Origin of the sequence: Oscillibacter sp. ER4 (genome assembly GCF_000765235.1) — a bacterium.
Taxonomy (GTDB): Bacteria; Bacillota; Clostridia; order Oscillospirales; family Oscillospiraceae; genus Hominicoprocola; species Hominicoprocola fusiformis.
This window is the reverse complement of record NZ_JPJG01000034.1, coordinates 1-55,432: the sequence shown is the minus strand read 5'-3', so window position 1 is coordinate 55,432 and position 55,432 is coordinate 1. Positions and strand designations below refer to the sequence as shown.

Annotated in this window: 61 protein-coding genes and 1 pseudogene; 52 read left to right on the top strand and 10 right to left on the bottom strand. The window is 58.1% G+C overall.

The genetic code is table 11. The features are described from left to right. Window positions 1–62 precede the first annotated feature (62 nt). The 38 genes from NI20_RS0106165 to rsgA all read left to right on the top strand — a co-directional run bounded on the left by NI20_RS0106165 (window position 63) and on the right by rsgA (window position 34,399). Entirely contained in the window at window positions 63–950 is an 888-nt protein-coding gene (locus NI20_RS0106165; RefSeq protein WP_052084471.1) for a MetQ/NlpA family ABC transporter substrate-binding protein, read from the top strand. A gap of 21 nt (window positions 951–971) precedes the next feature. After that, a complete protein-coding gene (locus NI20_RS0106160; protein ID WP_033120559.1) occupies window positions 972–1,985 on the top strand; it encodes a methionine ABC transporter ATP-binding protein in 1,014 nt (337 codons plus the stop codon). A gap of 40 nt (window positions 1,986–2,025) precedes the next feature. After that, a complete protein-coding gene (locus NI20_RS0106155) occupies window positions 2,026–2,679 on the top strand; it encodes a methionine ABC transporter permease (protein ID WP_033120596.1) in 654 nt (217 codons plus the stop codon). 214 nt (window positions 2,680–2,893) lie between these two features. Next, window positions 2,894–3,550, top strand: a complete 657-nt coding sequence (locus NI20_RS0106150; protein WP_033120558.1) for a site-2 protease family protein — start codon at window positions 2,894–2,896, stop codon at window positions 3,548–3,550. An 18-nt stretch (window positions 3,551–3,568) separates the two neighbouring features. Beyond that, window positions 3,569–4,354, top strand: coding sequence for a ScpA family protein (locus NI20_RS0106145; RefSeq protein WP_033120557.1), 786 nt, complete (start codon window positions 3,569–3,571; stop codon window positions 4,352–4,354). A 21-nt stretch (window positions 4,355–4,375) separates the two neighbouring features. Next, a complete protein-coding gene (gene scpB, locus NI20_RS0106140) occupies window positions 4,376–4,996 on the top strand; it encodes an SMC-Scp complex subunit ScpB (protein ID WP_369699403.1) in 621 nt (206 codons plus the stop codon). A 51-nt stretch (window positions 4,997–5,047) separates the two neighbouring features. Next, on the top strand, window positions 5,048–5,740 hold the full coding sequence (locus NI20_RS0106135; RefSeq protein WP_033120556.1) for a DUF2953 domain-containing protein: 693 nt from the start codon (window positions 5,048–5,050) through the stop codon (window positions 5,738–5,740). Window positions 5,741–5,758: 18 nt separating this feature from the next. Beyond that, window positions 5,759–6,157, top strand: a complete 399-nt coding sequence (ytfJ, locus tag NI20_RS0106130; RefSeq protein WP_052084468.1) for a GerW family sporulation protein — start codon at window positions 5,759–5,761, stop codon at window positions 6,155–6,157. 42 nt (window positions 6,158–6,199) lie between these two features. Continuing rightward, window positions 6,200–7,321, top strand: a complete 1,122-nt coding sequence (locus NI20_RS0106125; protein WP_052084467.1) for a D-alanyl-D-alanine carboxypeptidase family protein — start codon at window positions 6,200–6,202, stop codon at window positions 7,319–7,321. A 13-nt stretch (window positions 7,322–7,334) separates the two neighbouring features. After that, a complete protein-coding gene (locus NI20_RS0106120) occupies window positions 7,335–8,045 on the top strand; it encodes a pseudouridine synthase (protein WP_033120592.1) in 711 nt (236 codons plus the stop codon). Between the two features lie 14 nt (window positions 8,046–8,059). Continuing rightward, window positions 8,060–8,923 carry a MurR/RpiR family transcriptional regulator gene (locus tag NI20_RS0106115; protein WP_033120555.1) on the top strand — a complete coding sequence of 288 codons (864 nt, stop codon included), beginning with the start codon at window positions 8,060–8,062 and terminating at the stop codon, window positions 8,921–8,923. Further along, on the top strand, window positions 8,916–10,151 hold the full coding sequence (locus tag NI20_RS0106110) for an NAD(P)/FAD-dependent oxidoreductase (protein WP_033120554.1): 1,236 nt from the start codon (window positions 8,916–8,918) through the stop codon (window positions 10,149–10,151). Before NI20_RS0106115 ends, NI20_RS0106110 begins: the two co-directional genes overlap by 8 nt. Before the next feature lie 35 nt (window positions 10,152–10,186). Further along, a complete protein-coding gene (gene cmk / locus NI20_RS0106105; protein ID WP_033120553.1) occupies window positions 10,187–10,864 on the top strand; it encodes a (d)CMP kinase in 678 nt (225 codons plus the stop codon). Continuing rightward, window positions 10,861–11,490, top strand: coding sequence for a 1-acyl-sn-glycerol-3-phosphate acyltransferase (locus tag NI20_RS0106100; RefSeq protein WP_156108563.1), 630 nt, complete (start codon window positions 10,861–10,863; stop codon window positions 11,488–11,490). Before cmk ends, NI20_RS0106100 begins: the two co-directional genes overlap by 4 nt. Further along, window positions 11,487–13,436, top strand: coding sequence for a bifunctional 4-hydroxy-3-methylbut-2-enyl diphosphate reductase/30S ribosomal protein S1 (locus NI20_RS0106095; protein ID WP_033120551.1), 1,950 nt, complete (start codon window positions 11,487–11,489; stop codon window positions 13,434–13,436). The genes NI20_RS0106100 and NI20_RS0106095 overlap by 4 nt, the downstream gene beginning before the upstream one ends. Window positions 13,437–13,608: 172 nt before the next feature. Continuing rightward, a complete protein-coding gene (locus tag NI20_RS0106090; protein ID WP_033120550.1) occupies window positions 13,609–14,949 on the top strand; it encodes a butyryl-CoA:acetate CoA-transferase in 1,341 nt (446 codons plus the stop codon). A gap of 250 nt (window positions 14,950–15,199) precedes the next feature. Further along, a complete protein-coding gene (locus tag NI20_RS0106085; protein ID WP_033120549.1) occupies window positions 15,200–15,691 on the top strand; it encodes a CarD family transcriptional regulator in 492 nt (163 codons plus the stop codon). Window positions 15,692–15,695: 4 nt separating this feature from the next. Further along, window positions 15,696–16,427 carry a 2-C-methyl-D-erythritol 4-phosphate cytidylyltransferase gene (gene ispD, locus NI20_RS0106080; protein ID WP_052084466.1) on the top strand — a complete coding sequence of 244 codons (732 nt, stop codon included), beginning with the start codon at window positions 15,696–15,698 and terminating at the stop codon, window positions 16,425–16,427. Between the two features lie 41 nt (window positions 16,428–16,468). Next, the gene (gene ispF, locus NI20_RS0106075) at window positions 16,469–16,957 is read left to right on the top strand and encodes a 2-C-methyl-D-erythritol 2,4-cyclodiphosphate synthase (RefSeq protein ID WP_033120548.1); all 489 of its coding nucleotides are present in this window, start codon (window positions 16,469–16,471) and stop codon (window positions 16,955–16,957) included. 100 nt (window positions 16,958–17,057) lie between these two features. Beyond that, complete coding sequence (locus tag NI20_RS0106070; RefSeq protein ID WP_033120547.1) at window positions 17,058–17,309, top strand: DUF3343 domain-containing protein; 252 nt, start codon at window positions 17,058–17,060, stop codon at window positions 17,307–17,309. Then, entirely contained in the window at window positions 17,306–18,439 is a 1,134-nt protein-coding gene (locus NI20_RS0106065; protein WP_033120546.1) for an aminotransferase class V-fold PLP-dependent enzyme, read from the top strand. Before NI20_RS0106070 ends, NI20_RS0106065 begins: the two co-directional genes overlap by 4 nt. 91 nt (window positions 18,440–18,530) lie before the next feature. After that, window positions 18,531–19,418, top strand: a complete 888-nt coding sequence (cdaA, locus tag NI20_RS0106060) for a diadenylate cyclase CdaA (RefSeq protein ID WP_052084465.1) — start codon at window positions 18,531–18,533, stop codon at window positions 19,416–19,418. Next, complete coding sequence (locus NI20_RS0106055) at window positions 19,408–20,628, top strand: YbbR-like domain-containing protein (protein ID WP_033120545.1); 1,221 nt, start codon at window positions 19,408–19,410, stop codon at window positions 20,626–20,628. The genes cdaA and NI20_RS0106055 overlap by 11 nt, the downstream gene beginning before the upstream one ends. 23 nt (window positions 20,629–20,651) lie before the next feature. Next, on the top strand, window positions 20,652–21,059 hold the full coding sequence (locus NI20_RS0106050; RefSeq protein ID WP_033120544.1) for a SoxR reducing system RseC family protein: 408 nt from the start codon (window positions 20,652–20,654) through the stop codon (window positions 21,057–21,059). A 3-nt stretch (window positions 21,060–21,062) separates the two neighbouring features. Then, window positions 21,063–21,971 (top strand): DUF5685 family protein, encoded by a 909-nt coding sequence (locus NI20_RS0106045; protein WP_033120543.1) that lies wholly within the window; start codon window positions 21,063–21,065, stop codon window positions 21,969–21,971. Continuing rightward, a complete protein-coding gene (locus NI20_RS15850) occupies window positions 21,968–22,615 on the top strand; it encodes a DnaJ domain-containing protein (RefSeq protein WP_033120542.1) in 648 nt (215 codons plus the stop codon). The genes NI20_RS0106045 and NI20_RS15850 overlap by 4 nt, the downstream gene beginning before the upstream one ends. Window positions 22,616–22,677: 62 nt before the next feature. After that, the gene (locus tag NI20_RS0106035; RefSeq protein WP_033120541.1) at window positions 22,678–23,565 is read left to right on the top strand and encodes a YicC/YloC family endoribonuclease; all 888 of its coding nucleotides are present in this window, start codon (window positions 22,678–22,680) and stop codon (window positions 23,563–23,565) included. A gap of 12 nt (window positions 23,566–23,577) precedes the next feature. Continuing rightward, complete coding sequence (locus NI20_RS0106030) at window positions 23,578–23,838, top strand: DUF370 domain-containing protein (RefSeq protein WP_033120540.1); 261 nt, start codon at window positions 23,578–23,580, stop codon at window positions 23,836–23,838. Window positions 23,839–23,844: 6 nt separating this feature from the next. Then, complete coding sequence (gmk, locus tag NI20_RS0106025; protein ID WP_033120539.1) at window positions 23,845–24,438, top strand: guanylate kinase; 594 nt, start codon at window positions 23,845–23,847, stop codon at window positions 24,436–24,438. A gap of 42 nt (window positions 24,439–24,480) precedes the next feature. Further along, window positions 24,481–24,693 carry a DNA-directed RNA polymerase subunit omega gene (gene rpoZ / locus NI20_RS0106020; protein WP_033120538.1) on the top strand — a complete coding sequence of 71 codons (213 nt, stop codon included), beginning with the start codon at window positions 24,481–24,483 and terminating at the stop codon, window positions 24,691–24,693. Between the two features lie 29 nt (window positions 24,694–24,722). Next, window positions 24,723–27,191, top strand: coding sequence for a primosomal protein N' (priA, locus tag NI20_RS0106015; RefSeq protein WP_033120537.1), 2,469 nt, complete (start codon window positions 24,723–24,725; stop codon window positions 27,189–27,191). Between the two features lie 18 nt (window positions 27,192–27,209). After that, the gene (def, locus tag NI20_RS0106010; RefSeq protein WP_033120536.1) at window positions 27,210–27,713 is read left to right on the top strand and encodes a peptide deformylase; all 504 of its coding nucleotides are present in this window, start codon (window positions 27,210–27,212) and stop codon (window positions 27,711–27,713) included. Then, window positions 27,710–28,636: a methionyl-tRNA formyltransferase gene (fmt, locus tag NI20_RS0106005; protein WP_033120535.1), complete on the top strand. Its 927-nt coding sequence runs from the start codon at window positions 27,710–27,712 to the stop codon at window positions 28,634–28,636. Before def ends, fmt begins: the two co-directional genes overlap by 4 nt. Continuing rightward, complete coding sequence (gene rsmB, locus NI20_RS0106000; protein ID WP_033120534.1) at window positions 28,629–29,969, top strand: 16S rRNA (cytosine(967)-C(5))-methyltransferase RsmB; 1,341 nt, start codon at window positions 28,629–28,631, stop codon at window positions 29,967–29,969. The genes fmt and rsmB overlap by 8 nt, the downstream gene beginning before the upstream one ends. Further along, complete coding sequence (gene rlmN, locus NI20_RS0105995; protein ID WP_033120533.1) at window positions 29,962–30,999, top strand: 23S rRNA (adenine(2503)-C(2))-methyltransferase RlmN; 1,038 nt, start codon at window positions 29,962–29,964, stop codon at window positions 30,997–30,999. The genes rsmB and rlmN overlap by 8 nt, the downstream gene beginning before the upstream one ends. Beyond that, window positions 30,996–31,727, top strand: coding sequence for a Stp1/IreP family PP2C-type Ser/Thr phosphatase (locus tag NI20_RS0105990; protein ID WP_033120532.1), 732 nt, complete (start codon window positions 30,996–30,998; stop codon window positions 31,725–31,727). Before rlmN ends, NI20_RS0105990 begins: the two co-directional genes overlap by 4 nt. A gap of 15 nt (window positions 31,728–31,742) precedes the next feature. Continuing rightward, window positions 31,743–33,506, top strand: a complete 1,764-nt coding sequence (gene pknB / locus NI20_RS0105985; protein WP_052084464.1) for a Stk1 family PASTA domain-containing Ser/Thr kinase — start codon at window positions 31,743–31,745, stop codon at window positions 33,504–33,506. Next, a complete protein-coding gene (gene rsgA, locus NI20_RS0105980; RefSeq protein WP_033120531.1) occupies window positions 33,503–34,399 on the top strand; it encodes a ribosome small subunit-dependent GTPase A in 897 nt (298 codons plus the stop codon). Before pknB ends, rsgA begins: the two co-directional genes overlap by 4 nt. An 81-nt stretch (window positions 34,400–34,480) precedes the next feature. On the opposite strand, the gene cysK is transcribed toward rsgA, so the two are convergent. Next, complete coding sequence (cysK, locus tag NI20_RS0105975; protein WP_033120530.1) at window positions 34,481–35,413, bottom strand: cysteine synthase A; 933 nt, start codon at window positions 35,411–35,413, stop codon at window positions 34,481–34,483. A gap of 317 nt (window positions 35,414–35,730) precedes the next feature. Between cysK and NI20_RS0105970 the strand changes: the two genes are divergently transcribed. Further along, on the top strand, window positions 35,731–36,159 hold the full coding sequence (locus tag NI20_RS0105970; protein WP_033120529.1) for an Rrf2 family transcriptional regulator: 429 nt from the start codon (window positions 35,731–35,733) through the stop codon (window positions 36,157–36,159). A 666-nt stretch (window positions 36,160–36,825) separates the two neighbouring features. Beyond that, on the top strand, window positions 36,826–37,659 hold the full coding sequence (locus tag NI20_RS14120; RefSeq protein WP_052084463.1) for a hypothetical protein: 834 nt from the start codon (window positions 36,826–36,828) through the stop codon (window positions 37,657–37,659). A 45-nt stretch (window positions 37,660–37,704) separates the two neighbouring features. On the opposite strand, the gene NI20_RS0105960 is transcribed toward NI20_RS14120, so the two are convergent. The 5 genes and pseudogenes from NI20_RS0105960 to NI20_RS0105940 all read right to left on the bottom strand — a co-directional run. Beyond that, window positions 37,705–38,271: an ATP-binding cassette domain-containing protein gene (locus tag NI20_RS0105960; protein WP_242842938.1), complete on the bottom strand. Its 567-nt coding sequence runs from the start codon at window positions 38,269–38,271 to the stop codon at window positions 37,705–37,707. After that, the gene (locus NI20_RS0105955; RefSeq protein WP_081958397.1) at window positions 38,268–39,032 is read right to left on the bottom strand and encodes an ABC transporter permease; all 765 of its coding nucleotides are present in this window, start codon (window positions 39,030–39,032) and stop codon (window positions 38,268–38,270) included. Before NI20_RS0105955 ends, NI20_RS0105960 begins: the two co-directional genes overlap by 4 nt. Window positions 39,033–39,091: 59 nt before the next feature. After that, a complete protein-coding gene (locus NI20_RS0105950) occupies window positions 39,092–40,123 on the bottom strand; it encodes an ABC transporter substrate-binding protein (RefSeq protein WP_033120526.1) in 1,032 nt (343 codons plus the stop codon). Beyond that, complete coding sequence (locus tag NI20_RS0105945; RefSeq protein ID WP_033120525.1) at window positions 40,120–40,392, bottom strand: TM1266 family iron-only hydrogenase system putative regulator; 273 nt, start codon at window positions 40,390–40,392, stop codon at window positions 40,120–40,122. Before NI20_RS0105945 ends, NI20_RS0105950 begins: the two co-directional genes overlap by 4 nt. A 283-nt stretch (window positions 40,393–40,675) precedes the next feature. Then, a pseudogene (locus tag NI20_RS0105940) lies at window positions 40,676–41,092 on the bottom strand (manganese catalase family protein); the annotation flags it as partial. 192 nt (window positions 41,093–41,284) lie between these two features. On the opposite strand from NI20_RS0105940, the gene NI20_RS0105935 reads away from it, so the two are divergent. From NI20_RS0105935 to NI20_RS15010, 4 genes are all read left to right on the top strand, one after another. Then, a complete protein-coding gene (locus NI20_RS0105935) occupies window positions 41,285–42,133 on the top strand; it encodes a ParB/RepB/Spo0J family partition protein (protein WP_033120524.1) in 849 nt (282 codons plus the stop codon). Between the two features lie 63 nt (window positions 42,134–42,196). Beyond that, complete coding sequence (locus NI20_RS0105930) at window positions 42,197–42,460, top strand: TnpV protein (RefSeq protein WP_033120523.1); 264 nt, start codon at window positions 42,197–42,199, stop codon at window positions 42,458–42,460. Between the two features lie 91 nt (window positions 42,461–42,551). After that, window positions 42,552–42,902 (top strand): replication initiator protein A, encoded by a 351-nt coding sequence (locus tag NI20_RS13815; protein WP_052084462.1) that lies wholly within the window; start codon window positions 42,552–42,554, stop codon window positions 42,900–42,902. 139 nt (window positions 42,903–43,041) lie between these two features. Next, a complete protein-coding gene (locus NI20_RS15010) occupies window positions 43,042–43,212 on the top strand; it encodes a hypothetical protein (RefSeq protein WP_022018218.1) in 171 nt (56 codons plus the stop codon). On the opposite strand, the gene NI20_RS0105920 is transcribed toward NI20_RS15010, so the two are convergent. After that, window positions 43,204–44,013: a hypothetical protein gene (locus NI20_RS0105920; RefSeq protein WP_052084461.1), complete on the bottom strand. Its 810-nt coding sequence runs from the start codon at window positions 44,011–44,013 to the stop codon at window positions 43,204–43,206. The genes NI20_RS15010 and NI20_RS0105920 overlap by 9 nt on opposite strands. A 2-nt stretch (window positions 44,014–44,015) precedes the next feature. Continuing rightward, entirely contained in the window at window positions 44,016–44,570 is a 555-nt protein-coding gene (locus NI20_RS14115) for an AbrB/MazE/SpoVT family DNA-binding domain-containing protein (protein ID WP_052084460.1), read from the bottom strand. A 200-nt stretch (window positions 44,571–44,770) separates the two neighbouring features. Here NI20_RS14115 and mobC point away from each other — a divergent pair, with 200 nt between their 5' ends. The 3 genes from mobC (at window position 44,771) to NI20_RS0105900 (ending at window position 47,988) form a co-directional block, all read left to right on the top strand. Further along, window positions 44,771–45,076: a MobC family plasmid mobilization relaxosome protein gene (mobC, locus tag NI20_RS0105910; RefSeq protein WP_033120522.1), complete on the top strand. Its 306-nt coding sequence runs from the start codon at window positions 44,771–44,773 to the stop codon at window positions 45,074–45,076. Between the two features lie 235 nt (window positions 45,077–45,311). Beyond that, window positions 45,312–45,638, top strand: a complete 327-nt coding sequence (locus tag NI20_RS0105905) for a nucleotidyltransferase family protein (protein ID WP_197055364.1) — start codon at window positions 45,312–45,314, stop codon at window positions 45,636–45,638. A gap of 1,129 nt (window positions 45,639–46,767) precedes the next feature. After that, window positions 46,768–47,988, top strand: coding sequence for an MFS transporter (locus NI20_RS0105900; RefSeq protein ID WP_002584949.1), 1,221 nt, complete (start codon window positions 46,768–46,770; stop codon window positions 47,986–47,988). Between the two features lie 80 nt (window positions 47,989–48,068). Here NI20_RS0105900 and NI20_RS0105895 read toward each other — a convergent pair whose 3' ends face one another. Continuing rightward, the gene (locus tag NI20_RS0105895; RefSeq protein ID WP_002575858.1) at window positions 48,069–48,869 is read right to left on the bottom strand and encodes a helix-turn-helix domain-containing protein; all 801 of its coding nucleotides are present in this window, start codon (window positions 48,867–48,869) and stop codon (window positions 48,069–48,071) included. 78 nt (window positions 48,870–48,947) lie between these two features. After that, the gene (locus NI20_RS0105890; RefSeq protein ID WP_002575859.1) at window positions 48,948–49,211 is read right to left on the bottom strand and encodes a hypothetical protein; all 264 of its coding nucleotides are present in this window, start codon (window positions 49,209–49,211) and stop codon (window positions 48,948–48,950) included. Between the two features lie 228 nt (window positions 49,212–49,439). Between NI20_RS0105890 and NI20_RS0105885 the strand changes: the two genes are divergently transcribed. The 5 genes from NI20_RS0105885 (at window position 49,440) to NI20_RS0105865 (ending at window position 55,383) form a co-directional block, all read left to right on the top strand. Beyond that, on the top strand, window positions 49,440–49,853 hold the full coding sequence (locus tag NI20_RS0105885; RefSeq protein WP_002575860.1) for a cysteine-rich VLP domain-containing protein: 414 nt from the start codon (window positions 49,440–49,442) through the stop codon (window positions 49,851–49,853). 111 nt (window positions 49,854–49,964) lie between these two features. Continuing rightward, on the top strand, window positions 49,965–50,360 hold the full coding sequence (locus tag NI20_RS0105880) for a replication initiator protein A (protein ID WP_002575861.1): 396 nt from the start codon (window positions 49,965–49,967) through the stop codon (window positions 50,358–50,360). 173 nt (window positions 50,361–50,533) lie between these two features. Continuing rightward, window positions 50,534–51,478 (top strand): MobV family relaxase, encoded by a 945-nt coding sequence (gene mobV, locus NI20_RS0105875; protein ID WP_002575862.1) that lies wholly within the window; start codon window positions 50,534–50,536, stop codon window positions 51,476–51,478. A gap of 45 nt (window positions 51,479–51,523) precedes the next feature. Then, entirely contained in the window at window positions 51,524–52,096 is a 573-nt protein-coding gene (locus tag NI20_RS0105870) for a hypothetical protein (protein WP_033120521.1), read from the top strand. Window positions 52,097–52,113: 17 nt separating this feature from the next. After that, a complete protein-coding gene (locus NI20_RS0105865) occupies window positions 52,114–55,383 on the top strand; it encodes a DEAD/DEAH box helicase family protein (protein ID WP_052084458.1) in 3,270 nt (1,089 codons plus the stop codon). The last annotated feature ends 49 nt before the right edge of the window (window positions 55,384–55,432 follow it).

Below are 55,432 nucleotides of genomic sequence, written 5' to 3'. Positions count from 1 at the left end.
CTCCCCGCAGTCTGTCCGTTCCAAAAAGAAGCTATTATAAAATAAGTAAGGAGAACAAAACGATGAAAAAGCATTCTATTAAGCTGACCGCCCTTGTCCTTGCACTGGTCCTCACTGCCGCTCTGGCCCTGACCGGCTGCGGCTCCAAGAGCGATGACTCCGGCGACAGCGCCACCACCATCCAGATCGCCGTCCCCAACGACACGACCAACGAAGCCCGCGCGCTGCTCCTGCTCCAGGACAACGGCGTCATCAAGCTCGCTGACGGTGCCGGCATCACCGCCACCAAGAACGACATTGTCGAGAATCCGTACAACGTCGAGATCGTCGAGACCGAGGCTGCGCAGATCCCCAACATCCTGCAGGACGTTGACTACGCCGTCATCAACTCCAACTACGCCATCAACGCGGGCCTGAACCCCGTGGCCGACTCCCTCGTGATCGAAGGCTCCTCCTCCGCTTACGCCAACATCCTGGCCGTGAAGGAAGGCAACGAGACCTCTCCCAAGATTCTCGCCCTGATCGCCGCTCTCGAGAGCCAGCAGGTCGTCGATTACATCAACGAGAAGTATGACGGCTCCGTTGTCAGCACTGTGGAGAACCCGACCGACGGCTTTGACGCCACGGTCGACTACGACGCTCTCGCTGGCGAGACCATCTCTATCGCCGCTTCTCCGACCCCGCACGCTGAGATCCTCGAGATCGTGAAGAGCATCCTCGCCGAGAAGAACATCACCCTCGACATCCAGGTCTACAATGACTATGTCGTGCCCAACACCGTTGTCGAAGACGGCACTGTCGACGCCAACTACTTCCAACACAAGCCCTATCTCGACGACTTCAACGCCGAGAACAGCACCCACATCGTCTCCGTTGCCGCCATCCACGTCGAGCCCATGGGCCTGTACGGCGGCAAGCAGACCACGCTCGATGCGCTGAGCGCCAAGTAAGAAAGAAAGGAGGGAGCGTTCTTGATCGAACTGAAGCATCTAAGCAAAACCTTTGAAACAGCCGGCGGACGGGTAGACGCGCTCAAGGATGTCTCCCTGACCATTCCGGACGGCGACGTCTACGGCATCATCGGCATGAGCGGCGCCGGCAAATCCACGCTCGTGCGCTGCATCAATATGCTCGAGCGCCCGACGGAGGGCGAGGTCATCGTGAACGGACAGCGTCTGGACACGATGACCCCCGCGCAGCTCCGCGCGGCGCGGCGCGAGATCACGATGATCTTCCAGCGCTTCAACCTGCTGATGCAGCGAAACTGTCTCGCTAACGTCTGCTTTCCGATGGAGCTTTCCGGCTTGCGGGGAGAGAAGAAGTGGCGCGAACAGCGGGCGCTGGAGCTCCTCGACATCGTGGGGCTCAAGGATAAGGCCAAGGCCTATCCCGCACAGCTCTCCGGCGGACAGCAGCAGCGCGTGGCCATCGCCCGCGCGCTCGCCACGAACCCCAAGGTCCTGCTCTGCGACGAGGCCACGAGCGCGCTCGACCCCAAGACGACGCGCCAGATCCTCGAGCTGATCGGCGACATCAACAAAAAGCTTGGCATCACCGTCGTCATCATCACACACCAGATGAGCGTGGTGAAGGAGGTCTGCAATCACGTTGCGATCCTCGACGACGGCGAAGTCGTGGAAGAGGGCCTTGTTTCTACCGTCTTTTCCGCGCCCAAGTCCGCGGCGGCGCGCCACCTCGTGTTCCCGCGCGGCGCGGACATCGACGTGTCCGACCCCCAGCAGCAGCGCCGCATCCGCCTCATCTTCCGCAGCGCGAAGACGACATCCATTCCGCTCGTCGCGCGCCTTGCGACCGAAGAGGGCATCAGCGCGACGGTCATTTCGGCCAACACGCAGAAGCTCTCCGAAGAGGTGTACGGCAGCATGCTCCTCGGCGTGCCGAACGCGCAGTTCGAGCAGGCCATGGACTTTTTAAGAAGCATTGAAAATCTTCAGGTAGAGGAGGCGAGCGTCGATGTACAGTAATCTCTTTTCCCCGGACTCCATCGCAGAGCTCACCGTCGCCATGCAGACGCAGTTCCCCAAGGCGATCTGGGAGACGTTTTATGTGACGCTGCTTTCGACGGCGCTGGCCGTCGTCATTGGCCTTCCGCTGGGCGTGCTGCTCGTAGCGGGGGAGAAGGGCGGCGTTCTGCCGCTTCCCAAGGCCTTGATGAGCATTCTGAACGTCATCATCAACCTGCTGCGCTCGATCCCGTTCCTCATCTTAATGATCATGGTCTTCCCGCTCTCGCGCCTCATCATCGGCACGACCGTCGGCACCACCGCGACCATCGTTCCGCTGGTCGTGGCGGCGTTCCCGTTCGTCGCGCGCCTTGTTGAAAGCAGCCTGCGCGAGGTCGACCCCAACATCATTGAGGCCGCTCAGAGCATGGGCGCAACGCCCATGCAGATCATCTGCAAGGTGATGATCCCCGAGAGCGTTCCCTCGCTGCTCCAGAACTTCACCATCGCACTGACGACCATCCTCGGCTACTCGGCGATGAGCGGCATCATCGGCGGCGGCGGCCTCGGCAAGATCGCCATCGACTACGGCTACTATCGCTACAAGTACCTTGTGATGTTCGCAGCGGTCGTGCTGCTTATCATTCTGGTGCAGATCTTCCAGTCCTTGGGCACGCACCTTGCGGCCAAGAGCGATAAGCGCCTCAAGAAATAACCGGATATCCTATCCTGCAAAGCGCCTCAACCGCACGGTTGAGGCGCTTTTTTGTCATTTTTCGCAATTTGACAGAAAAAAATGCGTCAATTTTTGAAAGCAAAATGCAGTAAAAATTGCAAAATCCCTTGTCATGTGGGAAAAGGGCTGTTATAATAGACATAGAATGCAATGCAAGTCTTCGCGATTTGCATATTTTTTACGGAGAAATTGCGTGAACAGTTTTCAGGAATTGGTCCAGTCCATCGACTGGGGCTCGCTGACCGACGCGCTTTTGCGCGTGCTCGGCGTCTTTTTATGCTTGACGGTGCACGAGACCTGTCACGGTCTTGCAGCCTATGCCCTCGGCGATCCGACGGCCAAGCGCGAGCACCGCTTGAGCTTAAACCCGCTGCACCATATCGACTGGTTCGGCTTGGCTGCCATGCTGCTCGTCGGCTTCGGCTGGGCAAAGCCCGTGCCGGTCGACATGCGGTATTTCAAAAAGCCGAAGCAGGGTATGGCCATCACAGCGCTGGCGGGGCCGGTGTCGAATCTGCTGCTGGCGATGCTGCTCTTGCTCGGCGCGCGCATCACGATCGCGCACTATGTCGATACCGCGTTTTGCAGCGGCCTTTTGAATTTCCTTGCGATGACGGCGTACATGAGCGTTGGTCTGGGGCTTTTCAACCTCATCCCCATCTCGCCGCTCGACGGGTCGAAGGTGCTCTTCGCCTTTCTGCCCGACCGCGCGTACATGACGCTGATGCGGTATGAAAAATACGGCATGCTTGTTCTTTTTGTGCTCGTCTGGCTCGGCGTGGGAAACAATATCCTCAGCGAGGGCATCTACCGCGTGTACGAGCTTCTGGTCAACTGGATCGTATATTGATAAAGTGAGAGGAATGTCATGGACAATCCCGTTTTCAAGCTGGAGGGCGTGGTGCACGAGCGCAGCGCGGAGGCGCTGCAGGACTTTGAAGGGCCGCTCGACCTCATTCTCTTCCTGCTGTCGAAAAATAAAATAGAGATCCAGGACATTCCCATCGCGCTGATCCTGGATCAGTACCTTGCGTATCTCGAGCAGCGAAAGCAGCTCGATCTCGAGGTCGCGAGCGAATTCATCACGATGGCGGCACATTTAATGTACATCAAAACGCGCATGCTGCTTTCGCTTGAGGATGAGCAGGCGCAGAGCGAGATGGACGAGCTCATTGCCTCGCTCAAAGAGCGCCAGCAAAAGGACACGTACCTTCGCATCAAGACGCTGACCGAAACGCTCGGCCCGATGGGCGAGTTTGGCCGCAGCATCATGACGCGCCAGCCCGAGCCCATGCAGCGCGGCAAAATCTACGAGTACAGTCATGAAAAGGCCGACCTCGTGCTCGCCATGCAGACGATCATGGAGCGCGGGGAAAAGCTGGCCGCGCCGCCGAGCGCGGCGCTGAGCGAGATCGTGCGCCGCGAGCCGTATCCCGTCAAGGGCAAGGCGGAGGAAATTCTGCACCGGCTCAAGGAGTTCGGCATGACGCGCTTCAAGCTGCTGTTCCGCGGCAGCCGCAGCCGCAGCGAGATCGTGGCGACGTTTATCGCCGTTTTGGAGCTCTGCCGCGAAAAGGTCATCCATCTGGCCGGTTCCGACACGGACTGCACCGTGGAGTGCGGGGACGACGCCCCCGACCGTATCAATCTGTAAAAAGCGAGGAACGCTATGTCTTTGGAATCTTTGGACCTGCGCGAGGTCGAGTCGGCCATCGAGGGCATTTTGTTCGCCAGCGGCGAACCGCTTCCCATCGACCGCATCTGCCTTGCGCTCGATTTGGACCGTCCGACCGCGGAACAGGTATTGCAAAAGCTCGGCGATTACTACGCATTTGAGCGCCGCGGCATCCGGCTCGTCCGCATGGAGGACAGCTATCAGCTCTGCTCGTCTCCGGACTATGCCGACGTCATCCGCAGGGCGTTTGAGATCCGCAAGACCGCCAAGCTCTCTCAGCCCGCGCTGGAGGTGCTGACGATCATCGCCTACTACCAGCCCACGACCCGCGCCTACATTGATCAGGTGCGCGGTGTGGACAGCTCGTACACCGTGGGCCTGCTGCTTGAGCGCGGGCTCATTGAGGAGTGCGGACGTTTGCAGGTGCCGGGACGGCCGAGGCTGTACCGCACAACGAAAAAGTTCCTGCGCGACTTCCACTTGGGTTCGCTCGAGGAGCTGCCGGAGATGCCGGGTCTTGAGGCCGACGGTCAGCTCCGCATGACGGAGGACGGCACGATCCTCGACCCCAGCGCCATGACGGAAAAAGAAGGCAGCGTTCCCGAAAACGGGGAACACTGACCGCGTAAAGCATAAAAACCGCGTGAAGCGTAAAAAGAGGGAGGTGGTCGATTGACTGCGCTGAAGGTAATTGGCATCATCCTGCTCATTTTTATTTTGATCGGCTTTCTGCGCGTGGGCGCGCTGATGCAGTTCGGCGACGAGCTGCGCGTGCAGCTTTCGGTCGGCCCGTTCCGCTTCACGCTGCTGCCAGCAAAGGAAAAGAAAGAAACGCCGAAGAAAAAGGCAAAGGAGAAGAAACCAAAGTCAGAGGGAGAAGAGGCGAAGCAAAAGAAAAAGCCCTCGCTCCCCAAGCCGACAAAAGAGGAGCTCAGGGACCTCATCACGACGGCGCTCTCGGCGCTCAAGGAGACAGCGAAGCGCACCTGCAAGCGCCTTCGCATCGACCCGCTGGAAATTCTCGTCGTCTTTGGCGGCACGGACCCCGCGGATATCGCGCAGACCTACGGCTATGCGAGCGCCGCGATGTGGGGTGTGATGCCGCACCTTGAAGACCTCTTCCATATCCCTGATCCCTCACTGCACCTGCGCATGGACTACAGCTCTGAAAAGACGCACGCAGAGGGTGCCGTTGGCCTGTCGCTTCGCATCCGCGACGGGCTGCACATCTCGCTTGCGCTGCTCATTCCGATGCTCAAATGGTACCTGCGCTATAAAAAGGCGCATAAAAACGACGCTCCCGCGGAAAAACCAACAGAGAGCACTCCGCAAAACAGTGAACACAGTGAAAAACTGACCGCATAAAAAGAAAGGATGAACCTCATGGAAAACATCGAAAAGAAGACCCCGCTCAACGATCTCATGGACACCACGATGGATAAGATCCGTGATATGGTCGATTCCAACACCATCATCGGCGAGCCGATCACGACGCCCGACGGCGTAACGGTCATTCCCGTTTCGCGCGTGAGCTTCGGCTTCGGCGCAGGCGGCGGCGACTACGGCAAGACCGACACCGCACACTTCGGCGGCGGCGCAGGTGCGGGCGTCAAGGTCGACCCCGTCGCGTTCCTCGTCGTCAAGGACGGTCTGACGCGCGTGATGCCCGTGGCCATCCCTGCGGCGGCAACGGTCGACCGCGTGCTTGATCTTGTGCCGGAAGTGCTCGACCGCGTGCAGAATTTCGTGGACAAGAAGAGAGAAGAGAAAGATATCTACTGATTTCGGGCATAATAGGGGCATTCCGAATGAAGGAGTGATCCTATGCCGCGTTTTGCCCGATGCGTATTTGCCGTTTTCCTTGCTGTTTCCTGCCTGTCAAGCAGTTTGGCCTGTCAGGCTGCCGCGCCTGAAACTGCCGCCGCCGCGTTCATTTTGATGGAGGCGGGCAGCGGGCGGGTGCTGGCGTCGCGCAATGAAACGCAGGAGCGCAGCATCGCGAGCACAACGAAGATCATGACCTGCTTGGTCGCGCTGGAGCACAGCGAACTCACGGAGAAGGTCACGGTCAAACGCGAGCACTTGCGCGAGGGCTCGTCGATGTACCTTCTCGAGGGCGAAACGCTCACGATGGAAGAACTCCTCTACGGGCTGATGCTGCCGTCCGGCAACGACGCGGCAGAGTGCATCGCCGCCCACTGCGGCGGAAACGGCGGCAGCGCGCAGTTTGTCCGATGGATGAACGAAAAGGCGAAAGCCCTCGGCATGGAGCACACGTCATTTGCCAACCCGAGCGGTCTCGACGAAATGGGGCACAGCTCCTGTGCCCTCGATATGGCGCGCCTTGCGGCCTACGCCATGCAGAACCCGACGTTCGCACGCATCGTTTCAACGCGCACGGCGAGCGTTGGCACGCGCACGATGACGAACCACAATAAGCTGCTCGCGTCGTATTCCGGCTGCGTCGGCCTCAAGACCGGCTACACCGGCGACGCAGGGCGCACACTCGTCACCTGTGCCGAGCGCGGCGGGATGCGCATGATCGCCGTCACGCTGCACGACGGCAGCGATTGGGCCGATCATGCTGCACTCTACGACTACGGCTTTTCGGCGTATGCGCTCTCAAGCGGTGCGAAAAAAGGCGAGGCCTACGGCAGCGTGAGTGTCGACGGGCAGAGCGTGTCCGCCGTCGCGGCGGAGAGCTTCTGCTATCCTGTCTCGGAGAGTGAATCGTTGAGCGTGCGCGCCGAGTTGCCGCAAACCGTCTCCGCCCCCGTGCGGAAGGGACAAACGTTCGGCACGCTCGTCATCTCCTGCGGCGAGACCGAGGTTGGACGAGTTGACCTCGTCAGCGCGCGCAGCGTACAGGCGCAGGAAACAAAGAGCGAAACAAGCAAAAATAAGTCGCTGGCGGAAAAGCTCTGGCAATTTCTGTCGGCAAAGTAAAGGAGGGATTGACCTGGCCGAAGCAAGAATTCAAAAGCTCATCGCCGAATCGGGGCTCTGCTCCCGTCGCACCGCCGAGCAGTGTATCGCCGCGGGACGCGTGCACGTGAACGGCAAGACTGCGCTTCTCGGGCAGAAGGCCGACCCTGAAGTCGACGAAATCACCGTCGACGGCAGGCCGCTCACACAGGAGGGGCAGAAGCGCTACCTGATGCTCAACAAGCCGCGCGGCTATGTCTGCACGCTCTCTGACGAAAAAGGGCGAAAGACCGTCGCCGAGCTCGTCAGAAACTGCGGCGCGCGCGTCTATCCCGTCGGGCGGCTCGACCTCGACTCCGAGGGACTGCTGCTTTTGACGAACGACGGCGAATGGATGCAGCATCTTCTGCACCCGCGCTACGAGGTCAACAAGGTCTACGAGGTCAGCGTCGCGGGCGAGGTCCGGGGAGCGGCAGAAGTGCTCGCTTCCATGACACAGCTCGACGGCGAGCCCATCCGGCCCGCGCAGGTGCGCGTGCTGCGGCAGGGGAGGGACACCGCCGTTCTCTCCATCACCATCCATGAAGGAAAAAACCGGCAGATCCGGCGCATGTGCGCCACCGCCGGATTACACGTCAAGCGCCTAAAGCGCGTGCAGGAGCACGCGCTCAAACTCGGGGCTCTTCCCGTCGGCGTGTGGCGCGATCTAACGGAGCAAGAGCTCCATGCAACAAAATCAAAGTAACAGAGGACGATTTTATGACGAAGAATATCTTACATAATATCGAAAAGAACATGAGCAGCTTTTCCAAGGGGCAGAAGCTCATCGCCCGCTTCATTCTGGAAAACTACGATAAGGCCGCGTTTATGACGGCCAGCAAGCTCGGCAAGACCGTGCAGGTCAGCGAGTCGACCGTCGTGCGCTTTGCCGCCCAGCTCGGCTACGAGGGGTATCCGAGCATGCAGCGTGCATTGCAGGAGATGATTCGCGGCAAGCTCACGAGCATCCAGCGCATTCAGGCGTCGGACGGCGAGCTCGCAGGGTCCGATCTGATGACGAACGTCCTGCAGCGCGACATGGAGAAGATCCGCATGGCCATCGACCAGACCGACGGCGCGGAATTTGAGCGCGTGGTCGACACGATCATCGGCGCGCGCCGCATCTACATCGTGGGCTTCCGTTCGTCCTCGTTTCTGGCAGGGTACTTAAACTTCTACTTCCGCCTGATCTTCGACAACGTCACTCTGGTCAACGGCGGCGCGGCCGGCTCGTTCGACCAGCTCTTCCGCGTCTCCAAAGACGATGTGGTCATCGGTATCTGCTTCCCGCGCTACAGCGAGCTTGCGCTCAAGACCATCCAGTTTGCGCGCGACCGCGGCGCGACGATCGTCGGCGTGACGGACAGCGAGATGTCGCCCATCAACCAGATGTCCAGCAATTCGCTGCTCGTGCGCAGCGAGATGATCTCGTTCGTCGACTCGCTGGCGGCACCCATGAGCATGCTCAACGCACTCATTCTGGCCGTGGCCAACAAGAAGGGCGCAGACATCTCCGCGACGTTCTCCGAACTCGAGCACATCTGGGAGCGCTTCGACATTTTCGGCAAGATCGAAGATGAATAAGGCGATCGTTGTCATCGGCGGCGGCGCGGGCGGCATGATGGCCGCGATCTGCGCCGCGCGCAAGGGTGCGCACGTGACGCTACTCGATCCAAACGAGCGCCTCGGCAAAAAGGTGAACATCACCGGCAAGGGCCGCTGCAACGTGACGAACGACAGCACCTGCGAAGAGCTGCTCGCCCACGTGCCGCAGAACCCGCGGTTTTTATACTCCGTGTTTTCCCGCTTCGACGGGCACGACGCCATCGATTTTTTCGAGGGGCTCGGTGTGCCGCTCAAGGTCGAGCGCGGCAAGCGCGTGTTTCCCGTGTCCGACCGGTCATTCGACATCACAGCGGCGCTTGAGCGCGAGCTCAAGCGTCTGCACGTCAAGCTCGTGCGCGACCGCGCGCTCGGTATTTCGGTCGAAGACGGCCATGTCGCCGCCGTCAAGGGCGAAAAAGGGGACTACACCGCCTCCGCCGTCATTCTGGCGACGGGCGGGCTGTCCTATCCCGCGACGGGCTCGACGGGCGACGGCTTCCGCATGGCGGAAGCGCTCGGCCACACAGTCACGCCGCTGCGCGGCTCACTCGTGCCGCTCGAGGCACGCGAATGCGCGGTGCTGCAAGGGCTGAGCCTGCGCAACGTTGCGCTGACGGTATACGAAAACAACAAAAAGATCCACTCGGATTTTGGCGAAATGCTGTTCACGCACTTCGGCGTGAGCGGGCCGCTCATCCTGTCGGCCAGCGCGCACATGCGGCATTTCGACAAAAAGCAGTACCGACTGGAGATCGACCTCAAGCCCGCGCTCGACGAGCAAATGCTCGACAAGCGCCTGCTGTCGGATTTTGAAAAGCACGCAAACAGCGACTACTGCAACGTGCTCGGCGCGCTTCTGCCGCAGAAGATGATCGACGAATTCATCGACCGCTCGGGCATCCCTCCGCACGAAAAGGTGCACGATATCACGCGCGCCCAGCGCGAGACCATCCGCACGCTCTTAAAGCGCTGGACGGTCAATGTCAGCGCGCCGATGCCGGTCGAAAACGCGATCATCACCTCCGGCGGCGTCAAGGTGGGGGAGATCGATCCGAAGACCATGGCGTCGAAAAAGATCGGCGGCCTGTACTTTTCCGGCGAGATCATCGACGTAGACGCCTACACGGGCGGCTACAATCTGCAAATCGCCTGGGCGACCGGCAAGGCCGCGGGCGAGGCTGCCGCGGACGCACTGCTGACGCAGTAAGCACATATTTATTGTAAGAGGGAAGAATCAAACAGATGAAAAAGCATTTTTCCATTGCCATTGACGGCCCCGGCGGCGCGGGCAAGAGTACGCTCGCCAAGGCCGTCGCCAAGAAATTGAACATTCTGCATGTCGACACGGGCGCGATCTACCGCACCATCGGCTACGCGGCGTTTTCCCGCGGACTGGATGCAAAGGACGAATCCCAGATCGCGCCGCTGCTGAAAGAGATCCAAATCGACATGGCATTTGACGAGAATAGCGGACAGAAAATGCTGCTTGACGGCAAGGACGTCAGCACCGAAATTCGCCTGCCGGAAATTTCGATGTACGCCTCGAACGTCTCGGCGCTGCCGTGCGTACGCGCGTACTTACTCGAGATGCAGCGCGACATCGCGCGCAAGAGAAGCGTCATCATGGACGGGCGCGACATCGGCACTGTCGTTCTGCCGGATGCCGACCTCAAAATTTACCTGACGGCTTCGGCCGAGGAGCGCGCGCGCCGCCGCTGTCTCGAGCTCTCCGAGCGCGGCACGCCCAAAGCGTATGAAGAGGTACTGCGCGAGATCAACGAGCGCGACTATCAGGACATGCACCGCGACATCGCCCCGCTGCGCGAGGCGGCGGACGCCGTGCGGCTCGACACGTCGAAGCTCAGCTTTGAAGAGAGCGAGCAGGCGCTGCTGAGCCTCATTCAGGAGAAATTGAAATGATGCACCGTATCTTTTTTGCGTTTATCTGGATCATCGGTCGGGTGCTGCTGTGGATCTACCGCGTGGACGTCAAGGGGCTTGAAAATCTTCCGAAGCACAGCGTGCTGCTGTGCCCGAACCATTCAACGGACTTAGACCCCGTGCTCATCGGCCTGTGCCTGCCGCTCGACTACCATCTGCACTTTATGGCCAAGGCCGAGCTTTTCGACAACCGCGCGCTCGCGTGGCTCATCCGCACGCTCGGCGCATTTCCCGTCCAGCGCGACGGCAAGGATATCCAGTCCATCAAGACCGCGATGCAGGTGCTCCACAAGGGTGAGAATCTTCTGATCTTCCCCGAGGGGACGACGATCCGGGGCGGCGTCGGCTATCACGACGGACTCCCCGCGCACGCGCACGCGGGCATCGCGATGATCGGCGTGCGCACGGGTGCGACGCTCGTACCGGTGTTCTGCGACGGGCAGAAAAAGCCCTTCCGTAAAACGCGCATCATCTTCGGCGAGTCGTATGTTCCTGAGGTCACGGGCCGCCGCGGCACGTCCGAAGAATTGCAGGCCATCGCCGACGAAATGCTGCGTCAGGCCTACGCGCTCGGCGGCCAGCAGGTGGGAGGCGCGCCGCTGTGAAGGTCATCTTAGCTGAGACCGCGGGCTTCTGCTATGGCGTGGAGCGCGCAGTCAACCTTGCGCGCGAAACGGCAAAAGCGCGCGGCGGCGCGATGCTCGGCAGCATCGTGCACAACGCGGGCGTCGTGCGCGAGATCGAAGACCTTGGCATGCGCCTCATCACGTCGCCCGACCAGGCAAAGGCGGGGGAGACCGTGCTCATCCGCGCCCACGGCGAGCCGAGAGCGACGCTCGATGCGCTGCGAGAGGGCGGGGCAGAGGTCGTGAGCGCCGTGTGCCCGCATGTCGAGCGCATCCGAAAGCTTGCACAGGAGGCAGAGCACGAGGGACGCCGCGTCATCCTGATCGGTGAGCGCCATCATCCCGAGGTGCAGGGCATCGCAGGATGGTGCAGCGACCCGCTGATTTTTGAAAATGTGCAGGAAGCGCAAAAATACTTGCAGGAACACCCCGATTTTGCCCATTTACCCAGTATCATGCTGGCGCAAACGACCTGCATTCGTGCGCTTTGGGAAAGTTGCGTGAAATTTCTAAAAAAACAGTGTACAAATCTGAAAATCAATGATACAATATGCAATGCTACGCAGAAACGTCAAACTGAGGCAGCAGAACTTTCCGCCAAGGTAGACGCGATGGTGGTTGTGGGCGACCGAAGAAGCGCCAACACAAGGCATTTGACCGAGATTTGCAGAGAGAACTGCGGAAAAGTCCTCCAGATCGAATCCGCAGACGAGCTCTCACCGGAATTCTTTTCCGGATGCCGTGTGGCGGGACTGACAGCCGGCGCATCTACTCCTGCGAGTATCATTATGGAGGTATTAACAACAATGACGGAAGAAAACATCAACACCACTGCCCCTGAAACCAGCGAATCCTTTGAAGAACTGCTTGAAAAATCTTTCAAGACTCTAAATACAGGAGATAAGGTGACCGGTATCGTGACCGCCATCGGCACGACCGAGATCCAGGTCGACGTCGGCTGCAAGCAGGCAGGCTATATCCCTGTTTCTGAGCTGAGCAGCGACCCCGACGTCAAGCCCGAGGACGTCGTCAAGGTCGGCGACGAGATCGAGGCTTACGTTGTCCGCGTCAATGACGTGGAAGGCTACGCCACCCTCTCCAAGAAGCGTCTCGACGCTGTCAAGCTCTGGGAAGACATTGAGACCGCCGTTGAGGACAAGACCGTTCTCGAAGGCACCGTGACCGAAGTGAACAAGGGCGGCATCGTCGTTTCTGTCAAGGGCGTGCGCGTGTTCGTGCCCGCTTCTCAGAGCGGCATGCCCAAGGACTCCGACCTTGGCCAGATGGTCAAGCAGAAGGTCAAGCTCCGCGTGACCGAGGTCAACCGTGCCCGCCGCCGCGTCGTCGGCTCCATCAAGTCCGTGCTGAACGAGGAGCGTCAGGCTGCTCAGGCCGCCATCTGGGAAGGCATCGAGGTCGGCAAGCACTATGACGGCGTTGTCAAGTCCATGACCTCTTACGGCGTGTTCGTCGACATCGGCGGCGTGGACGGCATGGTCCACATCTCCGAGCTGAGCTGGAGCCGCATCAAGAACCCCGCCGAGGTCGTCTCTATCGGCGATCACCTCGACGTGTACGTCATCTCCTTCGACCCCGAGAAGCGCAAGATTTCCCTCGGCGTCAAGGATCGCACCCAGAACCCCTGGGATGTGTTCATGAACACCTACAAGGTCGGCGACGTTGCCAACGTCCGCATCGTCAAGCTGATGACCTTCGGCGCTTTCGCTGAGGTCGTTCCCGGCGTGGACGGCCTGATCCATATCTCCCAGATCGCTGACCGCCGCATCGACAAGCCCTCCGACGTCCTATCCGAAGGCCAGATGGTCGACGCGAAGATCACCGCCATCGACGAGGAGAAGAAGAAGATCTCCCTCAGCATCCGCGCGCTGCTCAGCGGCGAGGAAGAGGCTCCTGTCGAGGAGTAATTTTCCCGAACTGAAAAGAGACAGGCTCCGGCCTGTCTCTTTTTTACGTTCTTTTTTACGCTGACACGTAAGAAAGACTTTGCAAACGGCGATCGGTATGCTATAATTGTTAAAGTTTCGACATAGTTCCGAAATGATAATCAAATTCACATACATACAGGAGGAATTATCCATGGATTACGCAGCGCTTTATCAGAAGAAGCTGACCTCTGCCGCGGAAGCCGTCAAGGTCGTCAAGAGCGGCGACTGGGTCGACTACGGCTGGTGCACCAACCATCCCTACACGCTCGACAAGGCTCTGGCCGCACGCCAGAATGAGCTCAAGGACGTCAAGGTCCGCGGCGGCGTGACGATGTGGATGCCCGAGATCTGCAAGGCCGAGGACGCCGGTGAGCACTTCACCTGGAACTCCTGGCATTGCAGCGGCATCGACCGCAAGATTATCTCCAAGGGCATGGGCTATTTCATTCCCATGCGCTACAGCGAGCTGCCGCGCTTCTACCGCGACGGCAACGCCACGGTTGATGTTGCGATGATCCAGGTCACGCCGATGGATAAGCACGGCAACTTCAGCTACGCTCTCGCGTGCTCTCACCTAGCCGACATGCTGGATGCCGCCAAGACTGTCATCGTCGAGGTCAACGAGAACCTTCCCTGGGTCTACGGCCTCAACGGCTGCGAGATCAACATCAAGGACGTCGACATGGTTGTGGAAGGGGAGAATCCTCCTGTTGCGCAGCTCGGCGCGGGCGGCGCCCCCACCGAGGTCGACACCGCGGTCGCCAACCTTGTCGTGCCTGAGATTCCGAATGGCGCGTGCCTCCAGCTCGGCATCGGCGGCATGCCCAACACCATCGGCTCGATGATCGCCCAGTCCGACCTCAAGGACCTGTCCGTTCACACCGAAATGTATGTCGACGGCTTTGTCGACATGGCCCTCGCCGGCAAGATCACCGGCAAGCACAAGCAGCTCGACAAGGGCCGTCAGGTCTTTGCCTTCGCCGCCGGCACGCAGAAGCTCTATGACTACATGGATCGCAATCCCGATGTCATGGGTGCGCCGGTCGACTATACGAACGACGTGTTTGTCATCTCCCAGATCGACAACTTCATCTCCATCAACAACGCCATCGACTGCGATCTGTTCGGTCAGGTGAATGCCGAGTCCGCGGGCATCAAGCACATCTCCGGCACGGGCGGCCAGCTCGACTTTGCAATGGGCGCGTACCTCTCCAAGGGCGGCAAGAGCTTCATCTGCATGTCCTCGACCGTCACGGGCAAGGACGGCACGGTCAAGAGCCGCATCGTTCCCACGCTGACGCCCGGCTCCATCTGCACCGACCCGCGCTCCTGCACGCACTACATCGTCACCGAGTATGGCATGGTCAACCTCAAGGGCCTTTCGACCTGGCAGCGTGCCGAGGCGCTCATCGGCATCGCGCATCCCGACTTCCGCGAGCAGCTCATCGCCGACGCGGAGAAGATGCACATCTGGCGCCGCAGCAATAAGTAAGCAAAAATCGTTCTTCCGTCGCGGGGGCTCTCCTGAAAAGGGGAGCCCCTGTTTTTTTCGAAAATACGGTGTGTTTCCATTTTTATGCGATATTTCATCAAAAATCGCTTGAAAATGATGGAAAAGTACGTTATACTATGTATGGGGAATTGTTTCCTCTTGTGTGTTTGTGTTGTTTTTCTTTTCCATCGCACGGAAAACCGGGGCGAATGCCGGATTGGCATTCTGCCTGAAGGGAGGTGGGCATAGAATGTTTCAAGTGGGAGATAAGGTCGTGCACCCGATGCACGGCGCCGGTGTGATCGACAGCATTGTCCGCGAAAAGATCAGCGGCAAAGCAATGGATTTTTACGTCTTCAAAATGCCCATTTCCGGGCTAACGCTCAAGATCCCGACCGAGAATTCCACGGCCATCGGCATCCGCGCCATCAAGACGAGAAGCGAGATCGAAGAGGTCATCGCGCGCATTCCCAAGCTCGGCGTCGACATGACGGCGAACTGGAACCACCGCTACCGCGAGAATATGGATCGCCTGAAAAGCGGCGATCTCGACGAGGTCAGCGCCGTCATCAAGGCGCTGATGCATCGCGACAGCACGCGCGGACTATCCAACGGCGAGCGCAAGATGCTGCACATTGCCAAGCAGATCCTCGTATCAGAGATCGTCCTGGTAGAAGACGTGGAGTATCCCGAGGCTGAGGGGCGCGTCAACGCCGCGATGCTGTTAAAGGAGAGCGATTGAGTCCATGAGCCTGCTGCAAAAGATGTTCGGCAAGCGCCAAAAGCGCACTCACCCGTACTGCGCCGCGCTGATTGCGGCTGCCGGAAGCTCCACGCGCTACGGCGGGGAGAACAAGCTGCTGCAAACCCTTGACGGCATCCCTGTCCTTGTGCGCACACTGCTCACGATCGACCGCGTGGAGGGCATCGACGAGATCGTCATCGCCGCGCGGGAGGACGAGCTGCTGCCTTATGCTGAGCTCTGCAAGACCTTTGGCCTCAGAAAACCTGTAAAGGTCATCGTCGGCGGCGCAACGCGGACAGAGTCCGTGCTGCGCGCGGCGCTCGAGGCCTCGCTCGAGACGGAATTTTTCGCCGTGCAGGACGGTGCGCGTCCGCTCGTCACCTTCGAGCTCATCGACGAAGTGCTCGACGCGGCAAGAGTTTATCTCGCCGCCGCGCCCGCCGTTCCGGTGCGCGACACCATCAAAGTCGCGCACGACGGCATCGTCGAACGCACGCCCGATCGCAGCGCGCTCTTCGCCGTGCAGACGCCGCAGGTCTTCGCCGCCGACCTTTTGAAGGCGGCGCTCCAGTCCGCGATTGCGGACGGCGCGACTATTACGGACGATTGCTCCGCTGTGGAGCGGCTTGGCAAGGAAGTCCACTTGACAGAGGGCAGTGAGGAAAACATCAAGATCACCACGCCGGTCGACCTTGCGATCGCAGAAGCAATTTTACAGCGCAGAGGGGAATGAACCTTTCCCCTCTGCCTTTTCTTGAAGAAAGGACCCATACCATGACGAATTTACGCATCGGGCACGGCTACGACGTGCACCGCCTGACCGAGGGCCGCGCACTGATTTTAGGCGGCGTGACGATCCCCTACGAAAAGGGCCTGCTCGGCCATTCGGACGCTGACGTACTGACCCACGCCGTGATGGACGCGCTGCTCGGCGCGGCGGCGCTCGGCGATATCGGCAAGCTCTTTCCCGATTCCGCCGACGAGTTTGCCGGCATCTCGAGCTTAGAGCTGCTGCGGCGGGTGAAGCTGCACCTCGCCGCCGCGGGGTACGATGTCGTCAACATTGACGCGACGATTTTGGCGCAGGCACCTAAACTCGCACCGTACCGCGAGCAGATGCGCTCGAACATCGCGCGCGAGCTCCAGATCGATGTCTCGCGTGTGAGTGTGAAGGCCACGACCGAGGAGCACCTCGGCTTCACCGGCAGCGGCGAGGGGATGGCCGCCCACGCTATCGCGCTCCTTGAGCGCGCGGACAACTGAATCAAAACCGCTTCGGACGGACGCTTTTTCTGAGCGCCCGTCCCTTTTCGTCCGCACACCGCTGCCGCGCACGCATATCATGCTGTGAGGGGGAATCGGTATGGACTATTATCTCTTTGCCGCGCGCTCAGTCACCCATGCGCAGCGCATGGCACGGCTTTTGAGCGACGCGGGTATCTCTGCCAAAATCCGCCGCGCGGGCGCTGCGATCACCGAGCGCGGCTGCGGCTATACGCTGGAAATCCAGCGTCGCCACGCGGCGCGCGCCATGCAGGCCTGCCGCGCGGGCGGCGTGCTGCCGGTCAAGGTGCTTTTCGTCTCGGATGACGGCATGCAAGAGGTGGCGCTATGATCTATCTCGACAGCGCCGCCACGACGTTTCAAAAGCCCGCTGCGGTGCAGCGGGCCGTCGTGCAGGCGATGCGCACGATGAGCTCGCCCGGGCGCGGCGGGTATGCCGCGGCGCAGCAGGCCGACGAGCTGCTGTTTCGCTGCCGCAGCGCAGCCGCGGAGCTCTTCTCCGTGCCGTCGAGCGAGCAGGTCGTTTTCACGATGAACGCGACGCATGGACTGAACATCGCCATCAAGAGCCTTGTCCGCCCGTGCGGGCGGGTCGTCGTCTCAGGCTATGAGCACAACGCCGTCACGCGGCCGCTGCACGCGCTGGGCGCGGAGGTCATCGTCGCCGCCGCGCCGCTTTTTTCGCCGCAGGAGACGGTCGAAGCCTTCGAGCGAGCGCTTGCGCATGAGCCCGATGCCGTTATCTGCACGCATGTCTCCAATGTCTTCGGCGCTATTTTGCCAATTGAGCGCATCGCGCAGCTCTGCCGCGGCGCAAGCGTGCCGCTCATCATCGACGCGTCTCAATCCGCGGGCTCGCTGCCGATCAACTTTTCCGCGCTCGCGCCCGCATTCCTTGCCATGCCGGGGCATAAGGGACTTTACGGCCCGCAGGGGACGGGGCTGCTGCTCTGTGGCAGCGACGCGCTCCCGCTCATTGAGGGCGGCACAGGCAGCGAATCGCTGCGCCAGAGCATGCCAGACTTTCTTCCCGACCGTCTGGAGGCAGGGACGCACAACGTTCCTGGCATCGCGGGGCTCGAAGCGGGCATCGCCTTCGTGCGCGCGCAGCGCCCGGAGCGCATCCTGCACCACAGCCGCGCGCTCATCCGTCGAGTAGGAGTGGGCCTCGGCAAAATTCCAAATGTACACGGATTTCTCTCGCTGGAGGCAAGCTTGCAGGCAGGGGTCTTATCGTTCACGGTGGACGGCCTTTCGCCAGAAAGTGTCGCCGAGGAGATGGCAAAGCGCGGTATCGCGCTGCGCGCGGGGCTGCACTGTGCGCCGTTCGCGCACAAAACGGTGGGGACTTTGCCCGACGGAACGGTGCGGCTGAGCGTTTCCGCCTTTAATCGCGAAAGCGAGATCGACACGTTTCTTTCCTCTCTGCGCGCGATCGCGGCAGGTCAGGCAAAAAACTGAGATTTCATAGAAAATTCATCGCTCTACCGTTGCAATTTGGAGTGTTTCATATTAGAATAAGTAATAACTATTACTTAAGGGGAGCGTGCCTATGGAATTTGTCATGCCCATCCTGGAAGGCGCGTGGCGCTATGTGCTCACGCTCAGGATCTCGGACTATCTTGATATTGCGCTGATGGCGTATGCGATCTATTGGCTTTTAAAGCTCGTCGGCACGTCGAAGGTCGAGAGCGTCGGCAAGGTGATTTTGCTGTTCCTGCTGGCACTGATGCTCTCGGACGCGTTTTCGCTCAACGGAATTTACTTCCTTTTGAGCCATATTCTCTCGCTCGGTGCGCTGGCGCTCATCGTGCTCTTCCAGCCCGAGATCCGCCGCCTCATCGATCAGCTCGGCTCGAGCCGCTGGCGCTCGTTCAACCCCTTCGCGCGCACGCAGCAGGTCTCGGCCATTGAAAACGCCATCGCGCAGACGGTGCTCGCCTGCACGGAAATGTCCAAAACGCGCACGGGCGTTCTCATCGTCTTCGAGCGTGAAATGGCGCTGGACGACATCGCCCGCACGGGCACGATCGTCGACGCGCGCGTGAGCAGCGAGCTTCTCAAAAATATTTTCTTCGTTAAGGCGGCCATGCACGACGGCGCGGTCATCATGCGTGACGGGCGGCTGCTCGCGGGCGGTTGCATGCTGCCGCTCTCGAAAAACGTGAACCTGAGCCGCGACCTTGGCATGCGTCACCGTGCGGGCATCGGCATGAGCGAGAATTCCGACGCGGTCGTCGTCATCGTCTCGGAGGAGACGGGGACAATCTCCGTCGCCATCGGCGGCCTCTTAAAACGCCACCTGATGCCCGAGACGCTCGAAAAGCTGCTCATCAATGAGCTTGTCCCGCAGGAGCCCACCGAACAGGACGACAAGCTCCACATGAAGCTCTTGAAGCTCCTCAGTGCAGGAAAGGGGGACAAGGACGATGAAAAGTAAGCGCCGCAAGATCTTCTACGTTGCATTGTCCATCCTCATCGCGGCAACGATCTGGTTCTACGTGAACAACAAGGAATCCGTGACCGTGTACGTCCATGACGTGCCGATCGAATTTCTCAACGAGGACACGTCGCTTGCCGACAAGGGCCTCATGCGCATCAGTGGGGACGAGGATATCACCGTCGATTTAAAGCTCCAGATGCCGCGCAACGTCGTCTACGACTTTGACACGAGCGAGCTGCGGCTCGTGAGCGACCTTTCGACCATCACCTACGCGGGCAAGCAGTCCGTCAGCTACACGATCCTGTACCCTTCGAAGGTCTCGTCGAACAGCGTGAAGGTCGAATCGCCGACCATCCGCACCGTTCAGGTCGAGATCGGCGAGCTCAACAAGAAGGACATCGAGATCCGCTGCAAGGTCGTCGGCAATGTGGCCGAGGGCTATATCGCCGGCACGGTCGAGATGCTACCCGAAACGCTCGAGGTGCGCGGCCAGCAGGCTGACATCATGCAGATCAGCTACGCGCAGGTCACGCTCGACATCGAAAATGCATCCTCCACGGTCGTGGAGCTGCTCGACTATGAGCTCTATGACTTCAACGACCAGCTCATTGAGAGCAAGAACATCCATCCCATGAGTGAAAACGTGCAGGTGACGATGCCGGTGCTCAAGGTGAAAGACGTTCCGCTGACCGTCAACTTTATCGAATCCGCGGGCTCGCGGCTCGAGAATTACACCTATACGCTCAGCCACAGCAGCATCACCCTTTCCGGTGATGCGACGCAGATGGCAGGCATCAGTGAGATCTCGCTCGGCACGCTCGCGCTTGAGGACGTGCAGGGCTCGGAGACGCTGACCTATGACATTCTCATTCCCGACGGGGTGAACAACTTAAGCGGGATCACAAGCGCTACGCTCACGATCAGCAGCGGCGACATCAGCACGAAAGAGGTCGAGGCGACGCACTTCAGCTACGAGAATTTCTCAGGCGATCACACCGTCACCGTCGTGACCTCGTCACTGCCCGTCACACTGCGAGGCTCCACAAGCGACCTTGAGGCCATCTACGGCAGCGAGGTCCACGTCATTGCAGACCTATCCGACATCGCCGCCGACAGCGGCAGCTACACCGTTCCCGCCCGCATCGAGGTGAGCGGCTACGACGTGGGCGCGGTCGGCACTTACGAGGTCACCGTTCACATCAGCTAAGCCAATTCGCAAAAGGAGACAGCATGACTCAGATCGCAACAGTAGAAAAAATCCTTCCCGGCGGCATGGCGGAGATCTCCGTCCCGCGCAAGTCCGCCTGCGGCCACGACTGTGAAGAGTGTGCGGGCTGCGGCGTATCGGGTGCAAGCGTGCGCGCTGTCGCGCGCAACGACGCCCGCGCCGAAGTGGGACAAAAGGTCGTGGTCGAGAGCAGCACGAAGAATCTGCTCGGCGTGATGCTCCTCGTCTATCTTCTGCCGATCGTGCTGTTTCTTGTCGGCTACTTTGCGACCGGCGCGCTCGAAAGCGAGGGACTGCGCTACGCCGTCGCCATCGCGGCGTTTTTAGTCGGCATCATCCCCGCGATCATCTGCGACCGCCGCACGAAGAAAAACGGCAAGCTGACGTTCACCATCGTGCGTCTTTTCTAAGGCATGTTTGGTTACATCAGGCCGTCCAAGCCGCACCTCAGCGAGCAGGACGAAGCGCGCTTCCAGTCCGTTTACTGCGGGCTGTGCCACGAGCTCGGGCGAAAGTACGGCTTTGCCGCCCGCTTTGTGCTGAATTTCGACTTCACGTTCCTTGCTATCCTGCTCTCCGACGCGCAGGAGCCGGAATGCGAGAGCTGCCGCTGCGCGGCGCATCCGTGCAAGGCACAGTGCGTCATGGCGCACACCGTCGCGCTCAAAACGGCGGCAGACCACAGTCTGGTGCTCGCCTGGTGGCAGCTTCGCGACCATATTGAAGACCACGGCTTTTTCAAAGCCATCCCATACCGGCTCGCGGCGCTTTTGCTGCGCGGCGCTTACCGCAAGGCGAGGACGTTCGTGCCGGAATTTGATGCTTCCGTGCAGCGTCACCTAAATGATCTGCACCAGCGCGAGCGGGAGCACTGCGCCTCGCTCGATCAGGCCGCCGAGCCTTTCGCCGCGCTGATGGCGGACATCGCCGACTGTGTCGATGACGAAATGCGGCGGCGCGTGATGAAGGAAATTTTCTACCACCTCGGCCGCTGGATCTACTTGGTCGACGCGGCAGATGACTTTGAAAAGGACGCGCACTCGAATTGCTACAATCCGCTGCGCTATCGCTATGAGCTTGATGGCGACAAGCTGGACGAGCAGAGCAGGGAAGCCGTCGCCGCCTCGCTCGACCTCTCCGTGCACCGCATGGCGAGCGCTTACGCGCTGCTCTCCTGCGGCGTGTGGACAAGCATTTTAGACAGCATTTTTTACGAAAGCCTTTATGGGATCGGCAATGCCGTTCTCAAGGGCACGTATCATAAGCCCCCGCGTAGAATACACTTCCGCATCAAGGCGGAGAAAAACGAGGAAACCGTATGAATGACCCCTATCAGATCCTAAATATCCCGCCGACGGCGACTGACGAGGAGGTCAAGCGCGCTTACCGCGACCTTGCCCGCAAATACCACCCGGACAATTACCACGATAACCCGCTGGCCGATCTCGCGCAGGAAAAAATGAAAGAGATCAACGAGGCCTATGACCAGATTCAGAAGCAGCGCAAGGCGTCTTCTGCCGCCTCGCAGAGCCACTCCTACGGCTACGGCAGCGGGAATAGCTATGGCAACTCCGCTTACGGCGGCGCCTATGGAGCGGGCTCGCTCGATCAGGTGCGCATGGCGATCAACCGCGGCGATATCTCGCTCGCTGAGCGTCTCTTAAGCGGCGTGAGCGACCATAACGCGGAGTGGAACTTCCTGATGGGCGTGGTCTGCTCGCGGCGCGGCTGGATGGACGAGGCCAAGCGCTATATGGAGACCGCCGTGCAGATGGACCCGAACAATCCAGAGTATCAGAACGCGCTCTCTGCGCTGACGGGGGCGGGCTACCGGCCCAACGGCTTCCGCTCGGTCCACACGGCCAATTTTGATGACAGCGCGTGTCTGCGCTGCTGCGCGGCATGGTCGTGCTGCACGCTCTTTAGCGGCGGCGGATGCTATTTTCTGCCCTGCATTTACTACTGATTTTTGTTTAATCCTGTACTTTTCAGTTTTGTGTTTTTACTATATCATGGAGGAGAAGAATCGTGGTCAAAAGTATGACTGGCTATGGAAGAGCCAAAAAAACGCTCTCCAATCGCGATATCACCGTCGAGGTGCGCTCTGTCAACAACCGCTATCTTGACTGCACGGTGAAGCTGCCGCGCGCCTACATCTTCGCAGAGGACGCCATCAAGGGGCGCGTGCAGAAGGCCATCTCGCGCGGCAAGGTCGATGTGTTCGTCACCATCGACTCGACCGGCGCGGATGAAGAGGTCGTCGTGGTCAACGAGAGTCTGGCCCGCAGCTATTTAGAGGCGCTGCGCAAGCTCTATGAGATCGACGACGGGAATTACCTTCAAAAGCAGTCCTACGCGGCGGATCTCGCCCGCATTCCGGACGTGCTGACCGTCACGAAGGCGGAGGAGGACCTGGAGTCCGTCGGCGCGGACATCTGCGAGGTGCTCGACGAAGCGCTCGCGTCCTATAACCAGATGCGTGCGACGGAGGGGAAAAAGCTGGCCGAGGACATCGGCGGCCGCCTCATGACCATCGAGACGCTCACCGGCAAGGTCGAGGAGCGCTCGCCCGAAACGGTGCGCGAGTACCGCGAAAAGCTGACCGCGCGCATGCAGGAGGTCCTGCAGAGCACGACGATCGACGAGTCTCGCATTCTGACCGAGGCCGCCATCTACGCCGACAAGATCGCCGTGGACGAGGAGACCGTGCGTCTGCGCTCGCATGTGTCGCAGCTGCGCGACATGCTGCTCTCCGACGAACCCATGGGCCGCAAGATGGACTTTCTTATTCAGGAGGTCAACCGCGAGAGCAACACCATCGGCTCGAAGTGCAACGACGTCGCCATCGCGCGCGATGTGGTCGCGCTCAAGGCGGAGGTCGAAAAGATCCGCGAGCAGGTGCAGAACATCGAGTAAGGGGCGAAGCAAATGAAGCTGCTGAATATCGGATTTGGCAACATGGTGTCCGCCGAGCGTCTGATCGCCGTCGTCAGCCCTGACAGCGCGCCGATCAAGCGCCTCATTCAGGAGTCGCGCGAGCGCGGCATGCTGATCGACGCGACCTACGGCCGCAAGACCGCGTCGGTGTTCATCATGGACAGCGACCATGTGGTGCTCTCGGCCATCGCCGCTGACAAGCTGATCGCAAGGCTGGGCGTGGAAACGCTCGCCATGGAGGAGGAAGCATAGAAAATCATGTACAAGGGGAAAACATTCATCATCTCCGGCCCATCCGGAGTGGGCAAGAGCACGGTGCTCAAGGAGTTATTTCAGGATCGCGACGATCTTTGTTTCTCCGTTTCCGCCACGACGCGCCCGCCGCGTCCCGGCGAGATAAACGGCGTCCACTATCACTTTACCGACGTCGACGAGTTCCGCAAAATGATCTCGGAGGACGCCTTTTTGGAGTATGCCGAGTATGTCGGCAACTTCTACGGCACGCCGAAAAAGTTTGTCGACGAGGCCATGGAGCAGGGGAAGGACGTCGTCCTCGATATCGAGGTACAGGGTGCCTTGCAGGTCGTGCATAAGCGGCCCGATGTCGTTCGCATCTTCATCGCGCCGCCCTCGTGGCAGGCTCTCGAGGAGCGCCTGACGAGCCGCGGCACCGACAGTCCCGAAAAGGTGCAAAAACGCCTCGTGCGCGCAAAGGTCGAGCTTCAGACCGCTAATACCTATGATTATTTCGTCATCAACGACACGGTGGAACGCGCTGTGCGCGAGATCAACGCCATCATGCTCGCCGAGCACTGCAAGCCCGCCGAGCGCATGGCCATTTTGTCTGAATAAGTTCAAAAATCAGCCGAAAAAGGCAGAAGGAAGTAAACTATTATGATGCTTTATCCCGCTATGAGTCTGCTCAACAAGTACGTTGAGAACCGTTATCTGCTCGTCAACGTGGTCGCGCGCCGCGCCCGCCAGATCGCCGAGCAGGCCGACGAAGAGGGTTATCCCCTCTGCGAAAAGCCGGTCACCACGGCCATCAACGAGGTCGCTGCCGGTAAGCTCACCGCAGAGAATATCGACACGCACATCGCAAAATAAGTCTTGAATAACGCAAAGGGGGAGACTGTATGACAGAGAAAATGCTTGCTCGCGTCGCAGTCTCTTCTGTTCCTTATGCCGCCGACCGGCTCTACACCTACCTTGTGCCGGACGAGCTCATCGGCAGCGCCGAGGCCGGCAAGCGCGTGACGATCCCCTTTGGGCGCGGAAATCGGCGCGTGGAGGGCTTTTTGCTCGAAGTCGGGCGCGAGGTGGCGACGTCGCCGCTCAAGCCCATCGACGCGGTGCTCGACGATGCGCCGCTGCTGGATGCAAAGGACATCCGCCTTGTGCGGTGGATGAAGGCGCGTTATTTCTGCACGTATTACGACGCGATCAAGACGATCCTCCCCGGCGGCGTGTGGCTCCAATACCGCGAGCTGTGGCACATAAACGCGGAGATCGGCGCGGAGGACGCGCTCTCGTCCGTCGCGCCGGATTCGCTCGAGGAAACGCTGCTGCGCGCGATGCTCAGCGCGAAGGAGATCGAGCGCACCGCGCTCGATGAGCTCGGCGGCGAAAAGACGGCAAAGGCGCTCCACTCGCTCGAGGCCTGCGGCCTCGCCGTGCGCGAGACGAAGCTGCGTCAGCGCTTGCAGGATAAGTCCGTGCGCATGGTGTCGCTCTGCGTCAGCGCGGAGGACGCGCTCGCCGCGGTCGAGCCCAAGCGCCGCAGCGCGCCCGTGCGCTATGCGGTCGTAGAGCTTCTCAGCCGCGAGGGGTGCCTATCCAGCAGCGAGATCAGCTACTACACCGGCGCGACGATGCAAACGCTGCGCGGCCTCAAGAAGGCCGGACTTGTCGAATTTTCCGAGCGCGAGGTGCTGCGCGTCAGCCGCTATGATAATGCGCCCGCGCGCGAGGACATTGTGCTCAACGGCGAACAGCAGGCCGCTTTCGACGGTCTCTGTGCGCTCCTGGGCCTCGAGGGCGGCAGTGCCGCGCTGCTGCATGGCGTGACCGCCAGCGGCAAAACGCAGGTCTATATCAGGCTCATCGAAGAAGCTCTCACGCGCGGCAAGACCGCCATGCTGCTCGTGCCGGAGATCGCGCTGACGCCGCAAATGCTGCGCCGCTTTACGGCGCAGTTCGGCAGCGACGTCGCGATGCTGCACAGCGCGCTGCCGCTCACCGAGCGCTACGACCAATGGAAGCGCATCCGCCGCGGTGAGGTGCGCGTCGTGCTGGGCACGCGCAGCGCAGTGTTCGCACCGCTGCAAAACCTCGGGCTCATCATTTTGGATGAAGAGCAGGAGACGAGTTATCAGTCCGAAAATCCGCCGCGCTACCACGCGCGCGACGTCGCGCAGTTCCGCTGCGCGCAGAATGACGCGCTGCTGCTGCTCGGCTCGGCGACGCCGACAATTGAAACGGCATACGCCGCCAAAAACGGACGCTATCAAGTCTTTTCCCTTCATAAGCGGTTCAACGATCTGCCGCTGCCCAAGGTGCTGATTGCTGACATGAAGGACGAGCTGCGGCAGGGGAACGAGACCTCGATCGGTCATGCGCTGCGCGCAGAGCTTGAAAAAAATATCGAACGCGGCGAGCAGAGCATTCTGTTTCTCAACCGGCGCGGCAGCGCGCGGATGCTGCTGTGCGGCGAGTGCGGCTACGTGCCGCAGTGCCCGCGGTGCAGCGTGCCGATGACGTACCATTCCGCCAACGAACGGCTGATGTGCCATTACTGCGGGCACTCTGAAGCCGTGGTGGACAGGTGCAGCGAGTGCGGGGGACTGATGAAGCGCGTCGGCTCCGGCACGCAGAAGGTCGAGCAGGAGCTTTTTGACCTGTTCCCAAAGGCTAAAGTGCTGCGCATGGACGCCGACACCGTCGGCGCGTCACGCGGACATGAAGCGCTGCTGCGCGAATTTGAAGAAAAGAATATCCCCATCCTTCTTGGCACGCAGATGGTCGCCAAGGGGCTGGATTTTGAAAACGTGACGCTCGTGGGCGTGCTGGACGCGGACCTTTCGCTCTACGCGCAGAACTACCACGCCGCCGAGCGGACGTACAGCCTGCTGGCGCAGGTCGTCGGCAGGGCCGGACGCGGCGAGCGTCCGGGCCGCGCGGTCATCCAGACCTACCACCCCGAAAACGAGGTCATTCAGGCCGCGGCGAAGCAGGATTATGAGACGTTTTACCAAAACGAGCTGCGCATGCGCTCGCTGCGGCGCTATCCGCCGTTTGCCGACCTGTTCACGCTGACGGTCTCCGGCCTTGAAGAGCTGCGCGTCATTGCCGCCGCCCGCACGCTGTGCGACGCGCTGCGCTACGCCTGCTCTCAGCCGCCGCTGAAAGACTTGGAGGTCGAAGTGCTCGGCCCCGCGGGCGCGCCGGTCGTGAAGGTCAACAACCGTTACCGCTACTGTGTGTACCTGTGCGGCAAGGGCGGCAGCGTGCTGCGGCGCACCGTCAGCGAATATCTGCTGGCATTTTACGCAAGAAAAGAAAACCGCGGTCTCGACATTTTTGCCGACTGCAATGCTTTACAATAGAGAAAAGAGGATGAAATTATGGCTATTCGCAAGATCCACGAAGTGGGCGACCCCTGCCTTGCAAAGGTCTGCCGCCCCGTGACGGAATTCAACGACCGGCTGCATGAGCTGCTCGACGACATGGCGGACACACTGGAGGAGGCCGGTGGCGTCGGCCTCGCCGCCCCGCAGGTCGGCATCCTGCGCCGCGTCTGCATCGTGGAGGATGAGCAGGGCGAGATCATCGAGCTCATCAACCCCGAGATCATCAAGACCGAGGGCGAGCAGACGGGCCTCGAGGGCTGCCTGAGCGTGCCGGGCAAGTACGGCATCGTCACGCGCCCGATGGTCGTGCGCGTGCGCGCGCAGGACCGTTACGGCACGGAGTTTGAAGTTGAGGACGAAGAGCTGACCGCGCGCTGCTTCTGCCACGAGATCGAGCATCTCGACGGCCACCTCTACACCGAGCACTGCAAAGTCCTCACCGACGAGGAGCTGGAGCAGTATATCCGCGAGCAGGAAAAGGAGCTGGACGAGGAATGAGGATCGTCTTCATGGGCACGCCCGACTTTGCGCGCACGATCTTAGAGCGTCTGGTCGCGGACGGGCACGACGTGTGCGGCGTTTTCACGCAGCCGGACAAGCCGCGCAACCGAAACAAAGTCACTCCAAGCCCTGTAAAGGAATATGCTTTGTCGCAGAATATCCCTGTTTTTCAGCCGGTGACGATGCGCGACGGCACGGCGCTTGAGGATTTCAAGACCCTCGCGCCCGAGCTCGCGGTCGTCGCGGCCTATGGTCGCATCCTACCGGAGGAAATGCTTGCCGTGCCGGTGCATGGCTGCATCAACGCACACGCGTCCATTCTGCCGAAGTACCGCGGCGCAGCGCCGATTAACCGCGCCATCTTAGACGGCGAAAAGGAGACCGGCGTGACCGTGATGCACATGGCGAAAGAGTGCGACGCGGGCGATATGATCTTAGTCAAAAAGCAGGCCATCCGTCCCGACGAGACGGCGGAGGACCTGTTCAAAGAGCTCGCTGTGCTCGGCGCGGATGCGATTGCTGAGGCCATCGTTGAGATTCAAAACGGCACGGCCCAGCGCGTGCCGCAGGACGAGTCGCAGGCGACGTATGCGCCCATGCTCTCGCGCGAGCTTTCGCCCATCGATTGGACGAGAAGCAGCACGCAGATCATCGACCAGATCCGCGCGCTGATCCCGTGGCCCTGCGCCGCGGCGAGCATTCTCGGCGCGAACACGAAAATTTTCCGTGCCGTGCCGCTCGGCGAAACGAAGGACGCGCCCGGCACGCTGTGCGCGCGCAAAAAGGGCATCGAAGCCGCCTGCGGCAACGGCAAAAGCATTCTCATCACGGAGCTGCAGCCCGACGGCGGCAAGCGCATGGCAGCGAACGCTTTTCTGAACGGCAAGCGCATCGCCGCGGGGACGGTCCTCGATGCGTAAGGGAAATACCGCGAACGCGCGCGAATGCGCGCTCTCCGTTCTGGTCGCCTGCCGCCGCAACGGTGCGTGGGCGGACGCCGCGCTGAAGGCGCAGCTCGGCAAGTGCGCACTGAGTGCTCAGGACGCGGCGCTTTGCAGCCGCATCGTCTACGGCGTGATGCAGAACGAGTTGCTGCTGAACTGGTATTTGAGCGCCTACTGTACGCAGAAGCTCGACCATTTGCAGCCGCCGCTTGCCGACATTCTGCGCATCGGTGCGTACCAGATCTTGTTTTTGGACAAGGTGCCCGACCACGCCGCCGTCAGCGAGTCCGTGGAGCTCTGCCGCACGAACGGACGGAGCGCCGCGAGCGGGCTCGTCAACGCCGTGCTGCGCAAGGTCGCGCAGAATAAGTCGAATCTCCCGCCGCTGCCGGAGGGGAATATCGCACGATTGAGTGTCGCCTACAGCCACCCGCAGTGGCTCGTGAAAAAGCTCGTGTCGCTCTTGGGAACCGAGGAAGCGGAAGCGTTTCTTCGCATCGACAACGAGGCTTCGCCCATCAGCGTACAGGTCAACCCGCTCAAAACGAATGAAAAAGCGCTCGTCGACGAGCTTCGCGGCGAGGGCGTCTGCGTCACGCCGCACCCGTGGGTGCCCGGATGCCTGGAGCTTTCCGGCACGGGTGATTTGACGACACTCAGCGCCTTCTACAATGGCCGCTTCACCGTACAGGACGCGGCGGCACACCTGATCGTCTGCGCCGCGGACTTTGCGCGCGGGCAGAGGGTGCTGGACGTCTGCGCCGCTCCGGGCGGCAAGTCTTTCGCCGCGGCATTCGCGATGGAAAACGAGGGGAGCATCCTCTCGTGCGATCTACATGAAAACAAATTGAAGCGCATCCGCGAGGGCGCGCAGCGCCTCGGCATCACGTGCATCGAGACCGCCGCCGTCGACGGCCGCGCGTTCCGCGAGGAATGGGCGGGGCATTTTGACGTCGTCATCTGCGATGTGCCGTGCTCGGGCCTTGGCATCATCCGCAAAAAGCCGGACATCCGCTACAAGGATGCGCAGGAGTTTTCCGCGCTGCCGGAGATCCAGCGCGCGATCTTAGAGAACAGCGCGCGCTATGTGAAAGACGGCGGCCTTCTCGTCTACTCGACTTGCACGATCCTGCCCGAGGAGAACGAGCAGGTGACGGACGGCTTTTTGAAGGCACACGACGAGTTTACTTACGAAGCCTTTTCGCTGCCGAACGGCGTGAGCGCGCCGGGGCATTTGACGCTCTGGCCGCAGCGCGACAATACGGACGGGTTCTATCTCAGCCGCATGAGGAGAAAGACGCATGACTGATTTAAAGTCAATGACATTGGAGGAAATTACCGCGGCGCTGCGCGCAATGGGCGAGCCGTCGTTTCGCGGCAAGCAGGTCTTCACCTGGCTGCACCGTGGCATCACCGATTTTGACGAGATGATGAATATTCCCAAATCCCTGCACGAAAAGCTCAGGGCGGAGTACTACATCACCGTGCCGACGGTCGCGCGCAAGCAGGTGTCAAAGCTCGACGGGACGATCAAATACCTCTGGGAGCTGCAAGATGGCAACTGCATCGAAACGGTGCTGATGTCCTATCACCACGGCAACACGGTCTGCATTTCCTCGCAGGTCGGCTGCCGCATGGGCTGCAAATTCTGCGCGTCCACGCTGGCCGGCAAGGTGAGGGACTTAACACCGTCGGAAATGCTCGATCAGGTGCTTTTCACGCAGCTTGACTCCGGACGCGAAATTTCCAACATCGTCCTGATGGGCATCGGCGAGCCGATGGACAACCGGAAAAATGTGCTGCGCTTTTTGGAGCTCATCAACCATCCCGACGGGATGAACATCGGCATGCGGCACATCTCGCTTTCCACCTGCGGCGTGGTGCCGGGCATCGACGCGCTCGCGGAGGACAATTTGCAGCTCACGCTGTCTGTTTCGCTCCACGCGCCCGACAGCACGACGCGCAGCCGCATCATGCCCGTGAACAACGCCTACGACGTGGAGGAGCTGTTCGCCGCTTGCCACCGCTATTTTAAGAAGACCGGCCGCCGCATCTCGTTTGAATACGCGATGATCGACGGCGTGAACGACCACGACTGGCAGGCCGACCTGCTGGCCGAAAAGATCCACGGCATGCCGGGGCACGTGAACCTCATCCCGCTCAACGACGTGGTCGAGAGCGAGTTCAAGCCGAGCAAGCGCGTCGCGGCATTCCAGAAGCGCCTTGAGTCCCACGGCCTGACGGCGACGGTCCGCCGCAGCCTGGGCGGCGACATTGACGCCAGCTGCGGACAGCTGCGGCGCAAAGAAATGAAAGCAAGAGAGGGGGCCGCACAATGAGAGCCTGCGGAAAAACCGACGTCGGTCTGCGGCGGCATGAAAATCAGGATACCTTTGCCGTCGAGCAGGGCGAAAAGCTGCTCATCGCCGTCGTGTGCGACGGCATGGGTGGCGCCGAGGGCGGACAGATCGCAAGCTCTGTTGCGGTGGAGACCTTTATGAAGGAAATGCGCGCGCTCATCCGCGCGGACATGACCGCCGAGCAGCTGCGCGCGCTCGCGTCGTTCTGTGTGGCGAAGGCCAACACGGCGGTCTATCAGCGCGCGCTGCAAGACCCCGCCTATCAGGGCATGGGCACCACGCTCGTCAGCGCAGTGGCAGAGGAGAAGTACGCCATCGTCTGCAACATCGGCGACAGCCGCGCGTATTTGATCCGCGGCGGCGAGATTACACGCATCACGCACGACCACAGCGTCGTGCAGACGCTCGTGGAAAACGGCAACATCACCGCCGAGGAGGCGCGCACGCACCCGAACCGCAACCTCATCACCCGCGCGCTCGGCCCAGACGAAAACACGCTCTGCGACGCGTTCGAGGTCTCGTTCACCAAGGGGGACAAAATTCTCCTCTGCACGGACGGCCTTGTCGTCACCGCGACGGACGACGAAATTTGCCGCGCCGTGTGCGCGGGTAAGAGCGCGGAAGAAAGCCTTGACGATCTCATTGCGCTCGCCAAGGCGCAGGGCGCGCCGGATAACGTGACGGCTGTGCTCATTGAACACGAGTAAAGGAGGTGGCACCGTATGAACAATATGATCGGAAAAATGCTCGACAACCGCTATGAGCTGCTCGAAGTCATCGGCAGCGGCGGCATGGCCGTTGTCTACAAGGCCAAGTGCCACCGCTTGAACCGCCTCGTGGCGGTCAAGGTGCTCAAGAGCGACCTTGCCGAGGACGCCGACTTCCGCCGCCGCTTCCGCGACGAGTCGCAGGCTGTCGCAATGCTCTCGCACCCGAATATCGTCTCAGTCTACGACGTCAGCCGCGGCGAGACGGAGTATATCGTCATGGAGCTCATCGACGGCATCACGCTCAAGCAGTATATGGAAAAGCGCGGCCAGCTCAACTGGCGTGAGGCGCTGCACTTCATCACGCAGATCATGAAGGCGCTCTCGCACGCGCATTCGCGCGGCATCATCCACCGCGACATCAAGCCGCAGAACATCATGGTGCTTCGCGACGGCAGCGTCAAGGTCGCTGACTTCGGCATCGCCTGCCTCGCCAACTCCGCCAACACGCTCACGCAGGAGGCGCTCGGCTCGGTGCACTACATGTCGCCCGAGCAGGCGAGGGGCGACCGCACGGACGCGCGCTCGGACATCTACTCCGCGGGCGTCGTGCTCTACGAAATGCTGACGGGGAGACTCCCGTTCGAGGGCGACAACGCCGTTTCCGTCGCCATCCAGCACCTTTCCTCCGTGCCGCTCTCGCCGCGCGAGATCAATCCCGACGTGCCCGAAGCGCTTGAGCTCATCTGCATGAAGGCGATGGCCTCCGATTTGGAGAAGCGCTACGCCTCGGCGGATGAAATGCTCGCAGACCTTGAGGAGTTCCGCAAGAATCCCGAGGTCGACCTCGACTTCACGATCGAAGACCTGCACCGAGAGACCGTGGATGAGCCCACGCAGTATATCCCCGCCGTGCACACCGTCTCTAAGGCACAGAAGGTGCAGGAGGCGGACGACGAGGAGGAAGAAGAGGCATCCCCGCACAAGCTGGGCACGCGCAAGCTGCTCACGATCATCGGCGCGGCGGTGGCCGCGGTGGCACTCATCGTGCTGCTCTGGCACGCGATCTTCAGCGATCTTCTCGGCGGCGAGCAGACGCCGACGGAGTATGTGGTGCCGTATCTCATCGGCATGACCATCGACGAGGCGAACGAGGACGAAAACGTGAAGGGCATCTTCACGATCGAACAGATCGGCCAGCGCGCGAGCAGCGAATACGCGGCGGGTCAGATTATCGAGCAGTCGCCCGAGCGCGGCAAGACCGTAAAGGGCAACCGCGTCATCTCGGTTTTCGTCAGCTCCGGCGCCAAGACGGAGAAAATGCCGAATCTCGTCAACAAGGAGTACCGCGACGCAACGCTCCAGCTCACCAACCTTGACCTGAACCTTGTCGTCAACGACCCGGTCGAGGAATACAGCAGCATCACGAAGGGCTATGTCATCCGCACGATCCCCGAGTTTGGTGAAACGCTACAGGAGGGCGACAGCGTCACGCTCGTCGTCAGCAAGGGCGAGCAGCCCAAGCCTGTGACAGTGCTCTCTTTCATCGGCATCGACATTGAGATCGTCCGCCAGCAGGTCACACAGACCGGCCTTGTCGTCGGCGAGGTGACGCAGCGCGCATCCGACGAGCCCTACGGCACGGTCATCGAGCAGAGCATCAGCGCCGAAACGCAGGTGGACGCGGGCACGACCATCAACTTCGTTATCAGCGAAGGCCCTGCCATGCCGGACTACGGCGATGACGCCACGACCTCCGGAGGGGAACCGCAGCCGTGAGAGGAAGAATACAGCGCGCACTGAGCGGCTTCTACTATGTCAAATGCGCGGACGGACAGCTCTACACCTGCAAGGCGCGCGGCAAATTCCGCAGGGAGGGCATTTCGCCGCTCGTGGGCGACGACGTCGAATTCTGCGAGGTACCGGGCGGCGAAGGCCGCATCGACGAAATTCTGCCGCGCCGAAACAGCTTTGACCGCCCGAGCGTCGCCAACATCGACCAGATGGTCATCGTCTGCTCACAGGCGATCCCGAAGACCGATCCATATTTGGTCGACCGCATGACGGCCATCGCCGCGCTCAAGTGCTGCGACGTGCTCATCTGCATCAACAAGTGCGACTTAGACCCCGCGGACGCGCTTCGGGAATACTATGAAAACGCGGGCTTTCGCACCGTCAGCGTCAGCGCGGAGACGGGCGAGGGCATCGAGGCGCTACGCGCCCAGCTCGTCGGGCGGCTCTCCGCCGTCACAGGCAACTCCGGCGTTGGCAAGTCGAGCATTCTGAATGCGCTCGACCCCAGCATGTCGCTCAAGACGGGCGAGGTGAGTCAGGCGCTCGGCCGCGGACGGCACACGACGCGCCATGTTGAGCTCTACGAGCTACCCTGCGGCGCGGAGATCATCGACACGCCGGGCTTTTCCTCGTTCGAGACGACGGGGCTCAATTTGGAGCTCAAAGAAAAGCTACCCGAGTGCTTTTTGGACTTTTCGCCCTACCTTGGCAACTGCCAATTCGTCGGGTGCAGCCACACAAAGGAAAAGGGCTGCTCGGTGCGTCAGGCCGTAAAAGATGGCAGGATCGTCAGAGGGCGGCATGAAAGCTACTGCCGACTCTACGACGAGCTCAAGGACCTGCGCGAATGGAACGCGGGCAGTCAAAAACGACGCTAACCGAAAATAAAATGGACAAAGGCCCGCTTCCTTTCGGAAGCGGGCCTTCGCCATTTAGAGAGATGAGAGAGGGATCAAATATCAATCCTGAAACAGGGGGGTGGAGAGGTAACGGTCACCGGTGTCGGGCAGCAGGACCACGATGGTCTTGCCCTTGTTCTCGGGACGCTTGGCGAGCTGGATACCGGCCCAAACGGCAGCGCCGGAGGAGATACCGACCAGCACGCCCTCGCTGTGGCCGACAAGCTTGCCGGTGGCAAAGGCGTCGTCATTTTCGACGGTGATGATCTCGTCATAGATCTTGGTATCCAGAACCTCGGGGACAAAGCCTGCGCCGATGCCCTGGATCTTGTGCGCGCCCGCAACACCCTTGCTCAGAACGGGGGATGAGGCGGGCTCGACGGCGACGACCTTGACGTTGGGGTTCTGCTCCTTGAGGAACTTGCCCGTGCCGGTCAGCGTGCCGCCGGTGCCGACGCCGGCGACAAAGATGTCGACCTGCCCGTCGGTGTCCTCCCAGATCTCGGGACCGGTGGTCTCATAGTGCGCCTTGGGGTTCGCGGGGTTGACGAACTGGCCGGGGATGAAGCTTCCCGGAGTCTGCGCGGCGATCTCTTCAGCCTTGGCGATGGCACCCTTCATGCCCTTTGCGCCGTCGGAGAGAACGAGCTCTGCGCCGTAGGCCTTCATCAGCTGGCGGCGCTCGACGCTCATGGTCTCGGGCATGACGATGATGATGCGATAGCCGCGTGCGGCGGCCACGGATGCAAGACCGATACCGGTGTTGCCGGAGGTCGGCTCGATGATGACGGAGTCGGGCTTCAGCTTGCCGCTTGCCTCAGCGTCATCAAGAATGGCCTTGGCGATACGATCCTTGACGGAGCCTGCGGGGTTGAAGTATTCGAGCTTGGCGAGGAGCTTAGCCTCGAGCTTTTCAGCCTTTTCGATGTGGGACAGTTCGAGAAGCGGGGTCTTGCCGATCAGCTGGTCCGCAGAAGTGTAAATCTTGTTCATAATGTTTCCTCCTGAACGATGTACGTTCTATATCAAAATTTTATTGTTTGTTTTATAGGTTTCGGTGATCGCTTGCATCTTATGTTCTGCCGCGGCGACATCGGAACGGGTGAAGGAATGAATTCACGTTTATTACCAACCTTTCGAGTAGGTATGTAGGGATTATACGATGTGCGTTTGGATTTGTCAAGAGGAAATTTCAAAAAAATCTATTGAATTCCCATAAACCATGTAATATAATAGGAATATCAAAAGTTGAAGAAGGCCGACTCCCGAATGCCTTTCAACGGATGTGCTTAGAAAGGCGTGAACATACTATGATGATTTCAACCAAGGGCCGCTACGCGCTGCGCGTGCTCATCGACATGGCCGAGCACCAAACCGACGGGTACATCCCGCTTAAGGAGATCGCCAAGCGGCAGGACATTTCAGAAAAATATTTAGAGAGCATCGTCAAATCGCTCGTCAAGGGCGGCGTGGTCGAGGGCATGCGCGGCAAGGGCGGCGGCTACCGCCTGTGCAAGAGCCCGGATCAGTTCACGACCGGCCAGATCCTGCGGCTGATGGAGGGCTCGCTCGCCCCCGTCGCGTGCCTCGAAGCCGGCAGCTCGCCCTGCGACCGCGCAGGGGAGTGCCGCACACTCTCGCTCTGGGCGGGACTGAACGATGTCATCAATAAATATCTTGATCAGTACACTCTCGCGGATCTGCTGCGCGAAGATGGGGATTATGATTATGTAATATAATTACAATTTCCCTGCACCGTGCAGGGGGACGCAGATAAGGGGGCCATTCTCTCACGTGAGAGAATGGCCCCCTTGGACCCCCAAAGAGAACGCAAGGGGCTCTGCCCCTTGACCCCGCCATTGCAAGAGAGCAGCTCGAAGAGCTGCTCGCGCTGCGCAATCGGGTGCGGTGTACATGGCTTCGCCATGAATCCCTGCGAGTCGTTACCGCTCTCAACCGCACCTTACTATCGTGAGGCGCGAGTGACGTTTGTCCGGCGGCAGACTTCCTGCCGAATACGGCATTGCTGCGCTCGCCGCATTGATGAGTACCTCGATAGACGATGATTAGGTGTACTTCTACAAGATGGGCAGAGCGGCAGCGGATAGTAGGAGCAAACCAAATCGTATAGCAATGCTAACGCGGCAACGCCGCGCGCAGGAAGTATCATCGGCAAGCATCGCGCCTCTTCGAGCTGCTTGCTTGCAATGAAAAAATGCCTTTCTCTGGGGGGTCCAAAGGGGGCGTTCTCTTTCGCGAAAGAGAACGCCCCCTTTGACTCGCTCCCCTGCGCGGCGCAGGGAAACCCTTTGCACTTCTTGCAAGAAGAAAATAAAAGACTTCCTTTTCTAAAAAATCTCTGTTACAATACAGTATACAAATACTAAATCGCAAGGAGAACTTTGATGAAAAAGCTGCTTTGCCTTCTTCTGACGCTCGCTATGACGCTTTCGCTCGCTGCCTGCGGCAGCAAGGCGGACGACAAGACGCCGGAAGAGGACGATCCCACACAGGCGGAGACGCCCGTCGACGACAAGCAGGACGAGCCTTCCGCGGATGACGCGGACAAAGACAATGCGTCCGACGCTACAGAGATCGAACCCGACGCAAACAAGGGCGAAAAAACTGACGAGGCACAAAAGCCCGCGGAACCGACCAAGTCCAACAGCAAGAAGGACGAGACGCCCGCAAGCAAGCCGTCCGAACCTGCTAAACCTGCCGAGCCCTCCAAGCCCGCGGAAACACCGTCGGAAACACCTGCGGCGCAGGACACCGGCGCGCTCTCACTGCTCACGTCTGTCTGGAGCACGTACAGCGAGGATGACAAATTTCCCGCCGCGGGCGGAGACGCAGAGCACAGCGTCGACAGCGCGCCCGGCAGCTTCGATGTGTCGAACGCTGACAACCTGACCTATCAGCTGACGTTCCCGTCCGCCGACGTGTCGCTCATCGACGGCGCGGCATCGCTCGTGCACATGATGAACCTCAACACCTTTACCTGCGGCGCGTTCCACGTCAGTGACGCGGGCAACGTTTCGACCGTCGCCGCCGACATCCGCAGCGCCGTGCAGGGCAAGCAGTGGATGTGCGGCTTCCCCGAAAGGCTCGTGATCCTCACGTCGGGGCAGTACGTCGTGTCCGTCTACGGCAACGAGAGCTTGGTCAATACGTTCCGCGATAAGTTCGTCGCCGCCCACAGCGGCGCGAGCACCGTCTATGACGAGGCCATCTGCGCGTAACTTCATCAAAAAAGGAAGCGCAAGCATTTTGCTTGCGCTTCCTTTTTACAATTCGATGATCTGGCAGAGGACGGGGATGGGTAATTCCTCATGTGTGGAGAGGATCACGATTTTCGTCTCTGCCGCGCGCAGGATGGCGCGCATCGCGGCCTCGCGGTTTTCCGCGTCGAGGCCGGTGAACGGCTCGTCGAGCGCGAGCGCGTCGGACGGCGCGAGCAGCGCTCGAGCGAGTGCCAGCCGGCGCTGCATGCCGCCGGAATAATCGCGTACCTTCTTTTTCCCCACGTCGCCAAGTCCCAGTTCTTCCAGGAGCGCCTGCGCCGCCGCGGCGTTGTAATTCGCGCCGAGGACGAAGCGAAGATTTCCCTCTGCGTCCAGCCCTTCGAGCAGGCGGTTTTCCTGAAAGACCGCCGTCCAGCGAAATTTATCGCCGTTGACCGTACCGCTGTCCGGCGTTTCCAGCCCGAGCAGCACGCGCAGCAGCGTCGTCTTGCCGATGCCGGAGGGACCGAGCAGGCGCGTCACGCCGATGCGCGCGGTAAAGGAAATGTCGTCAAGCACGGCATTCTCGCCGTAGCGCTTGCAAAGGTGTTCGACTCGAAGCTCCATCATGCGCCCATCCTTTCTGCGATCTTGTCCACGAGGAGAAGAAACAGCTTTTCAAACGCCGCCGAGATCAGCACGATCGCCGCCGTCCAGGCGAAGAGGTCGGCGGTCTGGAAGTATATCTTCGCGTTGTAGAGCTTCTCACCGATCGAGCCGCTGGAGAGGGCGATGACCTCCGCCGCAGTGCCGGCCTTCCAGCAAAGGCCCAGCGCCGCACTGACGGCAGAGCGGAAGTAGGGAAGCACCTGCGGCAGATACACGCCCCGCAGCGTGCGCGAAAACGGCACGCGGAACACGCGCGCCATCTCCAGAAGAGAGGCGTCCGTGCGCCGGATGCCCTCAAGCACATTTAAGTACACGGGCGGGAAGACCATCAGCGCCGCGATGAACAGCGGCAGCGTTCGGCTGGAGAGCCAGATAAGCGCCAGAATGATGAACGACGCCACCGGCACGGTCTTGACTGCCGCCACGAGCGGTGCAAGCAGCTCTTCGACGCGCGAAAACCGCGCGGAAAGCGCCGCCAGTACAACTGCCAGCGCGCAGGAAAGCAAAAAGCCGCCCAAGATGTGCATGCTCGACGTGCCGATGGCGCGCCAGAATACTGCCGTGCTCGCAAGCGTCCAGAGCCGCGCGAGCGAGGATACGGGAGAGGGGAGCAGCAGCGCGCCGTGCGGGTATGCCGCGTGCAGTGCCACCGCGGCAAGCTGCCAGACGATCAGCCAGAAAGCGACTGCCCAGAGACGCACGTTCTGCTTTTTTCCGCGCATGATCATCTCTCCTTTCCTTGAAATACGGCGGCGGGACAGCGCCCGCCGCCGCAAAGAATTTATGCGAAATAGAAGCTGTTATCCGGCATCTCGCCGCCGACAGCGGCGGGAGACGCATTGTAGAGCACCTCTAAATAACCGGGCAGCGCCTCAAGAAGATCTGCCCCCGTCAGGCAGACGATGTTGCAGTAGGGCAGTGCCTTTTCCGCGACGGCGGCGTCCACGATGCTGTATTCGCCGATGAGCGCGGCGGCGTCCGCGGTGTTGGCGTTCACCCAGTCGACGCTCGCGGCGTAGTCCTTGAGGAAGGCCTCCACGGCGGCGGGATTTTCCTCCACGACCGCGCGGCGGGCAACAATGACGCCCGTGATGAGCGCCGAGCCGTTATCGAGTGCGTCCCATTCAGCATTCAGATCGAGCGCCATGCGCAGGCCCTCGATCTTGCTCTGCGCCACGGTGACGAAGGGCTGGGGCAGGAGCGCAACGCTCGCCTGACCGGAAGCCAGCGCCGCGACACACTCGCTGTGCTCGCTCTTCCAGTCGATCATCACATCGTTATCGGGATCGATGCCGTTTTCCGTGAGAAGATAGCGCAGGGCGTATTCCGGCGTAGAGCCCTTGCCCGCCGCCACGATGGTCTTGCCCTTCAAGTCGGCCATGGAGTGCACGCTCTCGCCGTTTTCCACGATGTAGAGAACGCCGAGCGTGTTGACCGCCAGCACCTCGATCTCGCCCTCCGTCTTATTGTAGAGCACGGCGGCGAGGTTCGCGGGCACGCAGGCCATGTCGAGCTCGCCCTTGAGGAGTGCGGGCGTCACTTCGTCCGCAGAACCGGCAAGGGTAAAGGTATATTCGTTGCCAGTAGTTTCGCCGCTCTCGCTGTCCTTCATCAGCTTCACAAGGCCCATGGCCGTAGGGCCCTTGAGCGCGGCGATGGAGTAGCTCGCAGGGGTGAACTCCTCCTGCTCGGTCTGCTGGTCGTTCTGCGCGTCGTTCGGCGTCTCATCCGCCTTCTGCCCGCAGGCGGCGAGCGAGAAGACGAGCGCAATCGTCAGGCACAGGGCCAAGAGATGTTTGAGGTTCTTTTTCATTGGTTTTCTTCCTTTCCGATGCTGCCCTCGGGCGCGTAGACCGTTTTGGCGGTGATGCCGTCCAGACGGCCGATCTTGCCCGACAGGGCGGAGATGACGTTGCCCGGCGCGTCGAGCGCCACGCTGATGATATTCACGCCCTTTTCGCGGTACGGCACGCCCATACGCCCGATGATATACTGCCCGTACTCGTGCAGCAGCTCGTTGAGCGGTTGGACGAAGCTTCCCTCGCGGACGATGATGGCCAGCACGGCGACTCTCGTTTCCATTAACGCATTCTCCTTTGTCAAAATAAAAATCATCCCTTCCGCCGTTCAGCAGAAGGGATGGAAACAGCAAATGACGACGCAGCAGGGCTGTGCCTTTGTTTTCCCTCTTCTTGTGGCTCGGAACGCATCCTCGCTGTCAGAACGGTAGAATGAATCTGGTTCGCCGCCGGTCAGAGTAGTCTTCCCGAAAGGCAAAGCGATGATACCACAGTTTTTCTGTGGCGTCAAGATGTGGAATGCAAAAGGAAAAAGCACGCTTTTCGGCGTGCTTTTTCTGTCATCTTTACTTGTCAAAGCTCGGGTTTACATAGTAGACATTTTTCTCGTCCAGGCGGTCTTTGGCGAGGCGCAGGCCTTCGCCGAAGCGCTGGAAGTGTACGATCTCGCGCGCACGCAGGAATTTGATGACATCACTCACGTCCGGATCGTCGGAAAGGCGCAGGATATTGTCGTACGTCACGCGCGCTTTCTGCTCTGCCGCCAGGTCCTCCGTCAGGTCCGCGATGGTGTCGCCCGTGACCTGCATGGTGCTCGCCGACCACGGGTAGCCCGAGGCGAACTGCGGGAAAACGCCTGTCGTGTGGTCGACAAAATAGGCCTCGAATCCAGCCTCCTTGATCTGTTCCTCCGTGAGATTTCGCGTGAGCTGGTGGACGATCGTACCGACCATCTCCAAATGCCCCAGCTCCTCTGTGCCGACTGTGGAAGTCCAAGGGCCACAAGCGCGAAAAACCCTTGCGCTGCAAGGGGTACAGGCCGAAAAAGAGAACGAAAACGCGAATGTGCGAAATGCCGGCTGGCTTCATTCCTTTGACGCGGACTACCACTATCGCGGCTCCGACCTTCACTACCATGTGAACGTGTCCGCCGCGCTTTCGGAGGGAGGGGCGGTATGGTGAAGGAATTTATCTCGCAGCTTCCACCGGACAAGCTGACACCCTTTAAAAAGCACCCCTATCAGGTGCGGGAGGACGCTGCCATGGACGAGCTGGTGGAGAGCGTCCGCACCTATGGTATTCTGTCACCCTTACTGGCGCGGCCAAAAGGGGAGGGCTACGAGCTGGTCAGCGGGCATCGGCGGCGATTGGCGGCGCAGAAATTGGGCCTGCCCACCGTGCCGGTGCTGGTGCGGGAAATGACCGACGATGAAGCGGTGATCCTGATGGTGGACAGCAACCTCCAGCGGGAAAACCTGCTGCCCAGTGAAAAGGCGTTTGCCTACAAGATGAAGTTGGAGGCCATGAAACGGCAAGCGGGGAGGCCACGTAAAGATAATCCCCGACAACTTGTCGGGAATTATGAAACAGCAGATGTTATTGGTGAAACAACCGGCGAAAGTGGCCGCACCATTCAACGCTACATCCGCCTGACCAACCTTGTTCCGCCGTTGCTTCAGATGGTGGACGATGGACGCATCGCCTTTTCTCCCGCCGTGGAGCTGTCCTATCTCACCCGCGACGAGCAGGCGGAGCTGTGGGACTTGATCGGGCGGGAGGACGCCACACCATCGCTGTCACAGGCACTCCGTATGAAGCAGCTCTCCCGCGAGGCAAAACTGACGCCGGAGGTACTGTACGCCATTCTCACCGAGGAAAAGCCCAATCAGAAAGAGCAAATCCGCATCAAAACCGAGTCGCTGCGGAAGTATTTCCCGCGCAATTACTCTGCGCAGCAGATGGAGCGGGAGATCATCAAGCTGCTGGAGGCCCGTTACCGCGCAAAGAACAGGGGAGAGCGATGATTTTCGTATACTGGCACTATACAAATTTCTTCCGTACAATAGCGGCAGAAAGGAGCGAGGATTATGGAGCAGAATTTACCGCCATTGCCGCCGGTCATTTTTGAGAACGGTCTTTACTACGAGCTGCGGGGCGAGCAGTATTATCCCTGCCTTTTGCCGCCGGAGTCGGACACCACAGAGGACAAGCTGCTGGAAACCATCATCCGCCAGATGGCGGAAGCACAGGGCATCGACGAGGACTTGAAGGCGCAGGATCAAATGGCGTGGGTAGGTGCGATGAACAACATCAAAAACGCCGCACTTGAGATCCTGCGAGAGTCCAAATAACGCCCCAAGAAGGAAACAAAAGCAAAAAGCGGAGACAGGTCAAATGCCTGCCTCCGCTATTTTTATGCCCCAACGGGCAAGGAGGAACCATATGGATTATTTCTATGAGCATGAATCAGAGTTATTTACATTTTACCGTGTTCCAAAGGTGCTGTTTACGGAGGAGCCATTCAAAAACATGAATTGTGAAGCAAAATTACTTTACGGATTATTGCTGGACAAAATGGGACTTTCCCGCAAAAGCGGGTGGTTCGATAAGCAAGGGCGCGCCTTTGTTTACTATGGCATCAGCCACATTATGGAGGACTTGGGCTGCGCCCACAACAAGGCGGAGAAGCTGCTATCCGAACTGGAGCAAGCTGGCCTGCTGCGCCGGAAACGGCAAGGGTTGGGGAAGCCGTCTGCACTGTACCCCCTGAAATTCGAAAACCGAATTTCTTGACTTTCGATTTTCGAATTTCAAGAACGCTGAAAATCAGCGTTCAGGTGCGCTGATTTTCAGCGTCTAATAAGACTGAGTAGAGCGATACTGAGATAAATATATACCAAGCCGAAAAAAGAATAATAGGGAGGATCATCAGATGAAGAACAAAGAGAACTTACGGGAAAAGCAGGTAAATCTCCGCTTGACGCAGGCAGAATATGAGCGGCTCACCCGCACCGCGCAGGACCACGGCATCGGGCGGGCGGCGTATCTCCGCATGGTGCTGCGGGGCGCGTGGCTGCGGGAGGACGGCAGAAAATCAGAATAACTTTTTCCGCTGGAATTTGATGCAGGCCGTCACACGGTCACGGATATAGGGAGCATCCCGCTTGGCGTAAAACTCCAGCGGCTCTGAAAGGGAGGCCATGATCTCTTTTTCGGCAAAGTCGCAGCGAAGCTGCGGCCCGTATAGATTTTGCGCCGCGTGGACCTGTCGGACAAAGCCCGTTTTCATGGGCTGAGCCTTGAGCTGCCGCACCAATGCGGCCGGTTCGATTTCCATGGGATAATCCCGTGTGTTGGACAGCAAACCCGCGCCGAAGTCAAAGATGGGGCAGTAGTCAAAGCCATCACCGCAGCGCAGCACAGCGATGTTGTTCAGATGCCGGTCCTCGTTGCCGAACAGCATATCCACCTCGAACAGCAGCGTCAGATAGGTGCCGAAGCGGTCAAGTCCCGTCAGCCGCTCAACCTGCTCCACCAACCACGCAAGGCGGCTCTGAAGATTGGGCAGGCGGTTTACCGCGGTCTGCCAGTCCGGGCCAACGCCTTTTCGCAGCAGTTCCGCAACGGTCAGGATGGCCTCGCCCTGACGTAGAAAATTGGCACTGGAACAGCCGTTTCGGATGTGTCCGTGGACTTCCATCCGCTCCATGCGGTAGGTCACATAGTGAAAGCCCAGCGCATCTGTATTGGTCTGTGCCAGCAGCGCAGAGGTCACGGCTTCAGCCAGTCCCTCGTAGCCGAACAGATCCAGCTTGTACCAGCGGCCATCTGCCAGCCATTTTTCCTGATTGCCCTTAGACGAGGTTTCTGCGATGCGGCTTCCCGTTGTCAGTCTGATCGACATATTCAGCCCTCCACAATTTTGATCCAGCACGAATCCTCTGCCATGCGCCCTTCGGTCTTGCGGATGATCGCCAGCGGGTCATAGCAGTCCAGTCCCAAGTCAGACAGGTAATATTTCAAACCGTCCCGCTCCTGCGGCACACAGCGGTCTTTCAAGAAGATTTGCAGATCGTCCCATGTGGGCTTGCGGTTCACGCCGAAAGCGGTGGAAAGGGGAGAACTGGCCTCGTTTTCGATGGCAAGTTGATGAGTGGTTTGGTCAGCGCAGATCTTCGTACAGAGCTTATTCCCATCGTAGTAGTACAGGATCAGGAGGGCGTGAGCGCTGCTTCGGGCATTGGCCAGAAAGACATCGTAATCAGACACGGCAGGGCGGCGGATGGTGATGCTTTCCCCATCAAATTGCAGCGTTACGGTCCGGCTGCCCTCAGAGATACCCAGGGCCTTCATCCAAACAGATGGCAGCGCCACGCGGTAACCTTTGGCATCCGGACCGGTGTTTCCACCCGCCTTGTTGATAAGAATATTTGCAGTTCGTTCCTCGTGTAGCACGGTCATTCACCTCAAAAGTTTCTCACAATTATTATACACATTGGACACCAATAAATCAAGAAGTTAATTTTACAACAGCGTTGTCACAAAAATGAAACCGCTATACAGAAGCTGAATTCGCAAGCATAGCATTTGGCCGTCCAAATGCGCTTGTTAGGGGAAGCAATTCCCCTATAACCCCTTATGAATTGAAAGGAAAAACGATCATGAGAAAACGACCAATCAAAATATCGCTCCGTTTGAATGAGCAGGAACATGAACATTTGAAACAGCAGGCTATGCTCTCTGGCTTCCCAATGGAAGTATTCCTCCGTGCGCTGATCTCTGGCATGAACCTCCGATCCCGACCACTCGCTGAATACGCCGAAATCCGGCGTCAACTCGCCGGCATTGGAAATAACATCAATCAAATCGCTCATGTTGTCAACACCCGCGGCTTTGCCACGAAGGAAGACATTGCCGCAGTCACGACAGCACAGCGGGTGATCTGGCAGATCGCAAAGCGGCTTTGAGATAGCTTATTCCAAGATATATGCCGTCTGAACAAGGCCAACGACAAAAAGCAGAGCGCGCAGCCTCCTTTCTCAAGGCTGCGCGCCCGTTTTTGTTATATCGATCAATTCCCGCTTCTGGGACGCAAGCATCGAAATATTGCTTGTGGATACAGCGTTTTATGGTATAATTACTTTGTAGAATTGTAGGTGGAGCGGTCAGCGAGCTTGAAGGCTTATCGAAGGAGTTGGTGTGATGACAAAGTACGGAATTGATTCAACGGTTATTCACCAAATCATTAATCTGGCAAATAGGCATCACATCCAAACGGTGATTCTCTTCGGCTCCCGCGCGCGAGGGGACTTCCGCCGCACAAGCGATATTGATTTAGCTGTGCAGGGAGGCAATGTATGCCGTTTCAGACTGGATGTTGAGGAAGAAACGCATACATTGCTGACCTTTGATGTGATAGATTTATGTTCTGATTTGTCCCCAGAATTGCGGGAAGCCATCAGCAAGGAGGGAGTATTGCCGATCTTACAAAATGCAATAAATACATCGAGAATACTGCTGAGAAGATAACTGCAACAGCAGTTGATGGAAGCGGGATAAAGATCATTCCTAAAAACACTGTCATAATGAGCTTTAAACTTTCCATTAGGTCAGTTTACAAGGAACTACACGCAGACCGTGAAACGGGCTGCTGACAACAAACGGCGCTATGCTCCCGGCTGGGTGCATAGCACCTGTTTGTTGCGGGGGTTTCCAAAGGGGGCAGCGCCCCATTTGGCACACGACTTTGCGGAGCAAAGTGTAGTGTGTTATACGCTCTGTCGGCGTTGCCCTGAAAATACCGTTGCCGCCGGGGAGGGCAAGGGCATTTGACGCGGCAGGAAAGCAGGGCTTTGTTTGGGGCTGGTAAGCCGGAAACAAAGGGCTGATTTCAGCAGCAGACAGGGCGTATTATGAAAGCCCCCGTCCCTCGTCCTCCGCCCCCGGCCTATGGGACAAAAAGTCCCAAAGCTCTGGACACCGTGACCAGATGTGTGGCCACACTCCGGGAAAAGTAGCAGGACGGCAGGAAACCGTCAAGGCTGAAATGAATGGGCTGACGCCCGGCCTTGACCGTTCCCCGCCGCCCCGCTGGATGGGTGGACAAGGTGGCCAATCCCTAAAAGTGTTTGGCCGCACTCGTTCATTTTGGGGCCTTTCTTCTCCCAAAATTGAAATGGGCGGGAAAGCCCTAAAATGGCTTTCCCGCCTTGATTACCCATTAGCAAAGACGGGCGAGACTGTCAACGGCGGCGCTGAAAGCGCCGTTCATCTTGACCGTTGACTGGCTCGCCTGGCTTTGCTACTGCCCGTAAGAGATGGAAAAACAAGATGGAAAACAAGGTTAAAAATGGTTGACAAGTCTATCGGATGTGTGTTATACTGTGCGACAGTTTGAGATTGGAAGGAGGCTTACGTGTGTTAATTTGTGTACGCTAATAAGCAATAAAAAGTAGAAGTACCTTTCCACATGATGGTGGGCTTTTTTTGCGTGCGTATGCAAAGGAACACGTAGGTTTGACACGAGCAGTCTTTGAACTGTATCGTGGTGTTTTTTCGTGCTTTGTTGTTATGCAGGCGTCTGCCCTCTCTGTGGGACAACGCCTGCTTTTTATTGCAGAAACAAAGGAACAATGCAATAAAAAAGGAGGTTCGCATTATGACCCAAAACAACAATTCATGGAGAAAAACTTATTTTACACTTCTTGCCGGACAAGCAATATCCTTTATTAGCAGCGGTATTTTGCAAATGGCCATTATCTTTTATTTGGTTGCGAAAACTAATTCTGCAATCATATTGACGGCGGCAACACTGATTGGATTTTTGCCGCAAGCCTGTTTAGGCCCGTTTGCAGGTGCTTTTGTTGACCGGCACAGCCGTAAAAGCGTAATGATTGGTGCGGATTTGATAATTGCCGCCGCTGGCGGTATTCTGGCGCTGGTGGCGTTTTACATGGAATTGCCCGTATGGTCTATTATGGTTGTCCTGTTAATCCGAAGTGCGGGAACTGCTTTTCATTCTCCAGCATTCAGCGCAGCAACACCTATGATTGTGCCAAAAGAGGAACTTACAAAATGCGCTGGTTACACGCAGACCATGCAAGCAGTAAGTGCGATTATCAGTCCAGCTGCCGCAGCGTTTTTATATGCTGTTTGGCCTCTTAATGCAATTATATTGTTAGATATTGTGGGTGCAATCCTTGCCTGTGTGACTGTTGCGATTTCGTCCATACCAACGCCTGAACTATGTCCAGAAACGAAAAGACAACAGTTTTTACAGGATATGAAAGAGGGGTATGTGGTATTAAAGCAAAACAGGGGCCTCTTTGCTCTGCTCTGGATTGGTGTAATTTATATGTTCTTTTATATGCCAATCAGTACGCTTTTTCCTCTCATCTGTATGTCATACTTCAAAGGAACACCGGCCCATGCCTCTGCCGCTGAAATTGCTTTTGCGGTTGGTATGCTGCTTGGCGGAGTCATTCTGAGCATTTGGGGCGGTTTTAAGAAACGGCGGTACACCATCGGTCTTTCCGTTCTCCTGATGGGCGTTAGCAATATGCTCTCAGGGCTTTTGCCGCCAGACGCATTTCTTGTCTTTGTTGTGTGCTGTACTGTTATGGGAATTTCCGCTCCATTTTACGGTGTGCAAAATGCGATTTTTCAAGAAACGGTCAAACCAGAATATCTGGGGAGAGTTTTTTCTCTACTGACAAGCGCCGCTTCCCTCGCCATGCCGTTTGGCCTTGTCATTTCCGGGCCTCTGGCGGAGCGGCTGGGAGTTGAGAAATGGTTTGTCATTTGCGGAATTGGCATTATCATCGTTGCGCTTGCCGTATTTTTACTACCCGGTTTGAGAGAGATTGACAATACGCAATAATCAACTGCACCTTTTTCTATTACTAAACAAAATGCCTGGATGGTGGTTCTGAAAAACCAGAACCGCCGTTCAGGCATTTTTTATCTTCGTCCTCTCTGCGGTTTTGGATTCTTCAGCAAGTCGGATTTTTCCGCAATCTTTTTCAGCCACTTCCGTTCTTCTACTGACAGCTTCCTAAAATTCAGCTTGAGCCGTTTGCAGATAAACGCCAAGTACGCTTGTTCCGTGTCGCTGTCCTGGCTGACGATTTCACCAGCAGTTTCCAGCATTTCTTTTAGCGGGTTATCCTCTGGGACGCTGAAAAAATCGTCCTTGTGTGTTTCCCGCAGAGCAAGGGCAATCCCGTTTATGTCCCGTTGTATCACATAGCGGCAAAACTCGTCCTCATCAATATGGGCGGTGATAAGCTGTCTTAACTGCGTATCACTCATGCCAGGATTATGCTTTTTTATAACAGTTGCGCTCATCGTGTCCACTATGGCGTTTGCACCCTGCGCCTGTTTCAGTGCCGTTCCGTTCACATAGATTTCAAGGTCAGCCATCAGCCGGGGGAAATCCGGGTGCGCCGCCAGCTCACACAGCAGGGTATTGTCTATCCTCCCGCTTTTCAGCAGGTCAATCATTTCATCACTCAAACGCAGGTCTGCAAGATCGGCGTTTGGGTGATTTTTCATTTCAGACAGCCCCAGCAGATAATCAGCGGTCACACCGTAAAACTTCGCCAGCCGGATAAGGGCATAGTGGCTGATGTCCTTGAAGTCTTCCGTTTCGTAACTGCCCAGCGCAGACTTGGAAAGCCCGGTCTGCTCCGCAAGCTGCCCCAGCGTCAAGCCACGCTCCACACGTAGGTCTTTTAATCGCTCTTGTATGGATAAAGACATATTCACCCTCCTTGCTAGCTCAACGAAAGAGAAGCCGTTATGCTATGTACTATGCTCATAGCATAACGGCATAGGCATTTACAGTTTTATTTTACCATTTGCTACATCTTCACGAAATTTATCAACAAGCTTCGCTGTCAGCTTGGATTTACCGTAGTGTTCAAGTACAAAAGTACGATAACTTTTTCCATCTACAAGCACATCACTTTTTCTGGTCAACAACCAATTTCCGTTACCTCCTCCCTGTTCTCTAATATTCCAGTCTTTCCCATATCTTTTATAGATTTCATCTTTTTTACCTTGAACAGACATTGATTCGCTTGGAATATAAACAATTTGCATAATAGCTCCTCCTTTATTTTGTGCAAGAAGACCAGAAACCTGAATTTGTCTTTTATCTTTTTTTGATTATATCACAAATCCGAGAGCGTGGAAATAGGGAGTTTTTCAGGCTGATTTCCTACCTCTTGGATATACGGCACAGGCGGTCAAAAAGGTGTAGACTTGGGATAGTTCATCGATGGACAAGCACCTTGGAAACAGAACACGCCAAAGAAAACGGAGGGACGCATGAGCAAAAGACCCTATCAACACCTGCCGCCGCTGGAACACAGGCCGGACGGCTCCCCCTACCGCATAACCCCGCCCCAGAAGAGACGAGCCAGCGGCCTGATACGCCGGGAGTGCTGCAACTGCGAGGACGGAAACTGCCTTGCGCTGGACGATGGCGACACCTGCGCCTGTCCGCAGATGATTTCGTTCTCCGTCTGCTGCAAGTGGTTCCGCTGGGCGGTCTTGCCGCTGGACAGGACGCTGGAAGCGGAGATTTACCGGGACAGGGACTTGAAACGCTGTGCGGAGTGCGGCGGTGTGTTCGTCCCGAAGTCCAACCGGGGCAAATACTGCCCGGACTGCGCCGCCAGAGTTCACAGGCGGCAGAAAACAGAAAGTGAACGGAAAAGGAGGTCTGCTGTGGACAGTTAAGAGCGGGAAAAGCCTTGATTTGCAAGGCTCCGCAAGCCCTCAACCGGGGCGGCTGGTATCATTTATCATTCGCCCCGGAAAACGGGCCTCTAACCGTCCACAAAACACGCTATGACAAACACGATTTATATTCACCAGCCGGAAAAGGCGTTCAGTTTCACCCGGCTCCCCAATTTCCTTTTTGAAGCACCCACATTCCAGCCCTTGAGCAACGAAGCGAAGGTGCTGTATGCCTTTGTCCTGCGCCGGGCGGAGTTGTCCCGGAAGAACGGCTGGGCGGACGAGTACGGGCGGGTCTACCTGTACTACCCCATCTGCGAGGTGGTCGCTTTGCTCCGCTGCGGGCGGCAGAAAGCGGTCAACACCCTGCGGGAGTTGCAGTATGCGGGGCTGGTGGAAATCCAGAAACAGGGCTGTGGAAAACCCAACCGCATTTACCCGAAATCCTATGAAGCGGTTCCAAACACCGACTTCAAGAAATCCGGTTATGGTACGCCGGAGGGCTGAAAACCGTACTTGGCGAGTACGAAAATCAATCCTCTTGAAGTACGGAAATCTGACGGTATATAGAAATACAGAGATTAAAACCATCTATTTACATTCATTCCATTCCAATCCTATCAGAGATATTTTCGGCGGGAAAACCCGCCGGAAAGGAATGGAATGGGGAAAGGAGTTCAATGGCACAACACGCAATTTTGCGATTTGAGAAGCACAAGGGCCACCCGGCGGGGCCGCTGGAAGCCCACCATGAACGGAAAAAGGAGCAGTACGCCAGCAACCCGGACATTGACACCAGCCGGAGCAAGTACAATTTCCACATCGTCAAGCCGGATGGCCGCTACTACCATTTCATTCAGAGCCGCATCGAGCAGGCCAGATGCCGCACCCGCAAGGACAGCACTCGGTTTGTGGACACGCTGATTACCGCCAGCCCGGAGTTTTTCAAGGGCAAGTCCCCAAAGGAGATAGCGGCCTACTTCCAGAGGGCGGCGGACTTCCTCATTGACCGGGTGGGCCGGGAGAACATCGTTTCGGCTATGGTACACATGGATGAAAAAACGCCCCATCTGCACTTGGTCTTTGTGCCGCTGACAAAGGACAACCGCCTGTGCGCCAAAGAAATTATCGGCAACCGGGCCAATCTGACGAAGTGGCAGGACGATTTTCACGCCTGTATGGTGGAGCAGTACCCCGACCTGGAGCGTGGGGAAAGCGCCAGCAAGACGGGCCGGAAGCATATCCCCACCCGGCTGTTCAAACAGGCGGTCAACCTCTCCAAACAGGCGAGGGCCATTGAAGCGGTTCTCTCCGGCATTACCCCGCTGAACGCCGGAAAGAAGAAAGAGGAAGCCCTCTCCATGCTGAAAAAGTGGTTTCCGCAGATGGAGAACTTCTCCGGGCAACTGAAAAAATACAAGGTCACAATCAATGACTTGTTAGCGGAAAATGAAAAGCTGGAAGTCAGGGCAAAGGCCAGCGAAAAAGGCAAGATGAATGACACGATGGAACGGGCGAAGTTAAAAAGCGAACTGGACGATATGCGGCGGCTGGTTGACCGTATCCCGCCGGAGATTTTAGCGGAACTGAAACGGCAACAGCGGCAGCATGGAAAGGAAAGGTAAAGAATTTCAGTGGCGGGCTGATTGATGTGAAGGGGATGATGAGTAATGACAACACAGACAATCAACGAAATTTGGAATTACTATCTCACATTAGAGGGTGATATTACTAATACCTCTCGCTTTATTGAACCTTCTGGGCAGGAGAATGTACATTCCTTTGAGTTTGCCAAAATCCTGATTCTTGCGTGTACAGAATTAGAGTCTGTTTTCAAATTGCTCTGCCTTGAAATCACAGGAAAACAGCCGGAAGGAACTATCGGGAAGTATAAGGAAACGATTTTGGCCAGATATCCCCGTATCGTGGATGCAGTTGTATCTGTTAAAAGGTGGGGAAGAACTATCGCCCCTTTCCAAGGATGGGACATCGGAAAACTTTCGTGGTGGAACGCATACCAAGAAGTAAAGCACAACCGTGGAGAATATTTCTCGGGTGCATCATACAGTAATGCTGTATATGCCTTATCAGCACTCTATATTTCAATTCTTTATTTGGCAAGGACAGCAAATGTTGATTTTGCTGATTACACCAGTAATTACATTGAGAGCGACTATAGCAAAACAAGAATAATCTATGGCGCAACAAAAAAGTTGCCTGATTTTGAAAATATTACCACCTAAAAGCGAGGCGATACGCCATGACCAACTTTGACATTTTCGCTGCCGATCCGCAATTCGAGCCCTTTGCCTCCGTTGCGGTTTCCGCTGAACGGATTCTACATATCGACCCCTCCGCCTGCGTGTTGAACTGCCGCAGGGCGATGGAGTTCGCCGTGAAGTGGATGTATTCCGTGGACAAAGCGCTGGTCATGCCTTATCAGGACACGTTGGTCAGTCTGATGAACACCGAGGACTTCCGGGACATTGTGGGCACAGACATCTGGCGGCGGATGGACCTGATCCGTCGCATGGGCAACAATGCCGCCCACACCGGCAAGAAAATCACCGAAGAGCAGGCGGCGCTGTGTCTGGAAAACCTGTATGCCTTTCTGGATTTTGTGGCCTATTGCTACGGTGAGAACTACACCGAAGGGCATTTTTACCCTGCGCTGCTGACGCAAAAAAGCGAAGTTTCCGCCGCTCCGGTGCAGGAAGTGCCGGAGGTGGAGCTCGCCGCGCTGATGGCGGAAAACGCTGCGCTGAAGGAGGAACTCACCGCCCGCCGAACCGAGCAGCAGCAGACCTATGTGCCCAAGCCCCTCGACCTGTCTGAGTACAAGACCCGCAAGCTGTATATCGACACCATGCTCACAGATGCGGGCTGGACAGAGGGCAAGGACTGGCTGAATGAGGTAGAGCTGCCCGGTATGCCAAACAAGTCCGAGGTCGGCTATGCAGACTATGTGCTCTACGGCGATGATGGCCGCCCGCTGGCAGTGGTGGAGGCTAAGCGCACATGCGTGGATGTGGCCAAGGGACGCCAGCAGGCAAAGCTCTATGCAGACCTGCTGGAAAAGAAGTATCACCGCCGCCCGGTCATTTTCCTGACCAACGGCTTTGAGACCCGCATTACGGACAATATCTATCCCGAACGCAAGTGTGCCGCTATCTACTCCAAGCGGGATCTGGAAAAACTGTTCAATCTCCAGACCATGCGGACAAGCCTGAAAAATGTCATGGTGGATCAGAAGATAGCCGGACGCTATTATCAGGAGGGCGCCATCAAAGCTGCCTGCGATGCCTTTGCACGCAACCGGCGCAAGGCGCTGCTGGTCATGGCCACCGGCTCCGGAAAAACGAGAACAGTTATTGCCCTATGCGATGTGCTGCTCCAGCATGGTTGGGTGAAAAATATTCTCTTCCTTGCTGACCGCAACAGTCTGGTCACGCAGGCCAAGCGCAGCTTTGTGAATCTGCTGCCCGATCTCTCCGTTACCAATCTCTGCGAGGAGAAGGATAACTACACAGCGCACTGCGTATTTTCCACCTATCAGACCATGTACAACGTCATCGACAGTGTACAGGACGAGGAGGGCAAACTCTTCACCTGCGGGCACTTTGACCTTGTGATCTGCGACGAAGCGCACCGCTCGGTTTATAACAAATACCGGGATATTTTCAATTATTTCGACGCGCCGCTGGTTGGACTGACGGCCACGCCAAAGGATGAGATCGACAAGAATACCTATGAGATATTTGAGCTGGAAAACGGCGTACCGACCTACGGCTATGAGTTGGCGCAGGCGGTGAAGGACGGGTATCTGGTGGACTTCCTGTCCGTGGAAACGAAGCTGAAATTCATGGAACAGGGCATCGTCTATGATGACCTTTCCGACGCGGATAAACGGGCCTATGAAGATACCTTTGAAGATGAAAACGGCGAGCTGCCGGACAGCATTGCATCGTCGGCGCTGAATGAGTGGATTTTCAACGAGGACACCATCCGGCAGGTGCTGAACACACTGATGACCCACGGCTTGACCATCGACTACGGCAACAAACTGGGCAAGACCATCATCTTCGCAAAAAATCACACCCATGCAGAGAAGATCCTTTCGGTTTTCAATCAGGAATACCCGCATCTTCCCGGCTTTGCCAAGGTCATCGACAACTACATGACCTATGCCCAAAGCGCCATTGACGAGTTTTCCGACCCGAAGAAACTGCCTCAAATCGCCATTTCCGTGGACATGCTGGACACCGGCATTGACGTGCCGGAAGTGCTGAATCTGGTGTTTTTCAAGAAGGTCATGAGCAAGGCAAAGTTCTGGCAGATGATCGGGCGAGGCACCCGTCTGTGTCCGGGGCTGCTGGACGGTAAGGACAAGGACAAGTTCTACATCTTCGACTTCTGCGGCAACTTTGAGTTCTTTCGCATGAACAAGGGACGGCCCACCGCCAATATGATTGCCCTGCAAGGTGCGATCTTCCATCTGAAGGCCCAAATTGCCTTCAAATTACAGGACTTGGCGTATCAGACGACGGACTTGATTGCCTTCCGCAAGACGCTGGTGGAGGACATGGTGCGCAAGGTGCAGGAGTTGAACAAGGATAATTTTGCGGTTCGACAGCACCTGAAATATGTGGAGCGGTATGCCGAACCGGACAGTTACAATGCCTTGACCTATGAGGACACGCTGCTCATGGGGCAGGAGCTTGCACCGCTCATTACACCGGAAGAGGACGATGCCAAGGCGCTGCGGTTCGACGCGCTGATGTATGGCATCGAGCTTGCCTATCTCGCCGGAAAGAAATACGCTAAAGCCCGCAGCGACCTGTTTAAGAAAGTTTCCGCTGTTGCATCTGTGGCGAACATCCCGGAAATTATGGTACAGGCTGAGCTGATCGACAAGATTTTGCATACAGACTATGTGGAGACTGCCGGAATCAATGAATTTGAGCACATCCGGGAGAATCTGCGTGACCTCATCAAGTATATTCCGGTCAGTAAAGCGCACTATGATACGAATTTTGATGACGAAATTCTGTCTGTGGACTGGAAAGAATCTGAGCTGGAGAACGACGATCTGAAGAACTACAAGGCCAAGGCGGAGTTCTACGTGCGTCAGCACATGGATGACGCCGTTATTGCCAAGCTAAAAAGTAATGTTCCTTTGACTGCGGAGGATGTGCAGGCGCTGGAGAAAGCACTCTGGAGCGAGGTCGGGACGAAGCAGGATTATGAGGCTGAGTATGGCCAGAAGCCGCTGGGCGAGTTCGTACGGGAAATTGTCGGGCTTGATATGAATGCGGCAAAGGAGGCTTTTGCGCAGTACCTGAACGATGCCAGCCTCGATAGCCGACAGATCTATTTTGTGAACCAGATCGTGGAGTACATCGTTCATAACGGCATGATGAAGGACCTGTCCGTTTTGCAGGAAGCGCCGTTTACCGACCACGGCAGCATCGTGGAGGTGTTCACAGATTGTAAATTTCGGATCATGAGCACCACTTGCACGGAGATTTAGCCCCAGTGTCACGGCAAAATAGCTCCGCTGTCACGGCGGAGAGCGCCAA

What these genes read in the sequence shown, in the direction of transcription:
- NI20_RS0106165 (WP_052084471.1), top strand. Translation starts at nt 63, where the DNA reads ATGAAAAAGCATTCTATTAAGCTGACCGCCCTTGTCCTTGCACTGGTC.
- NI20_RS0106155 (WP_033120596.1), top strand. Translation starts at nt 2,026, where the DNA reads ATGCAGACGCAGTTCCCCAAGGCGATCTGGGAGACGTTTTATGTGACG.
- NI20_RS0106145 (WP_033120557.1), top strand. Translation starts at nt 3,569, where the DNA reads ATGGACAATCCCGTTTTCAAGCTGGAGGGCGTGGTGCACGAGCGCAGC.
- ytfJ (WP_052084468.1), top strand. Translation starts at nt 5,759, where the DNA reads ATGGAAAACATCGAAAAGAAGACCCCGCTCAACGATCTCATGGACACC.
- NI20_RS0106125 (WP_052084467.1), top strand. Translation starts at nt 6,200, where the DNA reads ATGCCGCGTTTTGCCCGATGCGTATTTGCCGTTTTCCTTGCTGTTTCC.
- NI20_RS0106115 (WP_033120555.1), top strand. Translation starts at nt 8,060, where the DNA reads ATGACGAAGAATATCTTACATAATATCGAAAAGAACATGAGCAGCTTT.
- NI20_RS0106110 (WP_033120554.1), top strand. Translation starts at nt 8,916, where the DNA reads ATGAATAAGGCGATCGTTGTCATCGGCGGCGGCGCGGGCGGCATGATG.
- cmk (WP_033120553.1), top strand. Translation starts at nt 10,187, where the DNA reads ATGAAAAAGCATTTTTCCATTGCCATTGACGGCCCCGGCGGCGCGGGC.
- NI20_RS0106100 (WP_156108563.1), top strand. Translation starts at nt 10,861, where the DNA reads ATGATGCACCGTATCTTTTTTGCGTTTATCTGGATCATCGGTCGGGTG.
- NI20_RS0106090 (WP_033120550.1), top strand. Translation starts at nt 13,609, where the DNA reads ATGGATTACGCAGCGCTTTATCAGAAGAAGCTGACCTCTGCCGCGGAA.
- NI20_RS0106085 (WP_033120549.1), top strand. Translation starts at nt 15,200, where the DNA reads ATGTTTCAAGTGGGAGATAAGGTCGTGCACCCGATGCACGGCGCCGGT.
- ispD (WP_052084466.1), top strand. Translation starts at nt 15,696, where the DNA reads ATGAGCCTGCTGCAAAAGATGTTCGGCAAGCGCCAAAAGCGCACTCAC.
- ispF (WP_033120548.1), top strand. Translation starts at nt 16,469, where the DNA reads ATGACGAATTTACGCATCGGGCACGGCTACGACGTGCACCGCCTGACC.
- NI20_RS0106070 (WP_033120547.1), top strand. Translation starts at nt 17,058, where the DNA reads ATGGACTATTATCTCTTTGCCGCGCGCTCAGTCACCCATGCGCAGCGC.
- NI20_RS0106065 (WP_033120546.1), top strand. Translation starts at nt 17,306, where the DNA reads ATGATCTATCTCGACAGCGCCGCCACGACGTTTCAAAAGCCCGCTGCG.
- cdaA (WP_052084465.1), top strand. Translation starts at nt 18,531, where the DNA reads ATGGAATTTGTCATGCCCATCCTGGAAGGCGCGTGGCGCTATGTGCTC.
- NI20_RS0106055 (WP_033120545.1), top strand. Translation starts at nt 19,408, where the DNA reads ATGAAAAGTAAGCGCCGCAAGATCTTCTACGTTGCATTGTCCATCCTC.
- NI20_RS0106050 (WP_033120544.1), top strand. Translation starts at nt 20,652, where the DNA reads ATGACTCAGATCGCAACAGTAGAAAAAATCCTTCCCGGCGGCATGGCG.
- NI20_RS0106045 (WP_033120543.1), top strand. Translation starts at nt 21,063, where the DNA reads ATGTTTGGTTACATCAGGCCGTCCAAGCCGCACCTCAGCGAGCAGGAC.
- NI20_RS15850 (WP_033120542.1), top strand. Translation starts at nt 21,968, where the DNA reads ATGAATGACCCCTATCAGATCCTAAATATCCCGCCGACGGCGACTGAC.
- NI20_RS0106030 (WP_033120540.1), top strand. Translation starts at nt 23,578, where the DNA reads ATGAAGCTGCTGAATATCGGATTTGGCAACATGGTGTCCGCCGAGCGT.
- gmk (WP_033120539.1), top strand. Translation starts at nt 23,845, where the DNA reads ATGTACAAGGGGAAAACATTCATCATCTCCGGCCCATCCGGAGTGGGC.
- rpoZ (WP_033120538.1), top strand. Translation starts at nt 24,481, where the DNA reads ATGATGCTTTATCCCGCTATGAGTCTGCTCAACAAGTACGTTGAGAAC.
- priA (WP_033120537.1), top strand. Translation starts at nt 24,723, where the DNA reads ATGACAGAGAAAATGCTTGCTCGCGTCGCAGTCTCTTCTGTTCCTTAT.
- def (WP_033120536.1), top strand. Translation starts at nt 27,210, where the DNA reads ATGGCTATTCGCAAGATCCACGAAGTGGGCGACCCCTGCCTTGCAAAG.
- fmt (WP_033120535.1), top strand. Translation starts at nt 27,710, where the DNA reads ATGAGGATCGTCTTCATGGGCACGCCCGACTTTGCGCGCACGATCTTA.
- rsmB (WP_033120534.1), top strand. Translation starts at nt 28,629, where the DNA reads ATGCGTAAGGGAAATACCGCGAACGCGCGCGAATGCGCGCTCTCCGTT.
- rlmN (WP_033120533.1), top strand. Translation starts at nt 29,962, where the DNA reads ATGACTGATTTAAAGTCAATGACATTGGAGGAAATTACCGCGGCGCTG.
- NI20_RS0105990 (WP_033120532.1), top strand. Translation starts at nt 30,996, where the DNA reads ATGAGAGCCTGCGGAAAAACCGACGTCGGTCTGCGGCGGCATGAAAAT.
- pknB (WP_052084464.1), top strand. Translation starts at nt 31,743, where the DNA reads ATGAACAATATGATCGGAAAAATGCTCGACAACCGCTATGAGCTGCTC.
- cysK (WP_033120530.1), bottom strand. Translation starts at nt 35,413, where the DNA reads ATGAACAAGATTTACACTTCTGCGGACCAGCTGATCGGCAAGACCCCG.
- NI20_RS0105970 (WP_033120529.1), top strand. Translation starts at nt 35,731, where the DNA reads ATGATGATTTCAACCAAGGGCCGCTACGCGCTGCGCGTGCTCATCGAC.
- NI20_RS14120 (WP_052084463.1), top strand. Translation starts at nt 36,826, where the DNA reads ATGAAAAAGCTGCTTTGCCTTCTTCTGACGCTCGCTATGACGCTTTCG.
- NI20_RS0105960 (WP_242842938.1), bottom strand. Translation starts at nt 38,271, where the DNA reads ATGATGGAGCTTCGAGTCGAACACCTTTGCAAGCGCTACGGCGAGAAT.
- NI20_RS0105955 (WP_081958397.1), bottom strand. Translation starts at nt 39,032, where the DNA reads ATGCGCGGAAAAAAGCAGAACGTGCGTCTCTGGGCAGTCGCTTTCTGG.
- NI20_RS0105950 (WP_033120526.1), bottom strand. Translation starts at nt 40,123, where the DNA reads ATGAAAAAGAACCTCAAACATCTCTTGGCCCTGTGCCTGACGATTGCG.
- NI20_RS0105945 (WP_033120525.1), bottom strand. Translation starts at nt 40,392, where the DNA reads ATGGAAACGAGAGTCGCCGTGCTGGCCATCATCGTCCGCGAGGGAAGC.
- NI20_RS0105935 (WP_033120524.1), top strand. Translation starts at nt 41,285, where the DNA reads ATGGTGAAGGAATTTATCTCGCAGCTTCCACCGGACAAGCTGACACCC.
- NI20_RS0105930 (WP_033120523.1), top strand. Translation starts at nt 42,197, where the DNA reads ATGGAGCAGAATTTACCGCCATTGCCGCCGGTCATTTTTGAGAACGGT.
- NI20_RS13815 (WP_052084462.1), top strand. Translation starts at nt 42,552, where the DNA reads ATGGATTATTTCTATGAGCATGAATCAGAGTTATTTACATTTTACCGT.
- NI20_RS15010 (WP_022018218.1), top strand. Translation starts at nt 43,042, where the DNA reads ATGAAGAACAAAGAGAACTTACGGGAAAAGCAGGTAAATCTCCGCTTG.
- NI20_RS0105920 (WP_052084461.1), bottom strand. Translation starts at nt 44,013, where the DNA reads ATGTCGATCAGACTGACAACGGGAAGCCGCATCGCAGAAACCTCGTCT.
- NI20_RS14115 (WP_052084460.1), bottom strand. Translation starts at nt 44,570, where the DNA reads ATGACCGTGCTACACGAGGAACGAACTGCAAATATTCTTATCAACAAG.
- mobC (WP_033120522.1), top strand. Translation starts at nt 44,771, where the DNA reads ATGAGAAAACGACCAATCAAAATATCGCTCCGTTTGAATGAGCAGGAA.
- NI20_RS0105905 (WP_197055364.1), top strand. Translation starts at nt 45,312, where the DNA reads ATGACAAAGTACGGAATTGATTCAACGGTTATTCACCAAATCATTAAT.
- NI20_RS0105900 (WP_002584949.1), top strand. Translation starts at nt 46,768, where the DNA reads ATGACCCAAAACAACAATTCATGGAGAAAAACTTATTTTACACTTCTT.
- NI20_RS0105895 (WP_002575858.1), bottom strand. Translation starts at nt 48,869, where the DNA reads ATGTCTTTATCCATACAAGAGCGATTAAAAGACCTACGTGTGGAGCGT.
- NI20_RS0105890 (WP_002575859.1), bottom strand. Translation starts at nt 49,211, where the DNA reads ATGCAAATTGTTTATATTCCAAGCGAATCAATGTCTGTTCAAGGTAAA.
- NI20_RS0105885 (WP_002575860.1), top strand. Translation starts at nt 49,440, where the DNA reads ATGAGCAAAAGACCCTATCAACACCTGCCGCCGCTGGAACACAGGCCG.
- NI20_RS0105880 (WP_002575861.1), top strand. Translation starts at nt 49,965, where the DNA reads ATGACAAACACGATTTATATTCACCAGCCGGAAAAGGCGTTCAGTTTC.
- mobV (WP_002575862.1), top strand. Translation starts at nt 50,534, where the DNA reads ATGGCACAACACGCAATTTTGCGATTTGAGAAGCACAAGGGCCACCCG.
- NI20_RS0105870 (WP_033120521.1), top strand. Translation starts at nt 51,524, where the DNA reads ATGACAACACAGACAATCAACGAAATTTGGAATTACTATCTCACATTA.
- NI20_RS0105865 (WP_052084458.1), top strand. Translation starts at nt 52,114, where the DNA reads ATGACCAACTTTGACATTTTCGCTGCCGATCCGCAATTCGAGCCCTTT.